This window comes from Novosphingobium capsulatum NBRC 12533 (assembly GCF_001598375.1).
Taxonomy (GTDB): Bacteria; Pseudomonadota; Alphaproteobacteria; order Sphingomonadales; family Sphingomonadaceae; genus Novosphingobium; species Novosphingobium capsulatum.
In genome coordinates, this window is sequence record NZ_BCYV01000008.1 from 57,672 (window position 1) to 114,513 (window position 56,842).

General features: G+C 65.8%; 50 protein-coding genes and 1 pseudogene (1 of these 51 running past the window's edge). 32 read left to right on the top strand and 19 right to left on the bottom strand.

The genetic code is table 11. The features are described 5' to 3' along the window. The first annotated feature begins 15 nt into the window (after positions 1-15). The gene (locus SCA01S_RS07250) at positions 16-543 is read left to right on the top strand and encodes a CinA family protein (protein ID WP_022678480.1); all 528 of its coding nucleotides are present in this window, start codon (positions 16-18) and stop codon (positions 541-543) included. Positions 544-588: 45 nt separating this feature from the next. Here SCA01S_RS07250 and SCA01S_RS07255 read toward each other — a convergent pair whose 3' ends face one another. Then, a complete protein-coding gene (locus SCA01S_RS07255) occupies positions 589-1,035 on the bottom strand; it encodes a type II toxin-antitoxin system RatA family toxin (RefSeq protein ID WP_062784405.1) in 447 nt (148 codons plus the stop codon). A gap of 1 nt (position 1,036) precedes the next feature. Continuing rightward, on the bottom strand, positions 1,037-1,984 hold the full coding sequence (gene lipA / locus SCA01S_RS07260) for a lipoyl synthase (RefSeq protein ID WP_022678482.1): 948 nt from the start codon (positions 1,982-1,984) through the stop codon (positions 1,037-1,039). Positions 1,985-2,051: 67 nt separating this feature from the next. Between lipA and SCA01S_RS07265 the strand changes: the two genes are divergently transcribed. Further along, positions 2,052-2,705, top strand: a complete 654-nt coding sequence (locus tag SCA01S_RS07265) for a carbonic anhydrase (RefSeq protein WP_022678483.1) — start codon at positions 2,052-2,054, stop codon at positions 2,703-2,705. Between the two features lie 83 nt (positions 2,706-2,788). On the opposite strand, the gene SCA01S_RS07270 is transcribed toward SCA01S_RS07265, so the two are convergent. After that, positions 2,789-4,135: a hypothetical protein gene (locus SCA01S_RS07270; protein ID WP_062784407.1), complete on the bottom strand. Its 1,347-nt coding sequence runs from the start codon at positions 4,133-4,135 to the stop codon at positions 2,789-2,791. A gap of 307 nt (positions 4,136-4,442) precedes the next feature. On the opposite strand from SCA01S_RS07270, the gene gyrA reads away from it, so the two are divergent. Genes gyrA through trmFO form a run of 3 tightly spaced genes read left to right on the top strand, consistent with a single transcriptional unit; the run spans position 4,443 to position 8,908 of the window. After that, positions 4,443-7,220, top strand: coding sequence for a DNA gyrase subunit A (gyrA, locus tag SCA01S_RS07275; RefSeq protein WP_062784408.1), 2,778 nt, complete (start codon positions 4,443-4,445; stop codon positions 7,218-7,220). Beyond that, entirely contained in the window at positions 7,217-7,567 is a 351-nt protein-coding gene (locus tag SCA01S_RS07280) for a DUF952 domain-containing protein (RefSeq protein WP_022678486.1), read from the top strand. The genes gyrA and SCA01S_RS07280 overlap by 4 nt, the downstream gene beginning before the upstream one ends. Positions 7,568-7,570: 3 nt before the next feature. After that, positions 7,571-8,908 carry a methylenetetrahydrofolate--tRNA-(uracil(54)-C(5))-methyltransferase (FADH(2)-oxidizing) TrmFO gene (gene trmFO, locus SCA01S_RS07285; RefSeq protein WP_062784410.1) on the top strand — a complete coding sequence of 446 codons (1,338 nt, stop codon included), beginning with the start codon at positions 7,571-7,573 and terminating at the stop codon, positions 8,906-8,908. Positions 8,909-9,027: 119 nt separating this feature from the next. On the opposite strand, the gene SCA01S_RS07290 is transcribed toward trmFO, so the two are convergent. The 3 genes from SCA01S_RS07290 to SCA01S_RS07300 are packed head-to-tail and all read right to left on the bottom strand — an operon-like array spanning position 9,028 to position 14,300. Further along, positions 9,028-10,818 carry an acyl-CoA dehydrogenase C-terminal domain-containing protein gene (locus SCA01S_RS07290; protein ID WP_062784412.1) on the bottom strand — a complete coding sequence of 597 codons (1,791 nt, stop codon included), beginning with the start codon at positions 10,816-10,818 and terminating at the stop codon, positions 9,028-9,030. Between the two features lie 15 nt (positions 10,819-10,833). Then, positions 10,834-13,167: a 3-hydroxyacyl-CoA dehydrogenase/enoyl-CoA hydratase family protein gene (locus SCA01S_RS07295; protein ID WP_062784414.1), complete on the bottom strand. Its 2,334-nt coding sequence runs from the start codon at positions 13,165-13,167 to the stop codon at positions 10,834-10,836. Then, entirely contained in the window at positions 13,167-14,300 is a 1,134-nt protein-coding gene (locus tag SCA01S_RS07300) for a thiolase family protein (RefSeq protein ID WP_062784758.1), read from the bottom strand. Before SCA01S_RS07300 ends, SCA01S_RS07295 begins: the two co-directional genes overlap by 1 nt. A gap of 265 nt (positions 14,301-14,565) precedes the next feature. Between SCA01S_RS07300 and SCA01S_RS07305 the strand changes: the two genes are divergently transcribed. The 4 genes from SCA01S_RS07305 (at position 14,566) to SCA01S_RS07320 (ending at position 18,702) form a co-directional block, all read left to right on the top strand. Beyond that, positions 14,566-14,991, top strand: coding sequence for a DUF2147 domain-containing protein (locus SCA01S_RS07305; protein ID WP_062784416.1), 426 nt, complete (start codon positions 14,566-14,568; stop codon positions 14,989-14,991). A gap of 85 nt (positions 14,992-15,076) precedes the next feature. Next, positions 15,077-16,378, top strand: a complete 1,302-nt coding sequence (locus SCA01S_RS07310; RefSeq protein ID WP_022678492.1) for an OmpP1/FadL family transporter — start codon at positions 15,077-15,079, stop codon at positions 16,376-16,378. Positions 16,379-16,531: 153 nt separating this feature from the next. Beyond that, positions 16,532-18,154 carry a long-chain-fatty-acid--CoA ligase gene (locus SCA01S_RS07315; protein ID WP_062784760.1) on the top strand — a complete coding sequence of 541 codons (1,623 nt, stop codon included), beginning with the start codon at positions 16,532-16,534 and terminating at the stop codon, positions 18,152-18,154. A gap of 83 nt (positions 18,155-18,237) precedes the next feature. Further along, positions 18,238-18,702, top strand: coding sequence for a MerR family transcriptional regulator (locus SCA01S_RS07320; RefSeq protein ID WP_022678494.1), 465 nt, complete (start codon positions 18,238-18,240; stop codon positions 18,700-18,702). Here the strand turns inward: SCA01S_RS07320 and SCA01S_RS07325 are convergent. After that, positions 18,668-19,606: a DMT family transporter gene (locus SCA01S_RS07325; RefSeq protein ID WP_028658446.1), complete on the bottom strand. Its 939-nt coding sequence runs from the start codon at positions 19,604-19,606 to the stop codon at positions 18,668-18,670. The genes SCA01S_RS07320 and SCA01S_RS07325 overlap by 35 nt on opposite strands. Positions 19,607-19,806: 200 nt before the next feature. Between SCA01S_RS07325 and SCA01S_RS07330 the strand changes: the two genes are divergently transcribed. From SCA01S_RS07330 to SCA01S_RS07400, 15 genes are all read left to right on the top strand, one after another. Continuing rightward, positions 19,807-20,118 (top strand): STAS domain-containing protein, encoded by a 312-nt coding sequence (locus SCA01S_RS07330; protein WP_022678496.1) that lies wholly within the window; start codon positions 19,807-19,809, stop codon positions 20,116-20,118. Continuing rightward, positions 20,115-20,483, top strand: a complete 369-nt coding sequence (locus tag SCA01S_RS07335; RefSeq protein WP_022678497.1) for a response regulator — start codon at positions 20,115-20,117, stop codon at positions 20,481-20,483. The genes SCA01S_RS07330 and SCA01S_RS07335 overlap by 4 nt, the downstream gene beginning before the upstream one ends. Next, a complete protein-coding gene (locus tag SCA01S_RS07340) occupies positions 20,480-22,519 on the top strand; it encodes a chemotaxis protein CheA (RefSeq protein WP_062784418.1) in 2,040 nt (679 codons plus the stop codon). The genes SCA01S_RS07335 and SCA01S_RS07340 overlap by 4 nt, the downstream gene beginning before the upstream one ends. A gap of 4 nt (positions 22,520-22,523) precedes the next feature. Next, positions 22,524-23,027 carry a chemotaxis protein CheW gene (locus SCA01S_RS07345; protein WP_062784420.1) on the top strand — a complete coding sequence of 168 codons (504 nt, stop codon included), beginning with the start codon at positions 22,524-22,526 and terminating at the stop codon, positions 23,025-23,027. Between the two features lie 107 nt (positions 23,028-23,134). Then, positions 23,135-25,072 carry a methyl-accepting chemotaxis protein gene (locus SCA01S_RS07350; protein ID WP_062784762.1) on the top strand — a complete coding sequence of 646 codons (1,938 nt, stop codon included), beginning with the start codon at positions 23,135-23,137 and terminating at the stop codon, positions 25,070-25,072. Further along, positions 25,069-25,617: a chemotaxis protein CheW gene (locus SCA01S_RS07355; protein ID WP_062784422.1), complete on the top strand. Its 549-nt coding sequence runs from the start codon at positions 25,069-25,071 to the stop codon at positions 25,615-25,617. The genes SCA01S_RS07350 and SCA01S_RS07355 overlap by 4 nt, the downstream gene beginning before the upstream one ends. Before the next feature lie 51 nt (positions 25,618-25,668). Beyond that, complete coding sequence (locus SCA01S_RS07360; protein WP_062784424.1) at positions 25,669-27,507, top strand: methyl-accepting chemotaxis protein; 1,839 nt, start codon at positions 25,669-25,671, stop codon at positions 27,505-27,507. Further along, positions 27,504-28,004: a chemotaxis protein CheW gene (locus SCA01S_RS07365; protein ID WP_062784426.1), complete on the top strand. Its 501-nt coding sequence runs from the start codon at positions 27,504-27,506 to the stop codon at positions 28,002-28,004. The genes SCA01S_RS07360 and SCA01S_RS07365 overlap by 4 nt, the downstream gene beginning before the upstream one ends. 4 nt (positions 28,005-28,008) lie before the next feature. Then, complete coding sequence (locus SCA01S_RS07370; protein WP_245652484.1) at positions 28,009-28,878, top strand: CheR family methyltransferase; 870 nt, start codon at positions 28,009-28,011, stop codon at positions 28,876-28,878. A gap of 4 nt (positions 28,879-28,882) precedes the next feature. Beyond that, complete coding sequence (locus SCA01S_RS07375) at positions 28,883-29,992, top strand: protein-glutamate methylesterase/protein-glutamine glutaminase (protein WP_054131145.1); 1,110 nt, start codon at positions 28,883-28,885, stop codon at positions 29,990-29,992. Between the two features lie 11 nt (positions 29,993-30,003). Further along, entirely contained in the window at positions 30,004-31,797 is a 1,794-nt protein-coding gene (locus tag SCA01S_RS07380) for a hypothetical protein (RefSeq protein ID WP_062784428.1), read from the top strand. A gap of 74 nt (positions 31,798-31,871) precedes the next feature. Then, positions 31,872-32,504 carry a TetR/AcrR family transcriptional regulator gene (locus SCA01S_RS07385; protein WP_022678505.1) on the top strand — a complete coding sequence of 211 codons (633 nt, stop codon included), beginning with the start codon at positions 31,872-31,874 and terminating at the stop codon, positions 32,502-32,504. 478 nt (positions 32,505-32,982) lie between these two features. After that, entirely contained in the window at positions 32,983-33,663 is a 681-nt protein-coding gene (locus SCA01S_RS07390) for a response regulator transcription factor (protein ID WP_062784430.1), read from the top strand. After that, positions 33,653-34,102 carry a BLUF domain-containing protein gene (locus SCA01S_RS07395; RefSeq protein WP_062784432.1) on the top strand — a complete coding sequence of 150 codons (450 nt, stop codon included), beginning with the start codon at positions 33,653-33,655 and terminating at the stop codon, positions 34,100-34,102. The genes SCA01S_RS07390 and SCA01S_RS07395 overlap by 11 nt, the downstream gene beginning before the upstream one ends. 88 nt (positions 34,103-34,190) lie before the next feature. Continuing rightward, positions 34,191-35,333, top strand: coding sequence for a GGDEF domain-containing protein (locus SCA01S_RS07400; protein ID WP_233250954.1), 1,143 nt, complete (start codon positions 34,191-34,193; stop codon positions 35,331-35,333). Between the two features lie 7 nt (positions 35,334-35,340). On the opposite strand, the gene SCA01S_RS07405 is transcribed toward SCA01S_RS07400, so the two are convergent. After that, entirely contained in the window at positions 35,341-36,102 is a 762-nt protein-coding gene (locus SCA01S_RS07405; protein WP_022678509.1) for a GntR family transcriptional regulator, read from the bottom strand. Between the two features lie 171 nt (positions 36,103-36,273). Here SCA01S_RS07405 and SCA01S_RS22125 point away from each other — a divergent pair, with 171 nt between their 5' ends. The 3 genes and pseudogenes from SCA01S_RS22125 to SCA01S_RS07415 all read left to right on the top strand — a co-directional run bounded on the left by SCA01S_RS22125 (position 36,274) and on the right by SCA01S_RS07415 (position 37,423). Further along, a complete protein-coding gene (locus SCA01S_RS22125; protein ID WP_157088886.1) occupies positions 36,274-36,444 on the top strand; it encodes a hypothetical protein in 171 nt (56 codons plus the stop codon). A 368-nt stretch (positions 36,445-36,812) separates the two neighbouring features. Then, a pseudogene (locus SCA01S_RS07410) lies at positions 36,813-37,106 on the top strand (HU family DNA-binding protein); the annotation flags it as partial. Between the two features lie 38 nt (positions 37,107-37,144). After that, positions 37,145-37,423 carry a hypothetical protein gene (locus SCA01S_RS07415; RefSeq protein WP_062784434.1) on the top strand — a complete coding sequence of 93 codons (279 nt, stop codon included), beginning with the start codon at positions 37,145-37,147 and terminating at the stop codon, positions 37,421-37,423. Positions 37,424-37,468: 45 nt separating this feature from the next. Here SCA01S_RS07415 and SCA01S_RS07420 read toward each other — a convergent pair whose 3' ends face one another. Then, the gene (locus SCA01S_RS07420; RefSeq protein ID WP_062784436.1) at positions 37,469-37,924 is read right to left on the bottom strand and encodes a GreA/GreB family elongation factor; all 456 of its coding nucleotides are present in this window, start codon (positions 37,922-37,924) and stop codon (positions 37,469-37,471) included. 265 nt (positions 37,925-38,189) lie between these two features. On the opposite strand from SCA01S_RS07420, the gene SCA01S_RS07425 reads away from it, so the two are divergent. From SCA01S_RS07425 to SCA01S_RS07440, 4 genes are all read left to right on the top strand, one after another. Beyond that, positions 38,190-38,747: an SOS response-associated peptidase family protein gene (locus SCA01S_RS07425; protein ID WP_022678514.1), complete on the top strand. Its 558-nt coding sequence runs from the start codon at positions 38,190-38,192 to the stop codon at positions 38,745-38,747. 185 nt (positions 38,748-38,932) lie between these two features. Continuing rightward, positions 38,933-39,934 carry a diacylglycerol/lipid kinase family protein gene (locus tag SCA01S_RS07430; protein WP_062784438.1) on the top strand — a complete coding sequence of 334 codons (1,002 nt, stop codon included), beginning with the start codon at positions 38,933-38,935 and terminating at the stop codon, positions 39,932-39,934. After that, on the top strand, positions 39,931-40,824 hold the full coding sequence (locus SCA01S_RS07435) for a hypothetical protein (protein ID WP_062784440.1): 894 nt from the start codon (positions 39,931-39,933) through the stop codon (positions 40,822-40,824). The genes SCA01S_RS07430 and SCA01S_RS07435 overlap by 4 nt, the downstream gene beginning before the upstream one ends. Further along, the gene (locus SCA01S_RS07440; protein WP_062784768.1) at positions 40,821-41,582 is read left to right on the top strand and encodes an NTP transferase domain-containing protein; all 762 of its coding nucleotides are present in this window, start codon (positions 40,821-40,823) and stop codon (positions 41,580-41,582) included. The genes SCA01S_RS07435 and SCA01S_RS07440 overlap by 4 nt, the downstream gene beginning before the upstream one ends. Here the strand turns inward: SCA01S_RS07440 and SCA01S_RS07445 are convergent. Next, the gene (locus SCA01S_RS07445; protein ID WP_062784442.1) at positions 41,579-42,892 is read right to left on the bottom strand and encodes a lipopolysaccharide biosynthesis protein; all 1,314 of its coding nucleotides are present in this window, start codon (positions 42,890-42,892) and stop codon (positions 41,579-41,581) included. The genes SCA01S_RS07440 and SCA01S_RS07445 overlap by 4 nt on opposite strands. Continuing rightward, positions 42,889-44,076, bottom strand: coding sequence for a CDP-glycerol glycerophosphotransferase family protein (locus SCA01S_RS07450; protein WP_062784444.1), 1,188 nt, complete (start codon positions 44,074-44,076; stop codon positions 42,889-42,891). The genes SCA01S_RS07445 and SCA01S_RS07450 overlap by 4 nt, the downstream gene beginning before the upstream one ends. Before the next feature lie 188 nt (positions 44,077-44,264). Here SCA01S_RS07450 and SCA01S_RS07455 point away from each other — a divergent pair, with 188 nt between their 5' ends. Continuing rightward, a complete protein-coding gene (locus SCA01S_RS07455) occupies positions 44,265-44,705 on the top strand; it encodes a DUF2141 domain-containing protein (protein WP_062784446.1) in 441 nt (146 codons plus the stop codon). Here SCA01S_RS07455 and SCA01S_RS07460 read toward each other — a convergent pair. From SCA01S_RS07460 to SCA01S_RS07495, 8 genes are all read right to left on the bottom strand, one after another. Continuing rightward, complete coding sequence (locus SCA01S_RS07460; protein ID WP_216647672.1) at positions 44,694-45,266, bottom strand: TetR/AcrR family transcriptional regulator; 573 nt, start codon at positions 45,264-45,266, stop codon at positions 44,694-44,696. The two genes, SCA01S_RS07455 and SCA01S_RS07460, sit on opposite strands and share 12 nt — an antisense overlap. Positions 45,267-45,381: 115 nt before the next feature. Then, positions 45,382-47,190, bottom strand: coding sequence for a GGDEF domain-containing protein (locus SCA01S_RS07465; RefSeq protein ID WP_245652485.1), 1,809 nt, complete (start codon positions 47,188-47,190; stop codon positions 45,382-45,384). Between the two features lie 138 nt (positions 47,191-47,328). Beyond that, complete coding sequence (locus tag SCA01S_RS07470; RefSeq protein WP_062784452.1) at positions 47,329-49,785, bottom strand: TonB-dependent receptor; 2,457 nt, start codon at positions 49,783-49,785, stop codon at positions 47,329-47,331. A gap of 102 nt (positions 49,786-49,887) precedes the next feature. Then, positions 49,888-50,559 (bottom strand): response regulator transcription factor, encoded by a 672-nt coding sequence (locus SCA01S_RS07475; RefSeq protein WP_062784454.1) that lies wholly within the window; start codon positions 50,557-50,559, stop codon positions 49,888-49,890. Beyond that, positions 50,556-51,848, bottom strand: coding sequence for a sensor histidine kinase (locus tag SCA01S_RS07480; RefSeq protein ID WP_062784456.1), 1,293 nt, complete (start codon positions 51,846-51,848; stop codon positions 50,556-50,558). The genes SCA01S_RS07475 and SCA01S_RS07480 overlap by 4 nt, the downstream gene beginning before the upstream one ends. Positions 51,849-51,917: 69 nt before the next feature. After that, the gene (locus tag SCA01S_RS07485; RefSeq protein WP_062784770.1) at positions 51,918-53,378 is read right to left on the bottom strand and encodes an efflux transporter outer membrane subunit; all 1,461 of its coding nucleotides are present in this window, start codon (positions 53,376-53,378) and stop codon (positions 51,918-51,920) included. Beyond that, positions 53,371-54,573 (bottom strand): efflux RND transporter periplasmic adaptor subunit, encoded by a 1,203-nt coding sequence (locus tag SCA01S_RS07490; protein ID WP_022677974.1) that lies wholly within the window; start codon positions 54,571-54,573, stop codon positions 53,371-53,373. Before SCA01S_RS07490 ends, SCA01S_RS07485 begins: the two co-directional genes overlap by 8 nt. Beyond that, positions 54,563-56,842: the 3' portion of an efflux RND transporter permease subunit gene (locus SCA01S_RS07495; protein WP_062784458.1), read on the bottom strand. It continues 975 nt past the right edge of the window; 2,280 of the gene's 3,255 nt are visible here — the last part of the coding sequence; its start codon lies off the right edge, out of view — the gene reads right to left on this strand; the stop codon is at positions 54,563-54,565. The genes SCA01S_RS07490 and SCA01S_RS07495 overlap by 11 nt, the downstream gene beginning before the upstream one ends.

Here is a 56,842-nt window from a genome sequence, read left to right on the forward strand (position 1 = left end):
GAACACCCCCCAATCATGCCCCCCGAAACCGACTCCCTTCTTCCGCACGACATCGTCGCGCTGGCCCAGCGCGTGATCGAGGCCAATCGCAGCATCGGCCGCACGGTCGCTTTGGCCGAAAGCTGCACCGGCGGTCTGGTGGCAGCGGCGCTGACCGAAATCGCCGGCAGTTCGAGCGTGCTCGATCGCGGCTTCGTGACCTATTCGAACGAGGCCAAGCACGAGTTGCTGGGTGTATCGCTCGATGTGATCGATGCGGTTGGCGCGGTATCGGTGGCCACTGCCTGGTCGATGGCGCAGGGCGCCCTTGCCCATTCGCAGGCCGATGTTGCGGTGGCGATCACCGGCATTGCCGGCCCCGATGGTGGTTCGGAACAGAAGCCGGTCGGCACCGTGGTGTTTGCCCGTGCGCACCGCGGCCAGAACCCGGAAGACATCATGGCCGAAACCCGGCTGTTCGATGATTGCCAGACCCGCAGCGCCGTGCGCCACCAGGCCACGCTTTGCGCCCTCGAACTGCTGATGCCGCCCGAAGCGGACTGAGGCCACGCGGCCCCGTGCGAAAGCGGGGCCGAAGCTCAGCCGTGATCAGGCCTCGACCGGGCCATAGAGCTTGGCCGCGCGGGTTTCGAAGGCGGCGACCATCTTGCGGAACGCGCGATCGAGGTATTGGCCCGCCAGCTTTTCGAACAAGGCGTTGCGAAAGCTGAAATCGACGCAGAAGTCGATCACGCAGCCCGTGCCGTCGTCACCCGGGCGGAATGCCCAAGTGTTGGACAGGCTTTTCATCGGCCCATCGAGATATTCCACCTCGATCCGGTCAGGCTTGGCCTTGCGCACCCGCGAGGTGAACTTTTCGCGCAGCGCGTTGAAGCCGACGAGCATGTCGGCGACCATCTCGGTTTCACTGTCCGCCTTGATCCGCGTGGCCACGACCCAGGGCAGAAACTCTGGATAGCGGCGCACGTCGGCGACGAGGTCGAACATCTGTTCCGGCGACCATTGCAGCCGCCGCTGTTCGGCGATGCGCGGCATCTTATGCCCCGGCGCGCGCCGCTGCCTTGGCCAGCTGCGCCTCACGCGTGGCGCGCATCTGGGCAAAGTCTTCGCCGGCGTGATAGCTCGAGCGCGTCAGCGGGCTCGACGCCACCTGGAGGAAGCCCTTGGCGCGGGCAATCGCGCCATAGGCATCGAACGCCTTGGGCGTGACGAATTCCATCACCTTGGTGTGCTTGGGCGTGGGCTGGAGATACTGGCCCATGGTGAGGAAATCGATCTGCGCCGAGCGCATGTCGTCCATCACCTGGTGCACTTCCAGGCGCTCTTCACCCAGGCCCAGCATGATGCCCGACTTGGTGAAGATCATCGGGTTGAGCCGCTTGACCTGTTCGAGCAGGCGCAGCGACGCGTAATAGCGCGCACCGGGCCGGATCGTGGGATAGAGCCGGGGCACGGTTTCCAGGTTGTGGTTGTACACGTCCGGTCCCGCCTCGACGATGGCGGCAACCGCGCCTTCCATCTTATTGCGGAAATCGGGCGTGAGGATTTCGATCGTGGTCTGCGGCGTCTGTTCGCGCAGGGCCTTGATCACCTTGACGAACTGCGAGGCACCACCATCGGGCAGATCGTCGCGATCGACCGAGGTGATCACGATGTGTTCCAGCCCCATGCGGGCCGCCGCCTCGGCCACGTGGCCCGGCTCGGAAATGTCGACCTTGCGCGGCATGCCGGTCTTGACGTTGCAGAACGCGCAGGCGCGGGTGCACACGTCACCCAGGATCATCACCGTGGCGTGCTTCTTGGTCCAGCATTCGCCGATGTTGGGGCAGGCTGCCTCTTCGCACACGGTATTCAGCTTCAAGTCGCGCATCAATTGGCGCGTCTCGCCATAGCCCTTGCTGGTGGGCGCCTTTACACGAATCCAGTCAGGCTTGCGCATGCGCTGTGGCTGGGCGGGCTCAAGGTTCGAGGCAGTGTCGGTCATGCCTGCGCAGATAGGCGTAACTTGGGGCACTTGAAAGTGCCAATCGAACACGGCATGGCGTTTGCTCATGGCAAACGCGACATCCCCCGAGCTGGATCAGCTCCTCGCCGGCTACCGCCGCTTCCGTGACCATGGTTGGACCCCGCATCGTGAGCGCTGGGAGCGCTTGCGCGAAGGGCAGGAACCCAAGGTGATGATCATCGCCTGTTCCGACAGCCGCGTCGACCCGGCCCAGGTGTTCGACACCGATCCGGGCGAAATGTTCGTGGTGCGCAATGTGGCAGCCATGGTGCCGCCGTTCGAAACCTCGCCCGGTCATCACGGTGTTTCGGCCGCGCTGGAATTCGCCGTGCAGGTGCTCAAGGTCAAGGAAGTCGTGGTGATGGGCCACGGCATGTGCGGCGGCTGCCGCGCCGCGCTGACCCAGGAAATGGCCGGGGCCGCACGCGGCGCCGGTGGCTTTGTGGCCGACTGGATTTCGCTGCTCGACGAGGCACGCAAGCCGGTGGTCGAAGAGCACGGCACCAGCGGCCGCACGGCCGAGCGCGCGATGGAACTGGCCGGCGTGAAGGCCAGCCTTGCCAACCTGCGCACCTTCCCGTGGGTGAAGGAAAAGGAAGACGCCGGCGATCTTACCTTGCGCGGTGCATTCTTTGCCATTTCCGATGGCATCCTGCACCTGCTGGACGAGGAAACGGGCACGTTCGCCCCGGCAGCCTGATTTCAGTTAGCAAAAAGATCCCAGAAAGGAAAAGGGCGGCCCCGCAAGGAGCCGCCCTTCAACCTTTGTGGCGTTAAAGGCGCTTACTTGGCGCCCTTGGTCACCACATACTGGATCCACAGCTGCGCCAGAGGCAGGCGCACGCCGCTGGTGATCGTGGAAAACGCTGCCTTGGCTTCATCGTACTTGCCCTGATCGGCCAGCGCGATGCCCAGGCGGGTTTCGATGCGGTCCTTGTCGGCTTGGGCTGCGATGCCCTTGCTCAGCGCCGCCTTGTAGAGCGTTTCGGCCTTCGCCGCATCGCCATACGAGAGATAGGCGTCGGCGGTGATCGCCGAGAGCTTGCCATCGGCGGTCTTGGCCGCATCGCGTTCCATGGCCGGGAGCGAGGCCTTGTCGCCAGCGGCGATACGGGCCTTGGCCTGGGCCAGTGCATCAGACACGAACGGGTCGGATGCCTTGAGCGCACCAGAAGCAATGCCCTGTTCGGCCAGCTTCTGCACTTCACCGGGCAGACGACGCGGGTCGGCCGCCTGGATGTATTCCACGAATTCGCGGCCGGTGTACTGCTTGTCGACGCCCAGCGCGCCGGTGCGTTCGAACAGGCGGCCCAGATCGACCGACTCTTCCTTGCCGAACTGGCTGAATTCGCGGGTCAGCTGGCCAGCGCCGAGCCAGTTGATCGGGGTGGGATCAGCCGCAACCGACAGCAGGCCCCATTCGATCGCCTGCGGGCCCAGCTTGGCGTTGTAGGCAATGACCTGGCCACGCTTGTACCAGCTCACCGGCACGGTGCCGTTTGCGGCCTTGCGTGCGGCGATGGCAGCCTTGAGCGCGTCGAGCGCCTGGGTCGGCTGGTTCTGCTGGACATAGGAATCGGCCAGCAGTTCGGCGGCGTTGTCTTCGCTGTAGTTGGCGTCGACGGCAGCGCGCAGCGCCTTGGTGGCGGTGGCATAGTCCTTGTTCTGATAGGCAGTGGCGCCCAGGAAGTACTGCACCATCGGCACCTTGTCGGCGCTGAGCTGGCCGCTGTCGGCCATGTTCTGCAGGCCCTTCTGCTGCAGCGCGCCGTCACCCATCGCGCCGCCCAGGATCTGCTGCCACTGGCCCAGGATCAGGCGATCGAGGGGAGTCTTGGCGCCGGCTTCCACCGGGCCGATTTCACCGGCCAGCTTCTGCGCGCCTGCCTTGAATTCAGCCTCGGGGGCCTTGCCCTTGGTGGCCTGCCAATCGTTGAACGACTTCTGGAACGGCGCGGCCGCTGCCGCAAATTCCTTGGAGTTGCCGCCAGCGGCAGGCTGCTCCTTCTTGGCTTCCTTGGCGATCGCAGGAGCGATCATGCCGCCAAGACCAAGCCCCGATGCCAGCGCAACGGCCATCGCCGTGCGCGCAACCGTGCCCTTACCCGAATTCCACAAAGAACCGCGCATCTCTTATCTCCTGTTCGACCCCGACGGTGCCCGTGTCGCATGTTTCGGATTCACGTGGCCCCGCCGTTTACCCTGGTCGGCCCTGCGCTAGTGGCGCGGAATGGCTCCCTTGGCAACTCTGCGCTTGCTAGGTGGCATGGGGTGAACGCGGATTGAATGGCATTTCGTCCTGCTGTTCAGGCAGCTTGTCGCATGTGTGGAAAAGTGATGGTTAGTTGGGTCGGAAACGGCATGGTTTGCTGGCCTTTTGCGCGCAAGGCGCCTAGGGCGGTTACTTTCCAGACAACGAAATGACAAAGCCACCATCGTGAGCGACGACACCCCGAACCTCGATCCCACCCCCGGCACGCCGGACCACGAATTCCAGCGGATCGACATCGTCGACGAAATGAAGACCAGCTACCTCGATTACGCGATGAGCGTGATCGTGGCGCGTGCGCTTCCCGATGTGCGCGACGGGTTGAAGCCGGTGCATCGCCGCATCTTGTGGACCAGCCACGAGAACGGCTTCACCTCGACCAAGCCCTATCGCAAGTCTGCGCGTATCGTCGGCGATACCATGGGTAAGTATCACCCCCATGGCGACGCGGCGATTTACGACGCGCTGGCGCGCATGACCCAGGACTGGTCGATGCGCCTGCCGCTGATCGACGGCCAGGGCAACTTCGGCTCGATGGACCCCGATCCGCCAGCCTCGATGCGCTATACCGAAGCGCGCCTGGCCAAGGTGTCGGACTCGCTGCTGGCCGATATCGACAAGGACACGGTCGACTTCCAGCCCAACTATGACGGGGCGGAGCACGAGCCGCAGGTTCTGCCGGCGCGCTTCCCCAATCTGCTGGTCAATGGCGCCGGCGGCATCGCGGTAGGCATGGCCACCAACATTCCGCCGCACAATCTGGGCGAAGTGATCGACGGCTGCCTGGCCTATATGGACAACCCGTTGATCACGATCGACGAGCTGATCCAGATCATTCCCGGCCCCGATTTCCCCACCGCCCCGTTGATCCTGGGCGCCGCCGGTGCGCGCAAGGCCTATACCGAAGGCCGTGGATCGATCGTGATGCGCTGCCAGCACGAGGTGGAGGAAGGCCGCGGTCGCGACGCCAACCGGCGCTCCATCGTGCTCACCTCGATCCCCTATCAGGTCGGCAAGTCCAACCTGGTCGAAAAGATTGCCGAGGCCGCCAAGGACAAGCGGATCGAGGGCATTTCCGACATTCGCGATGAATCCAACCGCGAAGGCGTTCGCGTCGTGGTGGACTTGAAGCGCGATGCCTCGCCCGAGGTCGTGCTCAACCAGCTGTGGCGCAATACCCCGGCCCAATCCAACTTCCCGGCCAACATGCTCGCCATCCGTGGCGGGCGTCCGGAAATCCTGACCCTCAAGGATATCATCGAAAGCTTCGTGCGCTTCCGCGAGGAAGTGATCACGCGGCGCACCAAGTTCGAGCTGAACAAGGCGCGCGACCGCGCCCACGTGTTGCTTGGCCTGGTGGTGGCGGTCACCAACCTCGATGAAGTGGTCAAGATCATCCGCGGCTCGGCCAATCCGGCGCTTGCCCGCGAGGCGCTGCTGGCCCGCGAATGGCCGATGGGCGAAATCGCGCCCTATATCCGCCTGGTCGAGGCGATCGAGGACGACGCGGTTGCCGGCGAAGGCACCTATCGCCTCTCGGAAATCCAGGTCCGCGCGATCCTTGACCTGCGCCTGCACCGCCTGACGGCGCTGGGCCGCGACGAAATCGGCGAGGAACTGGAAAAGCTGGCCGCCGCGATCGCCGAATACCTGGCGATCCTGGCCGATCGCCAGAAGCTTTACGCCGTGATGCGCCAGGAACTGGTGGAAGTGCGCGCGGCCTATGCCACGCCGCGCCTGTCCCAGATCATGCCGGCCGCCGATGGCATCGACGATGAAGACCTGATCGAGCGTGAAGACATGGTCGTGACCGTCACGCTCGATGGCTATATCAAGCGCACGCCCCTTTCCACGTTCCGCGCCCAGGCGCGCGGCGGCAAGGGCCGCTCGGGCATGGCGACCAAGGAAGAGGATGCCGTCGCGACGATGTTCGTGGCCAGCACCCACACCCCGGTGCTGTTCTTCTCCACCGCCGGCAAGGTCTATCGCCTCAAGGTGTGGCGCCTGCCCGAAGGCGGCGCGGCCACCCGGGGCCGCCCGGTCGTCAATCTGCTGCCCGCGCTTGACCAGGGCGAAACGATCGCCGCCGTGCTGCCCTTGCCCGAAGACGAGGCCGAATGGGGCACGCTCAACGTCATGTTCGCCACGGCCAAGGGCAACGTACGCCGCAACGCGATGGATTCGTTCGCCAATATCCCGTCGAACGGCAAGTATGCCATGAAGTTCGAGGAAGATGCCGACGATCGCCTGATCGGTGTCGCGCTGCTGTCCGAAGGGGACGATGTGCTGCTGGCCAGTCGCGCCGGCAAGGCCATCCGTTTCCCGGCCGACGACGTGCGCGAGTTCCAGAGCCGCACGTCCACCGGGGTGCGCGGCATGGCGCTCAAGGACGGGGACGAGGTCATCTCGCTGTCGATCCTGCATCGCGCCGGCGTCAAGGACCAGGACGAGCGCGAGGATTACCTGCGCTTTGCCCCGTGGAAGGCCGAGAAGGAAGGCGAGCCACAGATGAGCGCCGAACGCTACCAGGAACTGGTGGCCAAGGAGCAGTTCATCCTCACGGTCTGCGCCAACGGCTATGGCAAGCTGTCTTCGGCCTATGAATATCGCCGTACCGGCCGCGGTGGCCAGGGCATTACCAACATTGACAACATCGGCCGCAATGGCCCGGTCGTCGCCAGCTTCCCCGCCTCGCAGGCCGACCAGCTGATGCTGGTGACCGACCAGGCCAAGCTGATCCGCCTGCCGCTTTCGTCGCTTCGCGTGATCGGGCGCGGATCGGCCGGCGTGCGCCTGTTCAACGTTTCGGGTGACGAGCACGTGGTGGGCGCGGTGCGCCTGGCCGAGCAGGACGCCGAAGACGGTGAAGGTGAAGCGATCGCGGACGAAGCAACCGGCGGCGACGCTGCCGAAAGCGATGGCGCAGAAGGCGGCGCTGACGAATGAGCGGGCATCCCGTGATCGCCTACAAGGTGCTGACCGCGCCGCAGCGCGCCGAACTGGAACAGGGTTCGTTCGGCGGCGCGCCGGTCGATCTGGCCGATGGCTATATCCACATGTCCACGGACGATCAGCTGACCGTTACCGTGGACAAGCACTTTGCCGGGCAGGATGACCTGCATGTGGCCGCCATCGACCTGTCGGGCTTTGGCGAAACCCTGAAATGGGAAGTGTCACGCGGCGGGGCGCTGTTTCCCCATCTCTATGCCCCGTTGCCGCTGGCCGCGGTGGTGGCGATGGAGCCGCTTTCGCGGCAAAGCGATGGCAGTGTGGCGCTGCCGCGGGCGCGCTGAACGATGACGCACCAGATTCACATCATCGGCGGCGGCATGGCCGGCAGCGAGGCTGCCTGGCAACTCGCCCGGCGTGGCTTTCGCGTGCGGCTTTCGGAAATGCGCGGCAGCGGCGAAACCACCGCCGCGCATCAGGGCGATGGGCTGGCCGAACTGGTCTGCTCCAACTCGTTCCGCTCGGACGATGACGAAAAGAACGCAGTAGGCCTGCTGCATCACGAGATGCGCCGCTGCGACAGCCTGATCATGGCCGCCGCCGACAAGGCGCGCGTGCCCGCCGGCTCTGCCCTGGCGGTGGACCGCGACGTATTCTCGGCCGCCGTCGAAGCGGCGCTGCGCGAACTGCCCAACCTGGAAGTGGTGCGCGAACGCGTCGATGCCCTGCCTGCCGAGGGCATGACCATCGTGGCCACCGGGCCGCTGACCGCTGCGTCGCTCGCCAGCAGCATCGGCACCGCCACGGGCGCGGAAAGCCTGGCGTTCTTCGATGCCATTGCCCCCATCGTCTATCATGATTCGATCGACATGGACGTGTGCTGGATGGCGAGCCGCTGGGACAAGGCCGCCGGCCCGGAAAGCACCGGCAAGGACTATATCAACTGCCCGATGAACAAGGAGCAGTACCAGGCATTTCGCCAGGGCCTGCTCGATGGTGACAAGACCGTGTTCAAGGAATGGGAGGCCAACACCCCCTATTTCGACGGCTGCATGCCGATCGAGGTGATGGCCGAACGCGGCGAGGACACGCTCCGCTTTGGCCCGATGAAGCCGGTTGGCCTGGACGATCCGCGCACCGGCCGCTGGCCCTATGCCGTGGTGCAGCTGCGCCAGGACAACAAGCTGGGCACGCTGTGGAACATGGTGGGCTTCCAGACCAAGCTCAAGCATGCCGAACAGGTGCGCCTGTTCCGCACCATTCCCGGCTTGGAAAACGCCGAATTTGCGCGCCTGGGCGGCTTGCACCGCAATACGTTCATCCACTCGCCCACGCTGCTCGACCGGCAGCTGCGCCTGAAATCAGCGCCGCGCATCCGCTTTGCCGGGCAGATCACCGGCTGCGAGGGCTATGTCGAAAGCGCGTCGGTGGGGATGCTGGCGGGCCTGATGGCAGCGGCAGAACTGGCCGGCCGGCCGTGGACGCCGCCGCCGGTAACCACGGCGCTGGGCGCCCTGCTCGGCCACATCACCGGGGACGCTGAAGCCGACACCTATCAGCCGATGAACGTGAACTTCGGGCTGTTTCCGCCGGTCGATCCATCGGTGAAGAAAAAAGTGCGCAAGGAAGCCTATACCACGCGCGCCAAGGCCGATTTTGGGCCTTGGCTTGAGACGTTGGCGTAAGGCTTCCACCACCCCCACCCCCTCCTCTAAAGAGGATGGGGCTTTCAGATCAATGCCTTACCTCCCCCTCCTCTTCAGAGGAGGGGGTCGGGGGGGTGGTGCGAAGCCTTACCCAAGCCTCAGAAAGCTTCCTCGGCAAAGTCCATGACCGAGCCCTTGCCGGCCTTGATCGCCAGGTACAGCGAGGCCGACTGCGGCAGCAGCTTTTCATAGAAGAAGCGCGCGGTGTCGATCTTGGCCTTGTAGAACGCCGCTTCGCCAGTGCCCGACATCAGCTCGCGCGAGGCAAGCTTGGTGGCCTTGGCAAAGCAATAGGCCATGGCGACCAGGCCCATCAGGCGCAGATAGTCGGTTGCCGCCGCGCCGCCTTCCTCAGGGTCTTTCATGCCACGTTCGGCGATGATTGCGGTTGCACCCTGCAGCGCTTCGAAGGCGCGCTTGAGGCCGGCAACCATCTTGCCGATCGCCGGATCTTCCAGGTTGGCGTCGATGAAATCGCTGACCGGATGGAAGAAGCTGCGCAGATAGCGGCCCATTTCGGCGGGCAGCTTGCGGCCCACCAGGTCAAGCGCCTGGATGCCGTTGGTGCCTTCATAGAGCATGGCGATGCGCGCATCGCGCATATACTGCTCCACCCCGCTTTCGCGAATGAAGCCATGACCGCCATAACACTGCACGGCAAGGCTCGCGCTTTCGAGGCCCAGGTCGGTGAACATCGCCTTGACCACCGGGGTCATCAGCGCAACGAAGTCCGACGCGCGCTGGCGCTGTTCCGGCTCTGCCCCATGCTTTTCGGCATCGAGCGCGCGGGCGACCCACGCGGAAACGCCACGGCAGCCTTCGTTCCACGCGCGCATGGTCAGCAGCATGCGCCGCACATCGGGATGCACGATGATCGGATCGGCCGGCTTGTCGGGATGCTTGGTGCCCGACAGCGAGCGGCCCTGGAGGCGATCCTTGGTGTACCACACGGCCGACTGATAGGCAGCCTCGCCAATGCCCAGGCCCTGGATGCCCACGCCCACGCGCTCGGCATTCATCATCGTGAACATGGCTTCGAGGCCGCGATGCGGTTCGCCCACCAGCCAACCCTTGGCATCTTCGAACAGCATCTGGCACGTGGCCGACGCCTTGAGGCCCATCTTGTGCTCGATCGCGGTGCAGCGCGCACCGTTGCGCACCGACGGGTTGCCATCGGCATCGGGCAGGTACTTGGGCACCAGGAACAGGCTGATGCCCTTCACGCCCTTGGGCGCATCGGGCAGGCGCGCCAGCACGAGGTGGACGATGTTGGTCGTCAGGTCATGCTCGCCAGCCGAGATGAAGATCTTGGCGCCAGACAGCTTGTAGCTGCCATCCTCGCCCGGTTCAGCGCGGGTGCGCAGCAGGCCAAGGTCGGTGCCACAGTGCGGCTCGGTCAGGCACATGGTGCCCGACCATTCGCCGCTGACCATCTTGGGCAGGTATTCCTGCTTGAGCGTGTCGTTGGCATAGACGGTGAGCGCGGCGATGGCGCCGTTGGTGAGGCCGGGATAGAGGCTGAACGACACGTTGGTGGCGCAGATCATCTCTTCCACCAGCTTGCCCACGGCCTCGGGCGCGCCCTGCCCGCCCCATTCCGGCGGCAGGACAAGAGCGTTCCAACCGCCCTCGGTAAAGGCCTTGTAGGCCTCGATAAAGCCCTTGGGCGTGCGGACCACGCCGTTTTCCAGGGTGCAGCCTTCCTCATCGCCGCTGCGGTTCAAAGGCAGCAGCACGTCCTGGCACAGCTTGGCGGCTTCAGACAGCACGGCCTCAGTCAGGTCAGGCGTGAAATCAGCAAGCGCGGGAATGTCACCAAAGCCGTCGTCGGTGTGCAATTCGTTGAGCACGAAGCGCATGTCGCGCAGGGGAGCGGTATAGATCTGCATGGCAAATCTCCTCAATCAGTTGCGAAGCGGCTTGCCGGTCTTGAGCATATGCTCAATCCGGGCCTGTGTCGCGGGGTTACGGACGAGGCTGGTGAATTCCCGGCGTTCGGCAGCCAGCAGTTCATCCTCGGTCACGGTATCGATCAGGTCAGCATCGCCGCCGGTCAAGATGCGCGCAAGGGCACCCGATACCACCTCGTCATGCGAGGTGGCCATGCCGCGGGCGCGGAAGCCCTGCACCGCCATGTCGAGCGCGGCCTTGCCACCGGCACCCGGCAGGCGGAACACCGGCGGTTCGGGCGGCTGATAGCCTTCAGCCAGGGCCAGAACGCGGGCCTTGGCATCGGCCAGAAGACGATCACGGTTCATCGTCACCTGGTCGGTCGGGCGCAGGAAGCCGAGTTCGATCGCCTGGGCGGCCGACTTGGACACCGTGGCGGTCGACACCGTTTCGAACACCTTGGCCACGGCCGGCATCGGCCCCTTGGGCAGCGCCGGATTGTGCCGCCAGCGATCGAGCAGTTCGCCATTGCCGCCCCAGCCCGGCACGAGGCCGACACCGCATTCGACCAAGCCGATATAGCTTTCGGCGTGCGCCTGGATGGCGTCGCAATGCAGCAGGACTTCGCAGCCGCCGCCCAGCGCCATCCCCGATGGCGCGCCGACCACCGGGAACGGCGCATACTTGAGCGCCTTCATCGCCTGCTGGCCACCGGCAACGAGCTTTTCGATCTCGCCCCAAGCGGCGATGTTCATGGCGAACAGCGCCAGGCCCAGGTTGGCACCCGCCGAGAAGTGGCTGCCTTCGTTGTAGATCACCAGGCCCTTGAACTTTTCCGCCACCAACGGAATGGCCTGGCCGATCAGCTTCATCACCTCGGCATCGAGCGCGTTCATCTTGCCGGTGAATTCCAGCGCGGCAACGCCATCGCCAACGTCCCAGAGCGCGGCAGAGGCGGTCTTGAGCAGGGGCTTGGCGGCCAGCTTGATGTCTTCGAGCAGCACCACACCCGCGGCATGCGCCACATCGTGGTATTCCCCATCAAGGCCCAGCGCCTGGCGCTTGCCCGCTTCGACCCTATAGAACGGGCGACCAGCAGCGAGTTCGACGATGGCCGGAACCGGCTTGCCTTCGGCCTTGAGGCGTTCGGCAAAGGCGGCCGTGCCGAGCTTGTCGATCAGTTCGAACGGGCCTGACTTCCAGTTGTAGCCCAGCTTCATCGCCACATCGATGGCAACGATATCGTCAGACGCGCTGGGGACGAGCGACGCGGCATAGGACAGCGTCGGCGCCAGCACGGCCCAGGCATAGGCACCCAGCTTGCCGGGCAGGCCAACCAGCGCCTTGAGATCCTTGAACACGGCGCCGGGCAGCGATGGCGGCTTGGCGGCAGCGCGGTATTCGCCGGTGGCCAGATCGATCGCTTCCTTGCGCTTGCCCGCCTCGCGGTTGAGGCGATAGAAACCGCCCTTGCCCTTGCGCCCGGTATAGCCATCGGCGATCATCTTCATGATCAGCGGATGATCGATCGCGATGGCGCGATAGGCATCATCTTCCGGCAGCGTGGCGGTAAGGCTCGCCTTCAAGTGCGGCATCAGATCGATGCCGACCAGGTCAACCAGGCCGAACACGCCGGTCTTGGGCACGCCCATCGGCTTGCCCACCACGGCATCGGCTTCTTCCACGCTCAGCCCCAGATCGATCGCGGCGTTGATCGCCTGCTGGATCCAGAACGTGCCGACACGGTTGGCCAGAAAGCCTGGCGTATCCTTGGCGCGCACCACGGTCTTGCCCAGCGCGCGATCGGCAAAATCGCTGACCCGCGCCACCAGAGCAGCATCGCTGGCTGGCCCCGCCACCACTTCAAGCAGGCGCATGTAGCGCGGCGGGTTGAAGAAGTGCGTGATCAGGAAATCACGGGCAAAGCCTTCGCCGCGCCCGGCGATCAGCTGTTCGAGCGGGATCGTCGACGTGTTGGACGAAACCGCCGTGCCGGGGCGGCGCACGCCTTCGAGCTTTTCATAGAGCGCGTGCTTGAGATCGAGCCGTTCGACAATCGCTTCGATCACCCAGTCGCACTCGGCAACGCGGGGCAGATCGTCTTCGATATTGCCAACCTCGACCAGCTTGGCGGCGCGCTTGCTCATGAACGCCGCCGGCTCGGCCTTGGCCAGGCGATCGAGCGCGCCCTGGGCCACCGCATTGCGGTCGGCCGGATCGCGCACGATGTCGAGCAGCAGCACCGGCACGCCGGCGTTGGCCACCTGGGCGGCGATGCCGGCGCCCATGGTGCCCGCGCCGATGACGCAGACCTTCCTGATGGACTCGCTGTGGGTTGCCTCTGGCATCAGATCGCCTCCAGAACCGTGGCGATGCCCTGGCCGCCGCCGATGCACTGCGTGGCGAGCGCATACTTGCCGCCCGTGCGCTGCAACAGGCTGGCCGCCTTGCCGACGATGCGCGCGCCAGTGGCGCCCAGCGGGTGGCCCAGCGCGATCGCGCCGCCATCCAGGTTGATCTTCGCCTGATCGAGGCCAAGATCGGCAATGCAGGCCAGCGCCTGGCTGGCAAAGGCTTCGTTCAGCTCGATCACATCGAGATCGGACACGGAAATGCCGGCACGCTCCAGCGCCTTGCGGCTGGATTCGACCGGGCCGATGCCCATGATTTCCGGCGCGCAGCCGGAAATGGCCATGGCCTTGATCCGCGCCAGAATGGGCAGGCCATGGGCGCGGGCATAGTCTTCGCTCGCCACGATCACCGCGCTCGCGCCATCGGTCAGCGGCGAGGACGTGCCGGCCGTGACCGTACCGGTGGCGCTGAACGCGGGCTTGAGCCCAGCGAGGGTTTCGGCGGTGGTGCCGGGGCGCGGGCAGCCATCGGTATCGACGAGGCCAGCCTTGGTTTCGATGCCGACGATCTCGTCCTTGAGCTTGCCAGCGGCGATGGCAGCAGCAGCCTTGTCCTGGCTGGCGACGGCGAAGGCTTCCTGTGCCTGGCGCGACAGGCCATACTGGCTGGCGAGGTTTTCGGCGGTGTCGCCCATGCCGATATAGGCCTGGCTGGCCTTGGCCAGGGCCGGATTGGGCAGCGGGTTGAAGCCCATCATCGGCACCCGGCTCATCGATTCGACCCCGGCGGCGATGAACAGCTCACCCGCGCCGGCTGCGATCTGGCCCACGGCATAGTGGATCGCGCTCATCGACGAACCGCAGAAGCGGTTGACCGTCATGCCGCCGACCGAACGCGGCAGGCCGGCAATCATGCCGATCAGGCGCGCGACGTTAAAGCCCTGTTCGCCTTCGGGAAAAGCGCAGCCGACGATCAGATCCTCGATCGCGGCGGCGTCAATGCCGGTGCGCTGGACCAGCGCCTTGACCACAGCCGCGGCAAGATCGTCGGGCCGGGTACGGGCAAGCGCGCCCTTGCCGGCAAGGTGGAACGGTGACCGGGCATATCCGGCAATGACCGCATTCGGCATGATTTCTGGCATCCTCGTCAGGTGGGGCAGCTGCCGCCTGTGCCTCCGATACCACGGAATCACCCTTGGCGCTGCTTTCGTCCGTAATGGTGCTCAACTTTCCCTATACGTCAACCAAAATTTGGGGCATAGAGTGAGTCGCACACCGGCAAAGGCAAGAAAGGCCGGGTGATAACCGGATACCGAAACGCACGAGGCGCGCTTTGGGTTCTTGGGTCGAGGATGAAGAACGATGAGAGGTAAGCCGTTATTGGCCATCACCGTAATGTCCCTGATGGGGGCAGCGGCGGCCACCTATGCTCCGGCCTCCTACGCTGCCGGACAATCCGCATCCGAACAGGCCATCGGCCGCTGGGCCACGCCCACCAAGCACGGCATCGTTGAAATTGCCCCGTGCGGCGCGTCGATCTGCGGGCGCCTGGTCGAATCCGACAGCATCCGCGCCAATCCGGCCTTTGCCGACGGTAAAAACAAGAATCCGGCCCTGCGCAGTCGTCCGCTCAAGGGGCTGACCATTCTGCAAGGTTTTGCGCGCAGCACCGACGGTTGGGAGGGTGGCTCGATCTACAATCCCGAAGACGGCGGCACCTACAAGGCGACGATCACGATCGCCGATGCTGACACGCTCAAGCTCAAGGGCTGCATCGTGTGGCCCTTGTGCAAGACCCAAACGTGGAAGCGCCTGCGCTGATGCAGCCGGAGCCGGCCAGACCAAACACCACCGGCACCGTTGAAACCACAGACACCACAAAAATTCGCATGGGAGTGAGAGAGAGATGAACCTGAACCACCGCCGCACGCTGGCCTGCGCCGTGCTTCTGGCCGGCACCGCCGGACTTGCCAGCCCTGCCCTGGCAGGCGGCTTTTATCTTCAGGACCAGTCCGCCAAGGCCACCGGCCGCGCCTATTCGGGCGAAGTGGCCGACACGGGCGCGGAAAGCCTGTGGTGGAACCCCGCCAGCATCGGCGGCATGACCGGCGGCGAAGCCATGCTGAGCGCCACCGGCATCCTGCCCTCTGGCGACGTGGTCAACAACGGCACCCTGATCAAGCGCCCTGGCCAGCCTGCCACGGCGGTGGGCGGCGACAGTGTGGCCCACAACCCGATCCACAAGGGCGTCGTGCCCTCGGGCGCGATCGCGCATTCGCTGGGCAACCGCGTGGCCGTGGGCCTGGCGGTGACTGCGCCGTACAACTTCACCACCGAATATTCGAACAGCAGCTGGGCACGCTATACCGCGCTGACCACGCGCCTGCGCACGGTCGACATCCAGCCCTCGCTGGCCGTGCAGCTGACCCCGGTGATTTCCATCGGCGGCGCGGTGAACGTCGAACATGCCGATGCCACGCTGGGCAATGCCCTGCCCAACCTGCTGGCCGTGCTGCCCGATGGCAGCCAGACGCTTAGCGGCAAGGGCTGGGATGTGGGCTGGTCGGCCGGTACGCAGTTCCGCGGCAAGACCGTGACCGTGGGCCTGAGCTACAAGTCGGCCATCAAGCACAAGCTCAAGGGTGACGTGACGATTGCCGGCCTGCTCGGCCCGCTGGCGGCGAACAACGCCAACATCTCTACCGAGGCAGACTTTACCACGCCCTGGCAGCTGACGTTCGGTGGCCGCTGGACGGTAACGCCGGGCTTTACGCTCAACGCCCAGGCAACCCGCTTTGGCTGGTCCAAGTTCAACGCGATCCAGCTGGGCAGCCCGCTCAACACCGCGATCCCCGAAGACTATCGCAACACCTGGGCGGTTGCCGTCGGCTTTGACGCTGACCTCAGCCCCAAGTGGACCGTTCGCGGCGGCGTGCAGCGTGACGTTTCGCCCGTTCGCCCGAACGAACGCGATGCCCGCGTGCCCGATAGCAACCGCTGGAACTTTGCCTTGGGCGCCACCCATGCGTTCAGCCGCGCGTTCAAGATCGACGTTGCCGCCAACTACCTCACCCTCGCCGATGCGCCGGTCAACCGCTTGACCGCCGCCTATGCCGGCACGCCGGCGCAGACCCCGATCCTGGTCAACGGCATGCTGCAAAAGGCCCATGTCGTGGTGCTGTCGCTGGGCGGACGGGTCGCTTTCTGATCGCCCGAAGGCGCCGGGGCCCTCTTGGCCTCGGCGCCATTTCCCTCCCTCTTGCCGGAACCTGACATGGTCGCTGCCCCCCCGATCGAGGCCACCCCCATCGCCCCTTCACGCGCACCCGACAGCCTGCCGCCAGACTGGTCACCGCCGGCCATGCTGCTGGGTGACTTCATGGACAACGCCGTGCGCGATCATGGCGACCGCCCCGCGGTGGACTTCATGGGCCGCACCTGGACCTATCGGGCGCTGGGGCGGATGGTCGAACGGGCCGCGCGCGGCTTTCAGGACCTTGGCCTGGGCAAGGGCGATCGGGTGGCACTGTGCCTGCCCAACACGCCCTATTACATCGTGCTCTACTTTGCCGCGCTCAAGATCGGCGCGGTGGTGGTCAATCTCAACCCGCTCTACACCCAAAGCGAGATGCGCCATCTGTTGACCGACAGCGGCGCCCGCGTTGTTGCCGTGCCAGACCTGCGCGAAATCCACGGCAAGGTGCGCGCCATTGCCGACGAATGTCAGTTGGCCACCATTCTGGTCTGCCCGATGGCCGGCATCCTGCCCCGGGTAAAGGCGTGGGGATGGCGCCTGTTCAAGCGGCGCGACCATGCCCGCTATGCCCATGATGCGCTGCACATGCGCTTTTGCGACCTGATCGCTCGCGGCGATCCGCCCCGGCCGGTGGCACTGGTGCCCGATGACCTGGCCGTGCTGCAATACACCGGCGGCACCACCGGCACGCCCAAGGGCGCGATGCTGACCCATCGCAATCTCACGGCCAATGCCCTGCAGCAACAGGCGCATATCCATGGCGATCTGCCTGCCCCGCAGCGCACGCTGGCCGTGCTGCCGTTCTTCCACGTCTTTGCGCTGACCGCCGTGCTCGATTTCTCGATCCTGGTGGGGTCGGAACTGGTGCTGATGCCGCGCTTCGAAATGGACGCGATGCTGGCCACCATCAAGCGCAAGCCGCCCACGCTGTTTTTCGGCGTGCCGACGCTGTTCATCGCGATGAACGCGCTCGACGATTCCAAGATTCCCAACCTGTCGGCGCTGCGCGCCTGCATTTCCGGCGGTGCGCCGCTGCCGCTGGAAGTGCGCCAGACGTTCGAACAGCGCACCGGCGGACGCATCTGCGAAGGCTATGGCCTGACCGAAGCCTCGCCCATCGTGACATGCAACCCGGTTGATGGCGATATCCGCGCCAACAGCTGCGGCCAGGCCTTCCCGGGCACGCAAATCGAAATCCGCGATCCTGAAAACCCCGAGACGGTCCTGCCGCTGGGCGCCAATGGCGAGGTCTGCGTGCGCGGGCCGCAGGTGATGGCCGGCTACTGGCAGCGCCCAGACGACACCGCCAAGGTCTTTGTCGATGGCGCGCTGCGCACGGGCGACGTGGGCCACCTCGACGAAGATGGCTATCTCTACCTGGTGGACCGCCTCAAGGACGTGATCCTGAGCGGCGGATACAATGTCTATCCGCGCGTCATCGAGGAAGCGGCCTATCTCCATCCGGCAATCGAGGAAGCCATCGCGATCGGCATTCCCGATCGCTATCGCGGGCAAAGCGCCAAGCTGTTCGTCAAGCTGCACGACGGCCAGGACGTCTCGCCGCAGGAGATTCTCGATTTCCTGACCGAGCACCTCAACAAGATCGAGGTGCCGCGCGCTGTCGAAATTCGCCAAAGCCTGCCCAAGACCATGGTGGGCAAGCTTTCGAAAAAGGAACTGGTCGCCGAAGAGCGTGCCAAGGCCGAGGCCGCCACGCCCGCGGTTTAAGTGCAAGGTGCGATTGGGGGCAGTTGCAATCCACATTTTGCGGCGCAATAGGTAGCGCCATTCTGGGGGGAAAATTGGCCACCATGATCGATACTTTGCCCGATCCGCCCGAACCCACGGCGGAACCAGCGCCCGCCGCGCCCGAGGATGGCCTGCAAGGCATCCAGGATGTGGCGCGCCGCTTGGGCGTGACGCACCGCACCCTGCGCTTTTACGAGGACAAGGGCCTGATCGAGCCAGCGCGGGTGGGCAACACGCGCATCTATTCGCACCGCGAAGTGGCACGCATGCAGTTGATCCTGCGCGGCAAGCGGCTGGGTTTCAGCATCCGCGAGATCAAGGAATTCCTCGATCTCTACGATGTCGATCCCACCCGGCTGGAGCAATTGCAGCATCTGGTGGCGCACATCCGCAGCCGGCTGCGCAAGCTGGAAAGCCAGCACAGCGCCTTGCTCAAGACCATGACCGAGCTTCAGGCCATGGAGGCCGAGGCGATCGACAAGATCGGCGAGCTTACGAGTTCACCGCGGGACGAAAACGCCGCTTGAACAGGCGCGCGGGCAGCGCATCGGCCGTGCTGACGATGATGATGCCCGCCAGGATCATCAAGGCGCCGCCGATGAACGCGGCGTCCAGCTTGTCACCCAGCACGATCACGCCGGCGGCCACACCAAACATCGGCGTCATGAAGCTCAACACCCCCAACCGCGCCGCGCTGTAGCGCCGCAGCAGGGCATACCAGGTGAGATAGCTGAGGAACGCCACGACCACGACCTGGAACGCCATGCTGGCCAGGAGCGGGGCGGTCAGGCTCACGGCCGTTTCACCCAGCACCGGCGCGGCCAACGTGCACAGCACGAAAGCGCCCATCAACTGATAGAACAGCGTGACCGAGGCCGGCGCATTGGCCAGCGACGAATTGCGCAGCACCAGCGTGGTGCAGGCCCAACCGCAGGCGCCGCCCAGCGCCAGGGCATCGCCCAGCCGACCGTCGGGATAGCCCGCCCCTTCCTTGCCGCCGCTGAACGCCAGCACCACGCCAGCAAACGACAGCGCGATGCCCACCCACTGGCCAGCGCGCAGGCGCTCGTCAGGGCGCAGCAGACCCAGCGCCAGGGCAGCGCCAATTGGCGCAGTATAGAGATAGATGGTGACGTGGGAGGCGCTGGTGAAGCGCAGCGCTTCGCCCGCAAGCAGGAATTCGGTGCCAAACAGCAGCCCGATGGCCAGGCCCGGTGCCAGGGTCTGGCGGTTGATCACCCGCCCTTCCCCACGCCACAGCACAATGGCCAGCGTGGCGAGGCCAGCCAGACCCGAACGCAGGCCCATCTGCAACAACGGGCTCATCGCGCCCGCCACCAGCTTGATGGCAACCTGCTGCGAACCCCAGATCGCGCAGAGCACGATCATGATGGCAACGGCAGCGGCATCGACAGGCTTGCGATCGTTCACAAACAAAAGGTCCGGGCTGAAATGGTGCGGGGAGAAATTCCCGCGCGCCTTAGTCGATAATCGTGCCGGGAGCCAGCCATTGGAACCCAGCCATTAGAACGTTGCGCGTTTCGCCCGCTCTAGGGGAAATGCCGCAGGGGCGCCTTACGCCGATTTCAGCGACCACCCCGTAATCCATGGTGCGTTCTGCGGAGTGTGCCATGAGTTTTACCCTCAGCCTTGGCCCGGTGGCCAACATGCAAACCATCACCACGGCCTGGTCGAACATGACCGAGTCCCTGGAAGCGCATGCCGCGATGGTGCTCGATCTGTCGGATCTGGTCGATGTCGATCTTTCGCTGGTGCAGCTGGTGGAAACGGCGCGCCAGCATGCCCTGCGGGACAGCCGCGCGCTGCGTCTGTCGGCGCCGGCCAATCCGGCCGTGACGGCACTGCTGCGCCGCGCCGGGTTCCTGACCGATCCCAGCACCGAAACCCTCGATTTCTGGTTTCACGGAGAACTCCCGCAATGACGGCCTCGATCCTCACCGTAGACGATTCCAGCAGTCTGCGCCTTGCCACGCGGATCGCGCTGACTGGCGCAGGCTATAGCGTGACCGAGGCCTGCGACGGGCTGGAAGGCCTGGGCAAGGCGCAGGGTCAGAAGTTCGACATGATCATCACCGATCTCAACATGCCCAACATGGATGGGCTGAGCATGATCCGCGAAATCCGCAAGCTGCCCGTGCAGATGGGCACCCCGATCATCTTCCTCACCACCGAGTCAGATGATGCCATCAAGCAGGAAGCCCGCGCCGCCGGCGCCACGGGCTGGCTGGTCAAGCCGTTCCAGCCCGATCAGCTGCTGCGCATTACCAAGAAGGTGCTGGGCCGGTGAGCGAAACAGATCCCATTGCCGCGTTCCGCGTGGAAGCCGGTGACCTGCTCGACCAGATCGAACAGGCACTGCTCGACCTGTCGAACCAGTTGGACGATCGCGGGCTGATCGATGCGGTGTTCCGCGGGCTGCACACGCTCAAAGGGTCGGGCGCGATGTTCGGCTTTGATGCGCTGGCCACGTTCACCCACCATTGCGAAACCGCATTCGATCGGGTGCGCAAGGGCTTGTTTCCCGCCACGGCCGAACTTGTCCACGTGATCCTGTCGGCCATGGACCACATGCGCGCGCTGGTCGATGGCGATGGCGCGGGGCTCGAGGCGACAGGCGATGCGATCCTGGCGCGGCTGCATGCCGCCCTGCCCGAAAGCGGCGCAATGCCTGCCACGGCAGCGGGCGAAACAGCCCCGCCAACACCAGCGGCAGCCACATCGACGACTGGTGGATGGCATCTGCGTTTTCGCCTGCCCGCCTCGGCCATGGCCAACGGCACCAATCCGCTGAGCCTGCTCGACGAACTGCGAGCATTGGGCGAATGCCGGGTGGTGGCGCTGTGCGATGCCTTGCCCGCCCTGCCCGATCTGGTGCCAACCGAATGCCTGATCGGCTGGGACGTGACGCTGCTGGGCGAGATCAGCCGCGACGCGATCGAGGACGTGTTCATCTTCGTGATGGACGACATGGACATGGAGCTGACGCCGCTGGCAACAACGCCGGCGGAGACGGACGTGGCCACGAACGCAGCCGCGCCGGGCGCCGTTGCTGCCGCTGCCACGGGAACGCCGGCCAGCGTCGCTGTCCAGGTGCCGGCCCAGGCCGATGCCGCCGCCCGCCAGGCGCCGCGCGCCGGGGAAAGCGTGCGCGTTCCGGCCGAACGGCTCGACGTGCTGATGGACCGCGTGGGCGAACTGGTGATCGTGCAAAGCCGCCTGTCGCAATTGGCCAACAGCGGGCTGATCGGTGCGTCGGGCGAAGTGGCGCTGCGCTCCATCTCGGAAGAGATCGAGCGCCTGGTCAGCGAAATGCGCGACACCATGATGGTCTTGCGCATGGTGCCAGTGGCCAACCTATTCGGCCGCTTCCGCCGCCTGATCCACGATCTGGCGCGCGACACCGGCAAGGCGATCGAACTGCTGACCGACGGCGAATCCACCGAGGTGGACAAGACCGTGACCGAGCAATTGGCCGATCCGATCGTCCACCTCATCCGCAATGCCTGCGATCATGGCCTGGAAACGCCCGAAGAGCGCCTGGCCGCCGGAAAGCCGGGGACCGGCCGCGTCATGCTGACCGCCGCCCATGCCGGCGGTGAGGTGCTGATCACCATCACCGACGATGGCCGGGGCATCAACCGCGAGCGGGTGCGCGCCAAGGCGGAGGCCAACGGCCTGATTCAGCCGGGCCAGAGCGTGACCGATCACGAATTGTTGCAGATGATCTTCCACCCCGGCTTTTCCACGGCCGCCCAGGTCACCAACCTGTCTGGGCGCGGTGTGGGGATGGACGTGGTCAAGCGGACGATCGAGGGGCTGCGCGGCACGATCGATATCGCCAGCCAGGAAGGCCAGGGCTCCACCTTTACCCTGCGCATCCCGCTGACGCTGGCGATCATCGAGGGGCTGCTCGTGCGCGTGGCCAGTGGCTGCTATGTCATTCCATTGGCGGCGGTCGAGGAATGTATCGAGCTGTCTGCCGAGGAAGACCTGCGCACGCGCGGCCGCAGCATGATCCGCCTGCGTGATGCACTGGTGCCGTTCCTGCGCCTGCACGATCTGTTCGAAACCGGCGCCCAGCCCGATCAGCACCAGAAGATCGTGGTCATTTCCGCCGCGGGGGAACGTGTGGGCCTGGTGGTCGACCAGATCATCGGCAGCCATCAGACGGTGATCAAATCGATGTCGGGCGTGCACCGCGCGGTCAACAGCTTTTCCGGCGCCACGATCCTGGGAGACGGCAGCGTCGCTCTCATTCTCGACATCATGCAACTCGTGGCCACCGGCCAGCAACGGGAGGCACGGCTGCGCGCCGTGGGCTGACACCATGACCGACCCCCAAAAGACCCGCTGGGACGAACACGGCAACCTGGAAGTGCTGACGTTCGACGTTGGCAGCGAATGCCTGGCGATCGAGGCCACCGACATTCGCGAGATCGTTGACTTGCTGCCCGAAACGCGCGTGCCCGGCGCCGCGCCGCTGGTCGCCAGCATCGTCAACTATCGCGGCAAGATCATTCCGATTGCCGATCTGCGCGTGGCTTTCGGCATGGCGATCACCCCGCCAACGCCCGACAGCCGCATCGTGGTGATCGAAACCCAGATCGATGGCGAGATGACGCACATCGGCCTGCGCACCGACAAAGTTCATGAGGTGGCGATGCTGTCGCGCAGCGACAGTTCCGATCCGCCGCAAGTTGGCCTGCGCTGGCGCCGCGAATTCGTGCGCGAGTTCGTGCGTCAGGCCGACGGGGTGATCGTGCTGCCGGCCCTTTCGGCCATTTTCGAAGCGGCACCACGCCAGCTCGGCGGGGGTAGCCTGGCGGCTTGATGGCCCCTGGCGATGTCTTTGCCAACGATCGCAACCCGATGACCAAGCCTGATGCGGCCCCCCTTTCTGGCCGCCAGCGACGCGCCAGAAACAAGGATTTTCCCACCATGCGTGCCACGATCAAGTTGAAACTGGGAGCTACCTTCGTCGCCCTCATCATCCTGATGATGGCCATCGCCGGCCTGTCCATCAATGCGCTGGGTTCGCTCAACACCAGCATCGCCGACCTCATTTCCGGCCCGGCAGCCCGCCTGTCACTGGCCCAGCAAACCGCCATGACGATGAGCCAGCTGGTCCGTTTCGAAAAGAACATGGCGTTGACCAGCGACATGGATCTGACGCGCGAGTGGAACACGCAGTCGGACAACACGGTGCGCAAGGTCAGCGAAATGCTCGATCAGGGCCGCCAAACCGCCACCGACCAAACGCGGCCGATGTGGAACCGCGCCGATGAACAATGGGCTACGCTAAAGGACGCGAATGCCCGCATGCGTGCGCTGGCCATGCGCAACCAGAACGATGCCGCCGGTCAGATCTCGATCACCGATGGCCGCCGTGCGGCAGTGGAGCTGGAAAAGACGCTCAACCAGATCGTCGATGACCAGGGCAAGGAGATGAAGGCCGCCGGCACGGAAACCGCCAATCTCTACGGTTCGGTGCGCAGCACGCTGATCGTCACCACGCTGCTCGCACTGATCGTGGCGGTGGCCGGTGCCGTGTGGATCGGCCGGATGGTGGCGCGCGGCCTGCGCCAGATCAACACCGCAGTGGGCACCGTAGCCGAGGGCGATCTCGACAACATGATCGACATGAAGGGCGATGACGAGATCGCCGATGTCGTCCGCTCGCTCAACACCATGATCGGCAATCTGCGCAAGACCGCCCTGTTTGCCGACAATATCGCCCTGGGCGACCTTTCCAACGACGTGGAACTGCTTTCTGACCGCGATCGGCTGGGCAAGGCATTGATGGCGATGATTGCCAACATGCGGGCGGCCGCCACAGTGGCCAACAGCCTGGCCGATGGTGATCTGACGGTAAACCACGCTGCCCTATCCGACCGCGACCAGTTGGGCCTGGCCCTGGTGGCAATGATTGACCGCCTGCGCAACGTGGTCAGCGAAGCGACCGGTGCATCGGAAAACGTCTCGTCCGGCAGCCAGGAACTCGCCGCCAGTTCGGAACAGCTCTCGCAGGGCGCGACCGAACAGGCTGCGGCGGCGGAACAGGCTTCGGCTTCGATGGAGCAGATGGCCGCCAACATCAAGCAGAACGCCGACAACGCGGCCCAGACCGAAAAGATCGCGCGTCAATCCGCCAAGGATGCCGAGCAATCAGGCGTGGTGGTCAACCGCGCGGTGGATGCGATGCGCACGATCGCCGAAAAGATCGGCATCGTTCAGGAAATCGCCCGGCAGACCGATCTGCTCGCACTCAATGCCGCCGTCGAAGCGGCCCGCGCCGGCGAGCATGGCAAGGGCTTTGCCGTGGTAGCGAGCGAAGTGCGCAAGCTGGCCGAACGCAGCCAGAGCGCGGCCTCGGAAATCGTCGCCGTATCGTCCGACACGGTAAAGGCTGCGGCCGAGGCCGGCGACATGCTGAGCAAGCTGGTGCCCGACATCCGCCGCACGGCCGAACTGATCAGCGAGATCAGCGCAGCCTGCCGCGAACAGGATATCGGCGCCACCCAGATCAACGAAGCAATCCAGCAGCTTGACCAGGTGACTCAGCAGAACGCCGGTGCCTCGGAAGAAATTTCGGCCACGTCGGAAGAACTCGCCGCCCAGGCCGAAGAGCTGCAGGCCAGCATCTCGTACTTCCGCGTCGATCCCAACGCACGCACCGCATCGCGCAGCGCCGCGCCCGCAGGCCGGGCCAAGGCGGTCGCCACAAAACCTGGCAAGACTGCCGCCAAGCCTGCCCGCAAGGCGGCGCGCCCCGGCTCGATCGGCGATCAGCAGGCGCGGCTCAAGGGCTTTGCCATCGATCTCTCGGCTGGAACGGCCGATGCCGACGATGCCGATTTCGGCCAGGCCGCCGCATGACCGCCCCCCGTTCCTTGGCCGAAGCGCCCGCCCGCGATGATCTTCAGGTCGTGACGTTCGGCCTGGGGCGGGAAGTCTTCGCCGTGCCGGTGGTGCTGGTACGCGAAATCTTGGATTATCAGGTGCCCAGCCATGTGCCGGGCGGACCGGTGCATTTCCTGGGTCTTACCGACGTGCGCGGCCAGGGCGTGCCCACACTAGACTTTCGCCGCCGCCTGGGGCTGCCATCAGTAGAACCTACGCTGGCCACGCGCATCATCATTCTGGATGTGCCGCTGCCCGATCGCACCCTGGCGCTGGGCGTGGTGATCGATCGTGTGCTGGCAGTGGTGACGGTGCCGGTCGATCGTATCGAAGCGGCGCCCGACATTGGCACCGCGTGGAACGCGGGCTTCGTCCAGGGCGTGGTGCGCGAGGCGGATGGGTTCATCGTGATCCTTGACCTGCCGCGCATCTTTGCTGGCGACGATGCCGTGCACGCCGCAGGCACCGCTACCGTTGAAAACGCTGCAGGCGGGAGGTTGGCCATGTCCACCGCTGCCTGATCCGCCCCACTCGCCCATCAATTCTGCCCCACCGCACGAAGGGGAATCCCCATGCGTCCCACCATCAAATTGAAGCTGGCGGCCACGTTTGCCGTCCTCATCATCGTCATGGCCGGCGTGATCGGGCTTTCGATCAGCCGCCTCAGCACCCTCAATTCCGCTATTTCCGATGTGATCGCCGGCCCGGTCGTGCGCCTCAACACCGCGCAGGAACTGGTGATCGAGGTCAACCGCCTCTTGCGCCGTGAAAAGAACATGGCGCTGACCAGCGATCTTGATCTGACCGCCAAGTTCAACACCGAATCCGATGCCAACGTGACCAAGATCGAGGACATCCTCGTCAGGGGCAGCCAGCAGGCAAGCGAAGAAGGCAAGCCCTATTGGGCCAAGCTCACGCAGCAGTGGCAAGTGCTCAAGGAAGCCAACCGCCGCATGCGCGCCGCCGCGATGGAAAACCGCAACGAAGAGGCTGGCCGGATCTCGATCACGGATTCCCGTTCGGCCGCGACCACCATGGAAGGCACGCTGGAACAGCTGGTGGAAATCCAGCAAACGCAGATGAAAAAGGCCGATAACGATACTAACGAGCTTTACGCAACAGCGCGCTCCCTACTGCTGGTTTCTGGCGCTGTAGCATTGATCATCGCCTTGCTGGGCGCCTATTGGATCGGGCGCGTGGTGTCGCGCGGGCTGGCCAAGATCACCGGCGTGGTCGATGCCGTGGCAGTGGGCGATCTTGACGTCAGCATCACGGCCGACAGCGACGACGAGATTGCCGACCTGATCGCGCTGGTCAACCAGATGACCGCCAATCTGCGCAAGACCGCTGACCTTGCCGACACGATCGCCAATGGCGATCTGACGGTGAACCATGTCGCGCTGTCGGAGCGCGACAAGCTGGGCCTGGCACTGATCGCCATGGTCGACCGCCTGCGCGATGTGGTGTCCGATGCCAGCGCCGCGTCGGAAAACGTCTCTGCCGGCAGCCAGCAACTTGCCGCCAGCTCGGAGCAGGTCTCGCAAGGAGCGACCGAACAGGCCGCCGCCGCCGAACAGGCCTCTGCCTCGATGGAGGAGATGGCTGCCAACATCAAGCAGAACGCCGACAACGCCGCCCAGACCGAGAAGATCGCGCGCCAATCATCCAAGGACGCCGAACAATCGGGTGTGGTCGTCAACCGCGCGGTCGATGCCATGCGCACGATCGCGGAAAAGATCGGCATCGTCCAGGAAATCGCCCGGCAGACCGATCTGCTCGCACTGAATGCAGCGGTCGAGGCGGCGCGTGCCGGCGAGCATGGCAAGGGCTTTGCCGTGGTGGCCAGCGAAGTGCGCAAGCTGGCTGAACGCAGCCAGACGGCGGCTTCGGAAATCGGCGCGGTGTCGTCCGATACGGTCAAGGCCGCGACGGAGGCGGGTGAAATGCTCACGCGCCTGGTGCCTGATATCCGCCGCACCGCCGAGCTGATCAGTGAGATCAGCGCCGCCTGCCGCGAACAGGATATCGGCGCCGCCCAGATCAACGAGGCGATCCAGCAGCTTGACCAGGTGACCCAGCAGAACGCCGGAGCCTCGGAAGAGATTTCCGCTACCTCGGAAGAGCTCGCCGCCCAGGCCGAAGAGCTGCAAGCCAGCATCTCGTACTTCCGCGTCGATGCCCATGCCCGCGCCGGGGGCCAGGGTACTGCCCCTGCCGCCCGGCCCAAGGCGGTCGCGGCCAAGCCGGCCAAGGCTGCCAAATCGGCGACAAAGCCGGGCAAGCCCGCCCGCAAGGCGGCGCGCCCTGGCTCGATCGGCGATCAGCAGGCTCGTCTCAAGGGCTTTGCCATCGACATGTCAGCCGGCGCAGCAGACGACGATGACGCCGATTTCGGTCAGGCCGCCGCATGACCGCCCCCCGCCCCTTGGCCGATGCGCCCACCCGCGATGATCTTCAGGTCGTAACGTTCGGCCTGGGGCGGGAAGTGTTCGCCGTGCCGGTGGTGCTCGTGCGCGAAATCCTGGACTACCAGGTGCCCAGCCACGTGCCCGGCGGGCCGGCGCATTTCCTGGGCCTGACCGACGTGCGCGGCCAGGGCGTGCCGACGGTAGACTTTCGCCGCCGCCTTGGCCTGCCGGCAGTCGAGCCGACACTGGCCACGCGGATCATCATCCTGGACGTGCCGCTGCCAGATCGCATCCTGGCGCTGGGCGTGGTGATCGACCGTGTCCTGGCGGTGAGCACCCTGTCTGGCGCGCGTATCGAGCCTGCGCCCGATATCGGAACGGCCTGGCGCGGTGAATTTGTCGATGGCGTGGTGCGCGAGGCCGAAGGGTTCGTGGTGATCCTGGATGTAGCGCGCATCTTTGGCAGCGAAGACACCGCGCTGCTGCCGGCGGAGGTTTGAACCTGTGGCCACACCTGCCCCTGCCCAAATCCAGCAGAACGCCGCGATCGTGGGCGACGGAATCACGCCGCGCACGTTCAAGCATTTGTCCGTCTTCATCTATGATCAGTGCGGCATCCGCATGCCGGCCGCCAAGCAGACCATGGTGGAAGGCCGGCTACGCCGCCGCGCCCGTGCGCTCCACTTTGAAAAACTGGAAGAATATTGCCGCTTCGTCTTGGGTGAAGGCACCGGCAGCGACGAGGTGGTGCATCTGATCAATGCCGTCACCACCAACAAGACCGATTTCTTTCGCGAACCGCGCCATTTCGAACGCCTGGCGCAGAACATCCTGCCCGGTTTTGCGGCCAAGCGCCGGCAACTGGTGCGCGCCTGGAGCGCGGCTTGCTCCACCGGGGCCGAGCCCTATACCCTGGCCATGGTCATGGACGATTTTGCGCAAGCCAACGGCGGGCCCGATTACGCGATCCTCGCCACTGATCTTGATACCAACGTGCTCGCCACCGCCCAGAAGGGCATCTATCCGCGCGAGATGATGGAGCCGGTGCCGGCCCTGCTGCGCCAACGCTATGTCGGGATGGGCCAGGGCGCCCGGGCGAACGAGGCACGCATCCACCCTGGGCTGCGCGCCAAGGTCGGCTTTGCCCAGCTCAACCTGATGGAGCCGGCCTATGCCATCGGCCATCAGGTTGACCTGATCTTTTGCCGCAACGTGCTGATCTATTTCGACAAGCCGACCCAGAAAAAGGTGGTGTCGCGCCTCGTCGAATGCCTGGCGCCGGGCGGATACCTGTTCGTGGGCCATTCGGAATCGATCGCCGGCTTCGATCTGCCGCTCGATTCTGTCGGCAACACCATATTCCAGAGGAGATAGACCGATGCCGGCCCCCAAGATCCGCGTCCTGGTCATCGACGACAGCGCCAGCGTGCGCCAGACCATGAAAGCCATCCTGGAAGAAGATCCCGAACTGGAAGTGGTGGCGACGGCAGCCGATCCCTTTGCCGCCGCCCGCCACATCCAGGAACAGGTGCCCGACGTGATCACGCTCGACGTGGAAATGCCGCGCATGGATGGCATCACCTTCCTGCGCAAGCTGATGCAGCAATGCCCCGTGCCCGTGGTGATGTGCTCGTCGCTGACCGAGGAAGGCTCGGATACGCTGCTCGAAGCCATGCATGCGGGCGCAGTCGACGTGATCCTGAAACCGCGCGTGGGCGTGGCCGATCACCTTTCCGAAAGCCGGCTGATGATCCGCGACACGGTCAAGGCAGCCGCGCGGGCCAAGGTGCGTGGCGGCCGCCGCTCTGCCGCAGCCAGCGCGCCGCCCTCGCTCCATCCCCAGCCCAAGCTGACCGCCGATGCCGTGTTGCCGCCTCCCCCGGCACGCGCCGCGGGCAGCAAGGCGATGAGCCGCACCACCGAAATGGTGGTGTGCATAGGCGCTTCCACCGGCGGCACCGAAGCCTTGCGCGAAGTGCTGGAAGCGCTGCCCGCCAATTCGCCGGGCATCGTCATCGTCCAGCACATGCCCGAACATTTCACCCGCGCCTTTGCCCGCCGGCTCGATGGCCTGTGCGAGGTATCGGTGAAGGAGGCCGAAGACGGCGACACCGTGATGCGTGGCCACGTGCTGATCGCGCCGGGCGGCAAGCATACGCTGCTCGAACGCCAGGGCGCGCGCTACCTTGTCTCGGTGCGCGACGGGCCACTGGTCAGCCGGCATCGTCCTTCGGTCGATGTGCTGTTCCGCTCCGCCGCGCGCTGCGCCGGATCGAACGCAGTGGGGATCATCATGACCGGCATGGGTGACGATGGCGCGCGGGGGCTGCTGGAAATGAAGGAGGCCGGCGCGCGCACTGTCGCCCAGGACGAAGCCACCTCCATCGTGTTCGGCATGCCCAAGGAAGCGATCGCGCGCGGCGCCGCCGATCGCATCGTGCCGCTTGGCGCGATCGCCCAGGAACTGTTGCAGGCTACGGCGCGATAAGGAGAGCCGCGATGCAACCCGAACCGCTGATGCCGCCCATGGCAGATACCCCGCCGCCGCCGGCCGATGCCGCGCTCACCGCGCCATTGCGCCTGCGCCTCGCGGATATCCTGCATGGTCTCGACGATCATTTCACCCGCATCGGCACCACGCTGGAGCGGACGGTAGAGGCTATTTCGGCCGTGGTCGGCACCCTCGGCCAGATCAGCGCTGCCCTGGGCGATGGCGATGGTTCGGGCGCGGTGGGAAACCTCACCCGCGCGGCCAAGCGGCTTTACAGCGTGGCCGATCAGGCCGCCCGTCGGGCCGACCAGGTGGGCCACATCCGCGCCGTATCGGCCCGCCTCACCGCGCAGATCCATGATCTGCAACGCACGCTCGATGCGCTCAAGATCTATGGCATGAACGTCAAGATTGCCGCGGGTGGCGCGCGCGACTTTGTCGATTTCGCCGATCTCATGGCGCAGAAACTGGACATGGGCAAAGCTGACGCTGCCGGCTTCGACGGGCGCCTGGCCGAACTGGAAGCAGGCCTTGCCAGCATGCTGCGATCGGATTCGCGGCTGGTCAACGAATGCGCGCGCGTGGTGCCACAGGTGCCAGACCGCCTGATCCGCGATGCCGGCGCGCTGGCCAGTCACCAGGATGGCCTGGCCGCGATGGCGCGCACAACCGGAGAGATCGCCGCGACGATCCAGGCGAAGGTCGCGACCGTGCTGGGCGCCATCCAGATCGGCGATATTGCCCGCCAGCGGCTGGAACATGTGCTGGCCGGATGCGAGATGCTCGACGCGCACCTGGGCGGCCGCCCGCCCGGCTCCCCCGCCGAAGAGGCGGCCTGCCACCATGTGCTGGCCCTGCTGCACGCCCAGCTTGAAGAAACCGCCATCGATTTCCGCCGCGAGACGCTGGTGCTTGTGGGATCGCTGCACGATCTCGAGCCTGAGGCCAACCGCCTGCTGGCGTTGCAGGCCCCCGCCGCGCCGGCCGATCACGATCCCGCGCAGCAGCATGCCGGCGAAGCGGCGTTCCTGCGCGAGCTGGAGAGCGGAATTGCCGAAGCCACCGCCATGATCGCGCAACTGCAAGAGGCAGATGCCCAGGCCGAACAGACGCTGGGCCTGATCATCGCCACCGTGGCTGACCTCATAGCCCGTGCCGCCGCAATCCGTCACTTGCGCGTCGACGTGCAACTGATGGCGATCAATATCGGCCTGTCCTGCCGGCGGGTTGAAGCGATCGGCCGGCCCATGACCGTCATCGCCAACGAAATCCGCAGCCACGCCGAAACGCTGGACGGTGCGGTCACGCATATCAACGCTGCCGCCAGCGATCTCGACGGATGCTCGGCCGCGATGCGCGGCACAGACCGTTCCGGCGAGGTCGGCACCGGCGACGAACTCGCGCTCTCGCTGGCAATGATCCGCCAAGGCGCGCAGCGCACGGAACAGGCCATCGCCGTGGCCAGCCAGCAGAGCGACACCATCGCCACCATGCTGCGCAAGACGCGGGACGAATTGGAAGTGAGCCTCGACCTGGCCAAGACAATCGAGGCGATTGCGGTGCGCACCGCCGACCTTGCCGGCAGTGGCAACAGCTATGATCCCGCCGCCCATGCTGCGATCGCCGCGCTGATGAACGCGCTGGGGCAGATCTATACCATGGCGAGCGAACGCGTGGTGCACGATCGCTTTCTCCTGCACGGGATGGTGCCGCTCGCCAACAGCCAGCCCACGTCCGGCTTTGGCCCCGGTGACGCCCAAGACGACGACGACGACGCCTTGTTCGACGACGCGCTGTTCTGATCTGCTGCGGCGAAAGCGACGCGGGCAGCACCCGTGCTGGACCTGCGCGCCTGCCTGCCTATAGTCTGCGGCATATGAACCAAGTCGCGATCCCGCCAATGCTTGCCACACCCGGTGGTCCGTCCCGTGGCAGACCGCGTCAGTTCGATCCCGATGCAGCCTTGCTCGCCGCTCTGCACGTGTTCTGGACACGCGGCTATGATGGCGCTTCGTTGTCTGACCTGACGGAGGCGATGGGGATTACCCGGCCCAGCCTCTATGCCTGTTTTGGCAACAAGGAATCCTTGTTTCGTAAGGCTTTGGACCTTTACGAGCGGGACAAGCTGGCGTTCATGACCCAAGCGCTTTTGGCGCCGACCGCGCGCGGCGTGGCGGCGGCCATGCTACGCGATGCCCTGGCAATGTTGACCACCAGCGAGGGCGGACGGGCGTGCTTTGGCGTGATGCACGCAGTCGCTTCCTCCACCTATGACGAATCGATGCGCCAAGAAGTGATTACCCGCCGCGCTGCCTATGAGCAGGCGCTGCTTGCACGGTTCGAGCGGGCCGAGGCGGAGGGCGATTTTCCCGGATACACCGCGCAGGCGCTATGCGCCTATTGCCTGTGCCTGTTGAGCGGAATGAGCGTCCAAGCCGGTTCAGGTGCTGATTTTGCGCGCCTTCATACGATCGTCGAAACCGCCTTGGCACTCTGGCCGGGGCGTTGAGCAACGCCCGGCGTTTGCGATACCGAGCGGTATATAAACTTGTTGACGCGGCATCTGCGGGTTTCTATACCAATTGGTATTGAAAGTCGCGGGGCCAGCCGGCTTCTCCCCCCATTGGCCGGCATCCCCCCATCCCCATGGTCCCTCGCGGGCTTTCATTATTCGACGCGTCCCCCGCGCGTCGGCAAAGGGCGGCCGGGCAACAGGCTTTTTCGTAAAGCAGCCCGGCCGGGCCTGGCCCCGGTTTCGTCGATGCGCGTGCGTGCCCGCTATTGCGCGTTGACGAAACCGGTTCCCTGCGAGTTAATTTGTACAGCAATACCGATTGCAGCTGTCGTTTTCCCCTAACTCATGTCAGTTTGTTGCAATTACTCGGCGTAGATCACCGTACCCCGTATCGCTACGGTATTGGTTGCCGAGCCTGCAATCTAAGGCTGATTTCGGTTATAACTGAACAGGTTCGGTATGCCGAACCGGGATGGGCGAGATCAACGTGGCGCAACGCACCGTTCACATCGTGGATAGCGATGCCCTGCATCGTCGGGATCTGGCACAATTGATACGTCAGCAAGGGCTGGACTGTCATCCTTTTGCCGCGTCTGCAGATCTGGCAGACGCGCTGGGCTATCTTCCCGCCGGCTGCGTCTTGCTGGCCTGGCGCACGCCTCAGCCCCCTGCCCAAGCCACGCCCATCGCCGGCGAAGAGGAAGGCCCCGGCCCGATGGTGCGCGCGGTCCTTTCGCAACGGCCAGAGATGGCAGTGATCGTCATGGCCGTTTCCCCCACGATCCCGCAGGTGGTCCAGGCCCTGCGCGCAGGCGCGGTCGATTTCCTGGAAATGCCGGTTCAGGCCGATGCCTTGCGCCCGGTTCTCGAACACGGCTTTTCGATCCTGCCCGCCCGCGTCGCCCAGCAGCAGCGCGTGGGCCAGGCGACGGCCCTGACCACGCAACTGACCCCGCGCGAGCAGGAAGTGCTGCGCGGCGTGGTTGCCGGGCTGACCAACCGCGCCATTGCCGAACGGCTGCGGATCGGGGTACGCACCGTGGAAATGCATCGGGGCAACATCATGCAAAAGCTGCAAATGGACAATCTGGCGGCCTTGATCCGTTTCGCCGTGTTCACCGGCGTTCTGGATCAAGGGCTTGATGCGGCCTAAGGGTGGGGCCACCGTGCAGCATTGGCTCTATGCCAGCAACTGCGCCGTTGCGCCCGCCTGGGCCGGTCCTACCGTAGAGGCGCTGGTTGCCCACGCGGCGCTGCGCAATGCCGAATGCGGCCTCAGCGGCGCCCTGCTGTTTACCGGGCAGCATTTCATCCAGGCACTGGAAGGCCCCGCCACCGCACTGGCGCAGATGCGAAGCACGATCTGTGACGATGTGCGTCACACCCACATCATGACGCTGGCCGAAGGTACGCTGCCCCACCGCCGCTTCGATGGCTGGGCACTCGCCTATGCCGGGGCGTCGGTCTATCTGGCCGATCAGGTTCGCACGGCCATGGCCGATGGTGCACCCGCGCTGCTTAGCCTGTTGCAGGCGTTTGCCAGGCCCCTGCCCGGCGCGAACCCCGGCTGCGGCCAGCATCGTGCGACGTGATCAACATTTGTTAACCCCGCAATCGCAATCTGCACGTAATCATTGAGCCCGCCTGCGCCGCAGGCGGTGCCATGTGGAGAGAGCGCCGGTGCCCCGAACGACGTTTCCGGCCGGTGCCGGCGCGGATGCCGCTGCCGGCGGGCCAGCACTGGCCGACCGCATCTATGCCGAACTCGTGCGCGGGCTCTATGCCACGCCATTGCAAGCGATCTACATGGCGGTGATCTTTGCCGCCTATCTCGCCCTGATGATCCACGACACCGGGGATCGCGTGATCATGGTGCTGGGTGGCCTGGCGGCTTGTGCCTGGACCACGCGGATCATCCTGGCGGTGCGCTTGCGTCACCGCGCCCTGACCGCCCTGCTCGACCGGCCCGCCGCGCGCCGGCTGGAACTGCTGTTCGCCGTCCCCTATGGCAGCTTTGCCGGGTTGCTCGGCCTTATCGGGGCGCGGGTGATCCACCTGGATCGTGGCGATGCGCGGGCCCTGACGATCTGCGTGCTTGTCGGGTTTTGTGCAGGCGTGGCGACCGGCGTTGGCGCCCGGCCGCGTCTTGCCTCGCTGTTCATGGCCCTGGCGATGACACCAACCCTGCTGCTCGCGCTGGCCGAGGCCCGCCCTTTGACGATCGGGCTGGCGTTTATCGCCACGGCTTTCGTGATCGGCGGCCGACAGTCGCTGCGCATGCGCCATGACATGGTCAAGGCTGAGATCGGCCATCGGCTGGTCTCGCTCTCGCTGGCCCGGCGCGACAACCTGACCGCCCTGCCCAATCGCCTCGCCCTGCGCGAGCATTTCGAGGCCAATGCTGCCGTCATGTCTCCCCACGGCCTCGTCGCCGTACATTATCTCGATCTCGATGGCTTCAAGCCAGTCAACGATGCCTATGGCCACGGCACTGGCGATCGCCTGCTGGAACAAGTGGCCAATCGCCTGCGCGGCGCGATCCGCAATGGCGATATCGTTGCGCGCCTGGGCGGCGATGAATTTGCCGTCGTGCAATTTGGCCTGTCACGCAGCGAAGAGGCCGGTCTTCTCGCGCAGCGCCTGCGCACCACGATCGCCGAGCCGTTCGAGGTGGATGACCATGTCATCCTGATCTCCACCTGTGTGGGCAGCGTGGTGAGCGACAATCGCGCCGATCAGCTCGATGCGCTGCTGCAGGAGGCGGACGCGCGCCTGTACCAGGCCAAGCGCGAGCGCGGCGCCAATCGCCGCCGCGTCGCCTGAGGCTGCGTCAGATCTCGCTCAATTCGGCGACCAGGTCATAGGCATCGCCACGATAATAGCTGTGGGTGATTTCGATCACCCGGCCATCGGGCAGAAACGCCCGGCGTTCGATGAACAGGCACGGATCGCCGGCAGCGATGCCCAGTAGATCGGCCATCTCCGCCGGAAAGCCGATCGCGCGCACGCGCTGCAGCGCCCGCACCGGCCTGTGCCCAGCCTGTTGCAAGGCCGTGTAGAGCGAGTTCTCGACCGTCGCGACCGAAGGCAGGCCCCAACCCGGCACGGTGGCGCCTTCAAGCGCCATGGTCACGCCATCGGCGTAACGGATGCGCTGGAAGCGATAGACTTTCGAGCCCGGCGACAGGCCCAGCGATAGCGATTCCTCGGGCGTAACGAGGCCTTCGGAACGATCGATCCACTTGTTGCCGGGCTTGCGCCCGCGCGCCATCATGTCTTCCGAAAACGATGACAGCGCCGAAAAGCTCTTTTCCACGCGGCCGCTGCTGGCTTTCTGAAGGTTTTCCGAGACAAAGGTGCCCGCGCCCTGGCGCCTTTCCAGCAAGCCTTCTTCCACCAGGCCATCGATCGCCTTGCGGATCGTGACGCGCGACAGCCCGTATTCCTCGCAAAGGTCGCGCTCGCTGGGCAGAGCGGCGCCGGCGGCAAGGCGACGGCTGTCTACCGCGTGACGAATAAGCTTTTGCAGCCGCATGTAGCGTGGGCCGGCTTCGTTTTCCCGAAGCGCACCAATCTGATCAACGAAGGCCATGGCTCTCCTTTACGCCCAAGCACTACGCCGCCCGGGAACCGAGAACAACAGGGATTTTATCTGTATGGCAATGGTTATGGATTGAACTCACACCCAATCAAGGCGCTGGGCAAGAATCGGGACGTTGTTCGAATGCATGCCGGGGCGCGACTCTGCCGTTGGACCAGCGTGATGGCCGCATTTTTCGGTCCGATATGGAAAATTCATGTGTTTGCGTGGCTGACCCCGGATGTGTCGCTGAGCCTGCGCTTGCCTCATATCGCATATGCGCAATCGCGCCGTCATGAAGGCGATACGCAGAACCGTTACAGTTGTTATCGCGTGCCCCAATCCGCTGATTGAGCGGAGCCTGACGATCGGGCCTGCAGCGCAACCTACACATGCGCCAGCCAACCCTGTTTGCGGCAATTTCCGTTGTCGCGTCGGGATATTCGGCAATATCGCTGGCTATCGCCAGGCCTGTGCAGCCTTATGCAAGCGCGCGGACATGCAGGCGCCGAAAGATCGTTAATGTCAGCGCAGGGATTGCTGCCGGAAAACCGGCCTCCTGCGTGCTGCAACGCGTCATGATCTGGCTATGGCCCCAGACAATGACGGTGCCAACGTGCCGTAGCGGTGGAAAACGCGCCGGCGAATGAACGCAAACCCATGGTTCTTCGTCTCTCCGCCGATTTACAGCGCGCAAATCAGGCGTTAGGCCCCACGCAGCATTTTGGAGAAACGCTACCATGAACACTACTGAACTTGTCGATGCCGTTGCCGCCAGCCAGGGCATTGCCAAGGCCGAGGTCCGCAAGACGGTCGACGCCGTTTTCGCCGCCATCGCCGAAGCCGCTGCCAAGGGTGAGGAAATCTCGCTGAACGCGTTCGGCAAGTTCAAGGTCAAGGACGTGCCGGCCCGCGAAGGCCGCAATCCCTCGACCGGCGAACCGATCCAGATCGCGGCTTCGCGCAAGCTCAGCTTCGCGCCGGCCAAGGCTCTCAAGGACAAGCTGAACGGCTAATCGCCGCTGCTGGCTTTTTCCCCTCGGAAAGGCGTTTCGTGGATTTCGATGACCAGATGCGCCGCTACTTCGGCGCTGCCGATTCTGCATCGGTAGCGCCAGCGGCACTGGCCGCGGGCATGGAACGCCTTTCCGTGGATTTTGGCTTGGAGCGTGATCCCGGCCGGCGCTTTGCGATGTGGGCGTTGATGCACATCCTGGGCAATGCGCCCGATCTCGACGTGGCCTTTCCCGATCCTGCCGAGCGGGACGCTGCGCGCAACTTCATGGACATGCTGGACCAGCTCCAGGCGCAGGCCCCCGCCGCCCCCGGCTGAGGACCGATCGCGCCGCGCAGGCTATTCCAGCTACGCCGATCAGCTTCACGTGATCGTGACGATCTCCACGGCTTCGGCCTTGCCACCAAAATCCACATATTCGCCCGCTTCGGCGCCCATGATCGCGCGCGCCAGCGGCGCGGAAAAGGCCAGCAGGCCTGCCGCTGGGTCGGCCTCGTCGTCGCCGACGAGCGTGACCGTCCGCTCTCGGCCGTTATGCACCAGCGTGACCGTGGAACCGAACTCCACCACGTCACCGGACGGCGCAGGCATTACCTGGGCGGTGGCCAGGCGCGTACTCCAATAGCGCAGATCGCGGCGCGCGGCCTTGAGCGCCTCTTCGTCCTGCAGCGTGGCGATCAATGCCTCCACTTCTGCCACTCTGGCGCTCAATTGCGCCAGGCCACGCGCCGTTACCAGATTGGGCCCAGCCGGAATCGGCCGCTCGAACTTGGGTTCGAGATGCTCGTCATCACTTTCGCGGCGGAACGCAACGCTCATGCCTGGTCCTTGGTCAGCAGGGGTGGGTCTCCCCTCTTGCCCGCTTTGCGCGACAGAGCAAGAGCAGCCACCACCCCACGAGCGCAGACCAGAAAAAGCCGGCGGGCAAAAGCAGCAAGCCTTGCCCGCCGGCAGCAGGGTGAAATAGAGTTGCGAGCGTCACAATGCCCTGCGCGCACCGAAAAGGCCAGAGGGGCCAGCAAGCCATTTCTCTGCGTGAAATGCTTGGCGGCATGGCCATGCTGTTTCACAAGGATTGCCAGCCATGTCACTCGCCTATGTTCTCGATGCCCCGGCCCATGCCATTGCCCAGGCGCTGGCGGCCGATGCCAACGGCGATGTCTGGACCGGTGGAGCGGTAAACCCGGGCGGCTATGCTCCGGTGGTGGTGCGTGGCCGCGATGGCCGGCGGCGCCTGGTGCCGCGCCAATGGGGCGTGCCACCACCGCCCCGCGGGCAGCACGTGGTGACGACGGTGCGCAATGTGGAAAGCCCGTTCTGGATCGGCACTTTGCGCCATCCCGAGATGCGCTGCCTGGTGCCGGCCACGCATTTTCGCGCAGGCGGCGCACGGCGGTGGTGGCGATCGCCCGATGCGCCGATCATGGCCTTTGCCGGCATCTGGCGCGATTCCGAAGTGCCCAGCTTTGCCATCCTGACCGTTGGTGTCGACGCGCTATCGGGCCCAGCTAATCCCCCCGCCTCCGTCCCCCTGCTGCTAACGGCGCCGCAACAGGCGCGCTGGCTGGCGCAAGGCTGGAAGGAGGTGGACACGCTGGTCCAGGCGCTTCACCCCGATCGGATCATGCCACTGGGCGATTGAGCGGCGGCTGCTTTTCACGAACCGTACCCAAGCCTGTCTTACGCCCCCGCCTATTTTGCACCGAATAACAGTTTTTTTTGGAAACTGATCTTGGCTTTGCGCGTTGGCGACACCATTGGAGTTTTTACGGACCGTCATGTCAAAGCGCTGCGCCACTCGCGCGGTGCGCATTTTATCGAGCGGAAATGAGACAGGAATTCAATCAACACGGCGGGGTGGCGATCATCCGCGCCAAGGATTTTGCCCCCACCGAAGTCAGCCGCCCGGTGCCCCGCGTAGGCGTGGTGAGCAATCCGCGCAGCCACCGCAACAACGGCGGCTCACGCCCGACCGAACTGCCAGAGGCCGTCGTGTTCAAGCGCGAACCCTCATCGCGCAACGAACTGGTCAGCATCATCACCCAGTTTGCCAACGAAGGCGTCGAACTCATTGTAATCGATGGCGGCGACGGCACCGTACGTGATGTCTTGAGCGTGGCGCACATGGTGTATCGCGGAGCATTGCCGCGCGTGGCGGTGATCCCCTCGGGCAAGACCAACGCGCTGGCGTTCGATCTGGCCTTGCCCGCGCACTGGAGCCTGGGCGACGCGATCCGGGCGCACATGGAAAACCGCGTCGCCGACCGCGCGCCGGTGCATATTCACTGGAACAACAATGCCCTGCCCGACCAGCTGGGCTTTATCTTTGGCCTGGGCGTGTTCAGCCGCGCAACGTTGCTGGCGCAGCGCGTGCACCGCAAGGGCATGTTCAACGCCATCGCGGTGGCACTGACCGTGCTGATGGCCTTGCTGAAGAGCCTGTTCGGCGGGCCGCGCAACAGCTGGCGCCGTGGCGACATGGCGCGGGTGTCGCGCGATGGCGTGGAGATCTTTGCCGAACGCGTCTATCTCATGCTGGCCTCGACCTTGCGGCAGATGCCGGTGGGCCTGCGCCCGTTCGGTCGCATCCGCGACGGGCTCAAGTTCCTTACCGTCAAGGCCCCGCCCCGTGCCCTGCACCGCAATTTCCTGGCGGTGATCAAGGGGCGGGAATCGCCGGCATTGGAAGCAGATGGCTATATCCGCCGCGATGCGGACAAGGTCTATCTCTCGCTCGACCGGGGCTTCATCCTTGATGGCGAGCAGTTTCCCGGCGGCAATCTGATCATCAGCCGGGGCCGGCCGATCCAGTTCGTGGTTCCGGCATGAGCCTGAACCAGGCGGTGGCGGCCAGCCTCGCACAACCGGTAAAGCCAGAGATCGTGGCGGCGGCCCGCCAGGTCTGCGCCCGGCTCGATGGCGATGCCGTGCTGTTTTATGGATCTAACCTGCGGCGCAACGATTTGGAGGGGCTGGTTGATTTCTATGTCCTCCACCGCCGCCGGGCGCGCGGCTGGGCGGCGTTGATCTGGCCCGACGTTGGCTATCATGAAATCGGTCTTGGCGCCGTCACCGTGCGGGCCAAGGTCGCGGTCATGTCCCTGGCGCAATTTCGCCGGGCGGCGCGCGGCGAAAGCATCGATACCACGGTATGGGCGCGGTTCTGCCAGCCTGCCCGGCTGCTCGTGGCCAGCGACCGTGCCATGGCTGCTGCGGTCACCCAGGCGGTGGCCGATGCTATTGCCACGGCCGCTCGCTTTGCCCTGGCGCTTGGCCCAGGCCAAGGCCCGGCGCAAGCCTGGTGGCGGGCGCTGTTCAGCCAGACCTATCGCGCCGAACTGCGGGTGGAACCGCCCGCCCGCAGCGACGCCATCCTCTCGGCCGATCCAGCCCACTTTGTCACGATGCTGCCGCTTGCCTGGGCCAGCCAGGGCATCCTGCTGTCTGGCAGCGATGCGGCCTGGCAACCGGAAGTACCGCAAGGACAGCGCCGCCGCTGGCAGCGCGCCTGGCGGTTGCGCCGCGCGCTGGGCAAGCCGCTCAACGCCCTGCGCCTGGTCAAGGCTGCCTTCACGTTCGAAGGTGCCGCCCGCTATGCCTTGTGGAAGATCGAACGGCATTCCGGCCTGCGTTTGGCGCTGACGCCATGGCGCGAACGCCACCCGATTCTGGCCGCACCGGGCGTGCTGTTGCGGCTATGGCAGGCGCGGCGCGCATGACGGCATTTTCCGCCCTGATCCTTGCCGGCGCGCGCGGGCCGGATGATCCTGTTGCCACCAGCGAGGGTCTCCCGGCCAAAGCGCTGGTTCCGGTGGCCGGTGCTCCAATGCTCGCGCGCGTGATCGCGGCGGTGCGCGCCGCCGGAGCCGGGCGCGTTGCGGTTGCTGCGTCTGATCCGGCCGTCGCGGCCCTGGCGCAGGAACTGGGCTGCGAACTGGTGCCGGCAGCCCAGGGCCCCAGTGAAAGCGCCGCGCGCGGCTTTGCCTTGCTGGGTGCGCCGATGCTGTTGACCACGGCCGATCACGCGCTGTTGCAACCAGCGTGGGTTACCGATTTTCGCGCGGCGGTATCGCGCGATGCCGATGTCTCGGTGCTTTTGGCGCGGCGCGACGTCGTGGAGGCGGCCGTCCCCGAAACCCAGCGCACCTGGCTTCGCTTTGCCGACGGGCAATGGTCGGGCTGCAATCTGTTTCACTTTGCCACGCCCCGCGCCGCGGCCGCGTTTGCGCTATGGCAGGCGGTGGAGCGCAACCGCAAGCGGCCGTGGCGGATCGTCTGGCGCCTCGGCCCCCGGCTTCTGCTGCGCTATGCGCTGGGGCAGCTGTCGCTCACCGAGGCGATGGCCACTTTGGGCGAGCGGGCTGGACTGAGGGTGGAAGCGGTCGCCAGTCCCCACGGGCTGGCGGCTGTCGATGTCGACAAGCCGGCCGATCTGGTGCTGGCACGGCGGATCGCCGGCCGACTTGGCTCAGCCTAGGCCGCTGCTTCGTCCAACCCGTGATGCATGGCATAATGCCACAAGACCGCGCCCAACAACACGCTTGCCGCCACCGATCCGGCGAACACGCTGATACTGGCGCCCAGGGCTCCGATCTGGGGCAGCAGCACCAGCATCAGGCCAAGTTGCAGCGCCACGGCCGCAGCCCGCGCCACAGTGGCCGACAGCGCGCGATGCACCGAGAGCAGGATCGGCTCGAACGCGGCGGCGGCCAGCTCGATCGCGCCGGCCCCGGCCAGCCACAAAAGATAGACATATCCTGCACCGAACGCGTGCCCGCCCACGGCCATCAGCAGATTGCGGCCCGCCAGCGCCACCAGCGCCATCACGGCGCCGGCCGCCAGCAAGCCAGCCAGGCCGACGCGCAGCACCCCGGCGCGAAAGTGCGCGCGCGACGCGGTACGGATCGACCGGACGATTTCGGGAAAGGCGGCCCGCGTGAGCAGGATGGAAATCTTGGACAGGGCATTGGCCAGTTGCGCCGCAAGGCGAAAGGCCCCCGCCGCCTCGGCTCCGACAAAGCCGCCGACCAACAGCAGCGGCGCCTGCCGGGCGGCAAGGCCCAGAGTCGATTGTCCGTTGGTGCTGATCAGCACGCGACCGATCCCCGGATTTTCCGCGCGCGCCTGGCGCCAGCCATGGCGCACCCGCAGCAATCCGCGCACGTCACCGGTTTGCGCCGCCAAGGCCCAGGTTGCGGCCAAGGTCAACAGTTCGGCGATGGCCCAGGCCAGCAGGAAGCCGGCCAATTCCGGCCAAAGCCATTGTGCCAGCGTCGCCCCGACCAGGCGGCCGATTGGTTGCACGCTATCGGCAAGGGCCGCCAGGCGGAACCGATCACGCATGCGCAGAATGCCCGTGGGGGTGGAGCGCAAGGTGATCAGCTGCACCACAGCATAACCGATGGCATAGGGCACCACAGCGGCATCCATGCCGAACGGCGCCGGCCAGAGGGAAAACAGTGCAATCACCAGGGCAATGCCCAGGCCGGCGCTGCAGACTTCGATCAGCGCGGCGGCCTGTTCCAGGCGCCAGGTGGCTGCGTTGTCGCCGGCCGCCTCGTGATCGAGGCCATACTGCACGACCACTTTCCACGTTTCGAAGCTGACCAGCATGGCCAGCGTCTGGGCGGTGCCCGTGATCAGGGCAAAGCGGCCGAAATCAGCCAGCCCCAGCGTGCGCGTCGCCACGCCTATATAGACGAGCGAGAGCACGGCCATCAGCGCGTTGCTGGCCAGGAGCCAGCCCAGATTGGCCAGCACCGCGCGCAGCCGCGATCGCGCCGTCACGCCTGGGGTCCGATCGCGCCGCGCCCGGCGGCCAGGTCGCGCAAGGCCTGCGCCGCGCGTTGCACGGCCGGATGGCCTGCCTGATGCGAGACCGTGTCGGCAAAGATCGCCTCTTGCGTGGCGCGAAAGGCATCATGGCGCTGCCATGCGCCAGGGATCAGAGCTGCCAGCCCGGCCGCATCGCGTGCCACGTCGCCAGCCTGCCAGGCGGGATAGGCCCCCTCGCGCGATCGTGGATCGTGCGAGAACGCATCGAGGAACAGCAGCGGCCGGGGTCGGACCAGGAATTCATAAACCTGGCTCGATACGTCGCCGATGTAGGCATGCGCGGCCAACGTATAGGTCATGTCGACCAGCGCGGCGCTGCCGGTATCGATCAGGATATTGGCTGCGCTCTGCCAATGCGGGGCGATATCCGGGCGCAGGCGCGCGGTGCGGTATTCCAGCGATACATGAAGTTTCTTGGCAAACAGCATGATATGCGGGGCAAAAATCAGATTGTACGCCTGCCCCGCCGGGCTGGCGAACCAGTCCAGCAGCGCCGGGCCATGATCATACCAGCTCGACAGCAGCGGATCGAAGTGCGGGTTATAGACCAGCACGGGATTGCCGTTGGGGAACAGGTGTTTGGACTGGGCAAGATCGATCGTGTCGAACTTGGGGTAGCCAATCACGCGCAGTCGCTCGGCCGGGGCGACGCCGCGCGCCACCATCTCGCGCGCGGTCTTGTGACCACTCACCAGGATCAGGTCGAACCCGCCCTTTTCCGGATGATAGGACACCATGCGATCGCCCGCCCCGTGGGGCACATAGGCAAACAGCGCCTTGCCCCGCCCTTCGCGGATGGAGAGACACGTGCGTTCTGCACTGACCACCACACGCGCCGCGTTGATCCGCCCGGCATGATGGCGCAGCCGCATCAGCCGCCGTACCGGCGCCACCTTGTTGGGCAGTGCCAGCGCGGCTTCCAGCCACCCCGGCAACGCCATGTCATACCACGCCACCTGCCCCGCTGCCGAGCCGAGGATGCTTTCCACGCGCGCGCGGATGGCCGGCGTGGCTACCGCGCAGGTGACCGTGCGGCCATCGGCACCCGTCTTCACCATCGCGCGCGCGATGCCGGCAATATGCGCCACCTGGTGCGGGGCATCGTGGTTGAACAGAAACAGAATGTCGTCCGCCATGGGCTGGCGGTCACCCAATTCCGGGCGAATTGCAACTCTTTCCCGCCGGGCAAGAGCATGCCCACCGCCCCCATCAGACAGGAGAAGCGAACGTGCCAACAACGCCATGGGTATGGGCGGGCGCCACAGTGTTCCTCGCGTTTTTGCCGCTGAGCGCACTTGCGCAGACACCCGCCACGCCACCGGCAATGCCAGCAGCGCAAAGCCGCACACCCGACCGGGAATGCCTTCCGGGACAACCCTCACTCACCGTAGAGGTCAGCGGCTTTATCAACGACAAGGGGACGGTGCGCGCCCAGCTTTACGGGCCGGGTGGCGCGCGCTTTCTCGACAAGGGGCAATGGGCGATGCGGATCGAGCAGCGTCGCCATGGTGGTGGTCCGATCCGCTTTTGCTTTCCGATCAGCCAACCGGGCGACTATGCCGTGGCGGTGCGCCACGATGCCAACGCCAACGGCAAATCCGATTGGAACGATGGTGGCGGTTTTACCCGTAATCCGCATCTCTCGGTGTTCAAGTTGAAGCCCGCGTTTGCCGCCACGGCCGTGGCCATCACCAACCGGCCGATCAGCGTGCCGGTCATCATGCAGTATCGCAAAGGGCTGATGATTGGGCCATCAGGCCGGTGACGGCGCCAATTGTGCGGGCAAGACTAGGCGCACCAGGTCGGCTGCATCGGGGCTGGCCAGAAACGTGAGTGCCGGGGCATAGGCGATCTCGAACAAGAGCGCGCCGAGGGTTTCCGGCTGCGCCGGACCACCGGGGAAGCGTTGCCGCAGATAGCCGCCAAGTTCGCGCCAGCCCCGTCGCACGATTTCCTCAAGCCGCTCAAGGCAGGGCGATCCGGGCGGCGAGGTGCGCGCCAGTTCCAGCACCGACAGGGACCATCCGCCATGGCGCGAACGCTCCTGCGCCCAGGCGGCTACCACGTCCACCACCCCGGCGGCATCGGTGGCGCCGTCAAGGTCGGCCAGCAAATCGCCAAGGCTGCGAAGCGCTTCGGCGCTCAACACTTCGAGATAGATCGCTTCCTTGCTGTCGAAATTGGAATAGACCGCGCCCTTGGTGAAGCCGGCCGCATCGGCAATGCGTTCGAGCGAGGTGATCGCATAGCCATCGCGCCGAAACAGATCGGTTGCCGCCTGCAGCAGCCGTTCGCGCGTACGCGCCTGGCTTTCGCTGCGCTTCAATCGGGCCAAACTCGTTATCCCCTCTTGGTCCACGTCTGGCGCGGTTCACGTCGCCAGGAACCGAGGATTAAGCGGAGCCAAGCCGGCTAGGCAAGGCCCTCGCCCAAAAACAGCGTCAGTCGCTGATGCCGATGCGGATCGGCATCGCGGCGTCATCGCCTTCGGGATAGATCACGTCGGGCGCGATCACCACGCGGTTGCGGCCCTGGTGCTTGGCCGCATAGAGCGCGGCATCGGCGGTGCGATAGAGCGCGGCGAAATCGTCTCCAGGCCGTGCCATGGCCACGCCCACGCTCACCGTTACCTGCCCACGCCCGAAAAACGGGGAATGGTCGCAATCACCCAGCCCCGTGCGTACGCTTTCGGCGAGTTGCAGGGCGGCAAAGCGGCCCATGCCGGTGGCGAGCAAGGCAAACTCCTCTCCGCCCAGGCGCGCTGTCACACACATTGCCCCATCCCAACGCGCGAGCCGCCGCGCCAGCGTTACCAGCACGACATCGCCGGCGTCGTGGCCATGGGCGTCGTTGATCGCCTTGAAGCGGTCGACATCGAGCAGCAGGAGCGCCACACCCTGGCTATCGTCCAACACCGCGTCTGGCGCCTGGGTTACACGGTCGAGCAGCGGGGTGATCGCGTCGGTGAAACCACGCCGATTGCGCAACCCGGTCAGCGGATCGCGCCGGGCCTGCTCCTGCGCTGCTGCTTCAGCAACGAGGGCGCGGTCACGCTCGATCCGCATGCCCATGAAGCGCCGGGTGGCCGCAACCGACAGCCACACCGTCTGCCAGGCCGATGCGGCCAGGACCAGCATCTGCGACCCCCCGCCCCATACGGCGTGGCTGAAATCCACGACCGACGACAGGCCGAGCGCCAGCATCGGCACAGCCCATGCGCCCACAAACGCACGCGCGGCGCTGCTGCCCCGCCGCCATGCGGTAATCAGGCACGATCCGGCCAGAACCAGCAGCAGCAAGACCAGGAAGCCCAATGCATTGGCCCAGAACTCCAGCGGCCCGCTGCGCATCAGGCTGAGCGGCACGCCAAGCAGTGCCGTGGCGAGCGCGACCACACGGGTGGTGCGGCCCAGCCAGCGCGGCACGTGCCCAGGATCGATCGCGGTAAGCAGGCTGTAGGTGGCCAAGAGGGTAGCCAGGCACGACAGCGCCGTGCAGATCTGCGCCGAAACGACCCCGGCCAGCCCCGGAAAGAAGAACAGGTGAAATTGCGACCACATCGCCCCCCAGGCGACCATGCAGGTGGCCCAGGCGCCCTGCCAGGCCGGGAATTGCCGTCGCACCGCGAAGGCGAGCCCGAAATTGTAGACCGCTCCCAACGCCAGCAGCATCAGCATCGCGCCGATCATGCTGGCCATGGCCGTGGCCTGGATCTGCGCCTGGCCGCCATCGATCAGGCGCATGCGCAGCATCGGTGCCGATGCCACCCGGTCGAATCGCAAGACCACGCCAACCAGCGCGGCATCGCGCTGCGGCGGAACGAACGCGATCTGGCCACCCAGGCGCCAGTTCGCGCCATAGGCACCGCGCGCCACCTCCTGCCAATCGGCGGTACCATCGCGATAGAAAAAGCCCACGTGCAGCGCATCGAACCGCGAGGAATGGACCATCAGCACCGGCGTTGGCCCCGCCTGCGCCAGAGTTTGCGCGTTAACCTTGAGCCAGAGGCTGGCGCGTTGGTAATCGCGCAGCTCGCCATGGCAGGAAAAGCGCGTGGGCAGCGTGGCATCGTGGCCCGGTGCTGGCGTGGCGCCCGTGGCATGGCAGGCATTTTCCAAGGTAATCCATTGGTCAGGCGCGCCAGCCAGGGCCGGCTGTGCCACCGCCAGGGCCAGGCAAGACAAGATCAGCCGCACCGCACGCCCCAGCATGCGCCGCCCCCCATCCATCGCTGCGTCCAAACCACTCATGCAGCGGCATTTACCACAAATACCTATGTAAATGATTACCGGATTGAAAACCGGCCCGACGCGGGGGGCGCGCCGGGCCGGCGGGGTGGGAACCGGCCCGGTTTGGGGGGTGGCCGGTTGCCGGGGGGCCGGGAAAGCCTAGAAATGCAGGCGGGCACCCACCTGGAGAGAGCGGGGCGCGCCAGGCGCGAAGAACGTCGATTGCAGCAAAGGCCGTTCGCCATCGATCACTGGGCCGGCAAAGGGCCGTGACACCACCCTGCCCTGCGCATCGAAGGCGGTGGCGCCGAGTTGTGCGGCGCTGGCATAATCCTTGTCGAACAGGTTGCGGACCATGGCAAAGATCGTCAGCCCGGCGCGGGGACGAACTTCTCCCCCAAGATTGAACAGCGCATACGGGGCCGTTCCTCCGGGGCCGAGATAATAGGTGCCGTCTGCCTGGTGAGCATTGTTTTCATTGCCGCGAGCAAAGGCACTGGAAACGGCCACCATGTCGAGATTGAGCGAGAGCCACGGCGTGGCCTCCCATCCCACCGCCGCTTTCACCGTGTGGCGCGGCAACAGGGGAATGCGGTCGCCGGGCTGGATCGCGATCGTGCCGTCAAAGCCGGGGCCACTGCCATCGTTGCTGCTGTTGCCCGAACCGTTGACCACCTCGCTCGACCGATAGGTGGCGTCGAGCAGCGTATAGCTTGCCGAAAAGGTGAAGGCGCGCAGCCGGGCATCTGCCGACAGTTCCAGGCCCTGCCGCCGCGTCTTGCCGAAATTGCGGAAGTAGCCATAGCCCGAGGCATCGTTGGCCACGAACAGGATATCGTCGCTGCTGTCGGTTCGAAACAGCGCGGCGTGGACATGGCCCCAGCCATTGCCGCGATCGAGGCGGATTTCCATCGTGCGGGCAATCACCTGGCGCAGCGGAGGATCGCCGGCAAGAGCGTTGGGCAGTCGGCATGGGCTGGCCGGGTCGGAACAGCCCAGTTCGATGGCCGAAGGGGCACGGCTGGCCTGGCTCCACGATAGCGCCAGCGTCGTGCCGTCAGCCGCCTTGCCGGTGAGCGTAATCGCCGGGTTGAGGCGATGATAGACCGGGCTGCTGTCGAGCGAGCCGGTGCCGCCGCCCGGAGTGATTGCGTCGCGGTTGCGCACCGCCACCCGGTCATAGCGTGCTGCCAGGTCGAGGGTAAGCCGCTGGCCAAGCCCGACACGGTCAAGTGCATAGGCCGACAGCGCGGTGGTGCGGCTGCGCAGATCGACCCTGGCATCAAAGGCGTTTTCGGAATCCTGCGTGCCATCGGCAAAGGCGCCCGGCCCAGACACCGGCATGACCGTGCGATCGGGCAGGATATAGCCGAACTGGCTGCTTTGCGTGAAATGCGCGGTACTGCCGATATAGGATGCGCCCAGCGTCAGGTCGTGGGCAAACGGCCCCGTGGTGAAGCGGCCCGATGCCTCCAGCGTTGCGCCCCATTCGCTTTGCCGGGTTTGCGAGCGGTTTATCAGGCCATCGCATTTCTCGTTCGGCTCGGTGTTGAGCAGCACGTTGGCAATGCAGCGCCATTGGGGAAACGGCGTATTGGCCTGGGTTTCGCCGGCAACGGGAAAGCCGGTATAGCCGGCGCTGGTGAGGGCCGCCTGTTCAGCCGCATTGGGCTGATAGAGGTTTTCGCCCAAGGCATCATCATTGACGTCGCCATTGTACGTCTGCGTGCGCAGATGGCGCCAGAAAGCGTTGCCGCGCAGATGCAGCCCGCTGTCCAGGCGGGTTTCGCCATTGAGCACGACCATGCCCATGCGATTGCGGGTATTGTCGGGCGCGGTGTAGACGCTGCGCCGATCCGCAGCGAGCAGGCGCATTTCCTGAAGGCCATTGCCGTTGAGGTTGGTATCGGCAAAGTGGCCCGCCAGCGACACGGACGATGCCCCATCGCTCCACCCCAATTTGGCCAGCGCCCGGCTGGCGCGCGAGCGCGAGAGATCGCGCCAGCCGTCCTCGCGGAAATGGTCGGCCGCGACGTACCAGTCCAGCCCACCGGGCAGAACGCCGCCTGCCTGGGCGCTGCCGGTCACGCGACCGAATGCACCGCCGCTGGCCTCCAGCGTGACGCCGGGATCGCTCTTGCCGCTCTTGGTGCGCAGGACCAGCGCGCCGCCCAGGGCATTGCGGCCGAATTGCGGAGCAGCGCCCGATACCAGGTCGATATCGGCCACCGCCACGGTGGGAATCAGATCCCAGCTAACCACGTCACCGAACGGCTGGTTGACGCGCACCCCATCGAGATAGACCGAAAGCCCCTGCGCCGTGCCGAGCAGCGGCGAGGCGGTGAGGCCGCGATAGTTCACATCGGGCTGCAGCGGATTGCCCTGCACGTCGTTGATCGTGACGCCGGGTGCCGTGCGGGCCAGATGCTCGGCGACGCTTACCGCCTGGGTAGCCTGTAGTGCCCTGGCATTGCCCACTTCCGGCGCTTCACCCGCCAACGGCGTGGCGCGCACGATAATGTCAGGCCCCGTCGCGGTCGTATCCTGCGCTTGTGCCGGCATCGCCAGGCACAGGCACGATGCACCCGCGCAGAACCAGCCCCTCATGTCCCGCATCACGCTCTCCCTGTTTTTCAACATAAAGGCCGTAACAGGATGAAACGCCAATAACCTGAGCGAACGCTCAGACTGACCCAAGGTATGAGACGGTGCTGGCGCCTATTCCGGCAAAGTCAGGCGAAAACCCCGGCCGCGAACGGCGGCAATGCCCAAGCCGCAGGGGCCAAGCCGCTTGCGCAGCGCACTGACCGCCACATCGACGGCGTTGTCGGTGATCACCGCGTCGGCGCCCCACACCCGATCGATCAGCGCGGTCCGCTCCACCACCTCACCCCGTGCCAGCGCCAGTTCGGCCAGCAGCGCCAGGCTGCGCGGCTCCAGCGCCAGCGGGGTGCCGTGCCATGCGGCTGTGCCGGCGGCGCGATCGATGGAAAGGCCCTGCCAGGTGATCGGCGGCGGCAGCAATTGCCCGGCGCGGCGCACCAGCACGCCCACCCGGGCGGCCAGTTCGGCAAAGGCAAAGGGCTTGGCCAGGTAATCATCGGCGCCTGCATCAAAGCCTTCCAGCCGATCATCAAGCGCCGTGCGCGCCGTGAGCATCAGGATCGGCATGGCATGCCCGGCGTCGCGAATCTGGCGGCACAGCACCATGCCATCGGCATCGGGCAGGCCGATATCGAGAATGACCGTGGCCATCTGCTCGCGCACCAGGGCGTCGAGCACGTCCGCCCCCTGGCGCAGCCACCGCACGCCAAGACCGCGGCCGCCCAGGCCCTGGACGATCGCCCGGCCAATGCCGGCATCGTCTTCCACCAGCAGGACCAAGCTCATGCCGCGCCATCCTGCAAGGGCAGGCGAAAACGGATCGCGCAGCCGCCATCGGGCTGGTTTGCTGCCTGCACGCTGCCACCATGACGCTCTGCCACCCAGCGGGCCAGGGCCAGGCCCAGCCCGCTGCCACCGCGCTGCCGGCCTTCGTGGGTCTGGTAATAGGCATCGAAAATGCGTGGCAGTTCGGCCTCCATCACCCCCGGCCCGCGATCGTGGATCACCACCTCAGCCACGCCATCAGCGGGCATCAGCGTGACGCAAAGAGCCGAATCCATTGGCGAAAACTTGATACCGTTTTCGATCACCGCCATCAGCGCCTGGCGCAGCCAGCGGGCATCGCCCATCATCGGCAGGGGGCAGGCCGGGGCGGCAAGCGCCATTGCCACATCGACGCTTGCCGCATAGGGCCGCGCCGCCGCCACGGCCTCGGCCACCACCTTCCCAAGATCGAACGGCGCGCTCGCCAGGGCCAAGCGCCCATCGTCTGCGGCAGCAAGGCCAAGCAGTTCGTCGATGCGGTGGGTAAGGAAACCGGCCTGCGCCACGATGTGCCCCAGCGTTTCGCGCAAGAGGTGTGGATCGGCATCGGGCTGGTCCAGCGCCACTTCGGCGGCGCTGCGCACTGCGGCCACCGGGGTGCGCAATTCGTGGCTGACCTTGGCAAAGAACAGGCGGCGCGAGGCATCGACGGCGGCGATGCGGGCGGTGCGAGCCTTGACCATGGCCGCCAGCGCGCGGTTGCTGCGCCACAGCAGCCAAGCCCCGCAGGCCGCGCAGGCCAGGGCGACGGCGGCGAGCAAGCCGGCCAGGACCATACTGCGCTGCCCGGCGCGGGCCAGCGCCCTGCGCCCGGCCTGAAGCTCGCCATTTTCCTGGCCATCGATCGTGCGGGCCAGCGCTTCCAACCGCATCTGCGCGCCGGGCGTGCGGGCAAGCTGCACCAAGGCATCGGCACGGATCTGCTCTCGCGTTAGCGTCGGGCCGCGCGCCAGACCTACTTCTTCGGCTACCAGCGCACGATAATCGGCCAAGGCCCGTTCGAGCGCGGGGCCCTGCCCCGCTGGGGCGAGCGCGACGATCCGCGCGACAACGGCCGCCTGCCGCTCCGACAGGCTGGCCTGCGTGAACTGGCGGTTGGCGCCGCGCGCGCTGATGGCAAAGGCCACGACCAGCCCGGCGAGCGCCGCCACCAGCAGGGCAAACAGCAATGCCGCCACGCGTGCGCGCCAAGCCAGGCGGGTATCGGCCGCGTCATGGCCAGCAGCGGGCGCGGCAACAGAGTGAACCATGCCGCCATCATCGCGGGGGCTGGCGGAAAAGCCAAGCCCCCGCAACGATCGGCACGACGTCGGACCTGATCAGCCAGCCTTTGCCGATGACGGCGCCGCAGCCATGCTGGTATCGCCCTGCCAGCCGCCGCCCACGGCGCGCAACAGGCGCACTGCTGCCTGCAGGCGCTGGGTATCCACCTCGATCGCCTTTTGCCGTGTGCGCAGCGCCGTGGTCTGGGCGGTGACGACGTCGAGATAGCTGACCGCGCCGCGTTCATAGCGGCGGGTGGCCAATGCCTCGACCGTGCCAGCCTGCTCGGCCGCGCGCGCCTCGGCGCTGGCTTCGTCGCCCAGGTGATGCAGCCGGGAGAGGCCGTCTTCCACATCCTGCACCGCGCTCAGCACGTGGCCCCGATAGTCTGCGGTGGCAGCATCCCAATCGGCGCGGGCCTGCATCACGCGGGCGTGGCGACGCCCACCATCGAACAGGGTCATCACCGCCGCCGGGCCAATCGACCAGAACGTGTTGGGCGCGGCGATGATATTGGCCAGCGTGGTATCCTGCAGGCCAACCTGCCCGCCCAGCAACAGCGAGGGGAAGAAGGCCGCGCGGGCAACGCCAATGCGCCGATTGGCGGCATACATCCGCCGTTCGGCGGCAGCGATGTCGGGCCGGCGCTGCAACAGCGTGGAGGGCACGCCCACCGGAACCGCCGGCAGCGCCAGGCTGCGATCGGATGGCGCGATGGCAAAGCCGGTGGCCGGCACGCCCGCCAGCGTCGCCAGCGCATGTTCGGCCAGGGCACGGGCATTGCGGGCATCGGCCAGCGCGGCCTGCGCCTCTGCCAGCTGCGTCGCGGATTGGCCGGTTTCCATGGCATTGGCGATGCCACCGGAAAAGCGCCGCTGCGTCATGTGGTCGGCCCGGGCATAGGCGGCTACGGTATCGTCGAGCAGCGCGATGATGCGATCCTGCCCGCGCAGCACGGCATAGCCTTCAGCCAGTTCCGCCTGAAGTTGCAGGCGGGTGTCGGCCACGTCATCGGCAGCAGCCTCGGCATCGGCCCGCCCAGCGGCGACATTGGCCCGCACACGACCCCACAGATCGGCTTCATAGCTGCCGGTCAGGCCCAGGGTTTGCGCGCCATAATAATCGGGCTGGGTGCTGCCGCGCAGCGGGCGATCAGCCGATTGCCGGTTCTGCGTGACCGTCGCCCCGGCGCCCAGCTGGGGATAGAGATCGGCCCGCGCCTGGCGCAGTAGTGCCGCGGCCTTGTCGTGCCGGGCAACGGCAGCGGCAAGCGAGGGATTGCCGGCGTTGAGCTGATCTTCCAACCCGTTGAGCACGGGATCGCCGAACACGGTCCACCAGGCGGCGGGTGGCGTGGCCGCATCGCCGCTGGCCGGCACCCACGGCCCGGTGCCGGAAAAGGCGGCAGGCAGGCTGACCTGCGGCGGTTTATAGGCCGGGGCGCTGGCGCACCCGGCCAGGGCCATGGCCAGGGCAGCGCCCAACCCCAGCCGCAGCTTGGCAAGACGCTCAGGCATGCTGGCCGCCCCCACCGTTTGCACCGGCATGGGCGACATGCACCGCTTCGCCGTTGGCGATCGAATCCGGCGGGTTGTCGATGATCTTGGTCCCGGCGGACAGGCCACTGACCACTTCCACCGTCTTGCCCAGATCGCGGCCGAGCGTGATCGACAGCAGCCGCACCCGGCCATCGCTGCCCACCGTGGCCACCTGGGTGCCGGCAGAGCGGAACAGCAGCGCGCTAGACGGGATCATGACCGCCCCTGCGCTGCCCGGCACCTTGAACGCCACCTGGGCAAAGCCGCCTGCGCGCAGCGCGTGGGCGGTATTGTCGGCCAGCAACTGCACTTGCAAGGCGCCGTTCTGCGGATTGATCGCATCCGACGTGCCGACAACCTTGGCGGCAAACGTCTGGCCCGGCAGATCGGGCACGGTCAGGGTCGCTTCCACGCCCGGTTTCATCGCGGCGGCATAGGTCTGCGGCACGCCCACGTAGATGCGGATGCGGCTGACGTCGGCCACGGTAAACATCGGCTGCTGGTTGGTGGCACCAGGCCCCACCAGATCGCCGATGTCGGCAGTGCGTTGGGTCACCACGCCGGCAAAGGGCGCGCGCACCGTGGCATAGCCCTTCATCGCCAGAAGCCGGGCAAGATCTGCCTCGGCCCCGCGCACGGTGGCAACCTGAACCGCCAGGTTGCCGTTGCGCTCGTCGGCTTCCTGCTGCGAAACCGAATGGTCGGTCAACAGGTCGTTCCAGCGCGCTGCCGTGCTGCGCGCCAGGCCCGCGCTGGCCTTGGCCTTGGCCAGCGCAGCGCGGGCGGCCGCGATCTGCTGGTCAAGCTCGGGCGTCTCGATCTGCGCCAGGGGGGTGCCCTGGCCCACGGTGGCGCCGATGTCGCGCGTCCAGGCCTGCATGTAGCCAGGCACGCGGGCAAAGATATGCGCGGTGTTCCACGCCGCCATGGTGCCAGGCAGGCTGAGCGCGCCGCTGGCTGCGGCCGGCGTCACGTCCACCAGGTGAACGGTGGGAATGGCCTGCGCCTCGCTCCAGTTGCGGGTGTCTAGTGCCTCGCCATGGCGGCTGTAGATGCCCACGCCCACGATGACGGCGGCCACCACGCCAGCAACGATGCCGGCGGTCTTGAGCCCGCGCGGCGCGCGCGCTGGGGCGTCTTCCTGGCCCACGACCAGGCTGGTTTCATTCTGCATGGACAAGGTCTCCCTTGATGAAAGTGGGATCATCGGACGGCGGCGGGGTGGGCTGCGACGTGGCGCCGCCCCGGCGTTCCTTGCGATGGACGATGGAGAAGACCACGGGCACGAACACCAGCGTGGCAATGGTGGCGCAGATCAGGCCGCCGATCACGGCGCGGCCGAGCGGGGCGTTCTGTTCGCCCCCCTCGCCCAGGCCGAGCGCCATCGGCGCCATGCCGATGATCATGGCCAGCGCCGTCATCAGCACCGGGCGGAAGCGGGTGGAACCGGCTTCGATCGCGGCCAGGGTGGCATTGCCCAGCACGGCCAGGCGTTCGCGGGCAAAGCTGACCACCAGCACCGAGTTGGCCGTGGCCACGCCCATGCACATGATCGCCCCGGTCAAGGCCGGCACCGATAGCGGCGTGTGCGTGGCAAACAGCGTCCAGGCAATCCCGGCAAGCGCAGCCGGCAGGGCCGAAACGATCACCGCCGGATCGATCCAGCTCTGGAAGTTGACCACGATCAGCAGGTAGATCAGCACGATCGCGCCAACCAGACCCAGGACCAGCCCGGTGAAGGCCGCGTTCATGGTTTCCACCTGGCCCCGGATCTTTACGGTCGAACCCTTGGGCAGGCTGGCGGCCGTATCGTTCAGGATCTTCTGCACGTCGCCCGCCACGGCGCCCAGATCGCGCCCTTGGGTGGTGGCATAGACGTCGAACGCCGGCTGCACCGCATAGTGCGAAATCAGCGCCGCCGTTGGCTCCCGCGTCATGGTGCCCAGGGCACCCAGCAGCTGGACCGAACCGGGCCGGGCCGAACTGACCGGGATGTTGTCGAGCGCGCCGATGCTGTCGGTGCGGTATTGCGGGGTCTGCACCACGATCGGATAGGACACGCCGTTTTTGGGATTGAGCCAGAACGTGGGCGCCACCTGCGCACTGCCGGCAAGATTGACCGAAAGGCTCTTGGTCACGTCGTTTTCGGTCACGCCAAGCCGATCGGCTTGGGCACGATCGATGTCAAAGCGCAGTTCCGGGGCATTGGTCGCCTGCTGCATGCGCACATCGGCAATCCCGGCCACACGGTTGATGCGGCCGGCCAGCATCCGCGCGTAATCGGCGTTGGCCTTGGTATCGGGCCCGGTCACCATCACGTCGATCGGGGCGGGCGCGCCGAAGTTGAGGATCTGGCTGATGATGTCGGCCGGCAGGAACGAAAACGTGGTGCCGGGGAACAGATGCGGCAGACGTTCACGCAGGGCGCGGACATAGCCGGCGGTCGGCCGGTGATCTTCGGCCAGGGTCACCAGAATGTCGCCATCCTGCGCACCGATACTGCCGCTGTTGGCATAGGCGGTGTTGATGCCCGAAGACGACATGCCGATGTTGTCGACGATCGACACCAGCTCATCGCGAGGCACGGTGGCGCGGATCTGGTCCTCCACCTTGTCGAACAAGGCAGCGGTTTCTTCCAGGCGCGTGCCGACCGGCGCGCGCACGTGCAGGCTGATCTGGCCGGAATCGACGCTGGGGAAGAAGTTGCGCCCGAGGAACGGCACCAGCACCAACGAGGCCAGCACCACGATCATGAACCCGGGCACGAAACGCCGGCGGCTGTCGAGCGCAGCGCGCAGCACGTCCACATACCAGGCGCGGATCGCCTCGAACCGGGTTTCAAAGCCATGCTGGAACCGGCGCAGCGGGTGCATGCCGGGCTTTTGCCCGGTCATGGCATCATGGCTGACCATGATGTCCACGGCATGCTCCGAACCATGCGCGCGCAACAGGAAGTTGCTCATGGTCGGGACCAGCGTGCGCGACAGCACGAAGCTGGCGATCATCGCAAAGACCACCGACTTGGCCATCGGGGCAAACAGGAAGCCGGCCACGCCGGGCAGGAAGAACATCGGCAGGAACGCGATGCAGATGCACAGCAGCGAGACGAAGGCCGGGCGCACGATCTGCTCGGCCCCGTCCATGATCGCCTCAGCCACGCCCTTGCCCTGTTCGAGGTGCCAGTTGATGTTTTCGATGGTGACGGTGGCGTCGTCCACGAGGATGCCAACGGCAAGCGCCAGGCCACCCAGCGTCATGATGTTGAGCGTTTCGCCGGTCACCGCCAGGCCCGCCACGGCGGCGAGAATCGCCAGCGGGATCGAGGTGGCGATGATCACGGTTGACCGCCACGAGCCCAGGAACAGCAGGATCATCAGGCTGGTCAGGGCCGCCGCCAGCACGCCTTCGCGCACCACGCCCGAAACGGCCGCCTTCACGAACAG

Excerpts from the sequence above, each read along its gene's own strand:
- SCA01S_RS07385 (WP_022678505.1), top strand. The coding sequence starts at position 31,872 with ATGAACCAAGTCGCGATCCCGCCAATGCTTGCCACACCCGGTGGTCCG.
- SCA01S_RS07440 (WP_062784768.1), top strand. The coding sequence starts at position 40,821 with ATGACGGCATTTTCCGCCCTGATCCTTGCCGGCGCGCGCGGGCCGGAT.
- SCA01S_RS07335 (WP_022678497.1), top strand. The coding sequence starts at position 20,115 with ATGACGGCCTCGATCCTCACCGTAGACGATTCCAGCAGTCTGCGCCTT.
- SCA01S_RS07450 (WP_062784444.1), bottom strand. The coding sequence starts at position 44,076 with ATGGCGGACGACATTCTGTTTCTGTTCAACCACGATGCCCCGCACCAG.
- trmFO (WP_062784410.1), top strand. The coding sequence starts at position 7,571 with ATGACGCACCAGATTCACATCATCGGCGGCGGCATGGCCGGCAGCGAG.
- SCA01S_RS07320 (WP_022678494.1), top strand. The coding sequence starts at position 18,238 with ATGATCGATACTTTGCCCGATCCGCCCGAACCCACGGCGGAACCAGCG.
- SCA01S_RS07425 (WP_022678514.1), top strand. The coding sequence starts at position 38,190 with ATGTCACTCGCCTATGTTCTCGATGCCCCGGCCCATGCCATTGCCCAG.
- SCA01S_RS07350 (WP_062784762.1), top strand. The coding sequence starts at position 23,135 with ATGCGTGCCACGATCAAGTTGAAACTGGGAGCTACCTTCGTCGCCCTC.
- SCA01S_RS07250 (WP_022678480.1), top strand. The coding sequence starts at position 16 with ATGCCCCCCGAAACCGACTCCCTTCTTCCGCACGACATCGTCGCGCTG.
- SCA01S_RS07305 (WP_062784416.1), top strand. The coding sequence starts at position 14,566 with ATGTCCCTGATGGGGGCAGCGGCGGCCACCTATGCTCCGGCCTCCTAC.
- SCA01S_RS07380 (WP_062784428.1), top strand. The coding sequence starts at position 30,004 with ATGCAACCCGAACCGCTGATGCCGCCCATGGCAGATACCCCGCCGCCG.
- SCA01S_RS07315 (WP_062784760.1), top strand. The coding sequence starts at position 16,532 with ATGCTGCTGGGTGACTTCATGGACAACGCCGTGCGCGATCATGGCGAC.
- SCA01S_RS22125 (WP_157088886.1), top strand. The coding sequence starts at position 36,274 with ATGGCCGCATTTTTCGGTCCGATATGGAAAATTCATGTGTTTGCGTGG.
- SCA01S_RS07490 (WP_022677974.1), bottom strand. The coding sequence starts at position 54,573 with ATGCAGAATGAAACCAGCCTGGTCGTGGGCCAGGAAGACGCCCCAGCG.
- SCA01S_RS07255 (WP_062784405.1), bottom strand. The coding sequence starts at position 1,035 with ATGCCGCGCATCGCCGAACAGCGGCGGCTGCAATGGTCGCCGGAACAG.
- SCA01S_RS07290 (WP_062784412.1), bottom strand. The coding sequence starts at position 10,818 with ATGCAGATCTATACCGCTCCCCTGCGCGACATGCGCTTCGTGCTCAAC.
- SCA01S_RS07280 (WP_022678486.1), top strand. The coding sequence starts at position 7,217 with ATGAGCGGGCATCCCGTGATCGCCTACAAGGTGCTGACCGCGCCGCAG.
- SCA01S_RS07455 (WP_062784446.1), top strand. The coding sequence starts at position 44,265 with ATGCCAGCAGCGCAAAGCCGCACACCCGACCGGGAATGCCTTCCGGGA.
- SCA01S_RS07390 (WP_062784430.1), top strand. The coding sequence starts at position 32,983 with ATGGGCGAGATCAACGTGGCGCAACGCACCGTTCACATCGTGGATAGC.
- SCA01S_RS07470 (WP_062784452.1), bottom strand. The coding sequence starts at position 49,785 with ATGCGGGACATGAGGGGCTGGTTCTGCGCGGGTGCATCGTGCCTGTGC.
- SCA01S_RS07270 (WP_062784407.1), bottom strand. The coding sequence starts at position 4,135 with ATGCGCGGTTCTTTGTGGAATTCGGGTAAGGGCACGGTTGCGCGCACG.
- SCA01S_RS07365 (WP_062784426.1), top strand. The coding sequence starts at position 27,504 with ATGACCGCCCCCCGCCCCTTGGCCGATGCGCCCACCCGCGATGATCTT.
- SCA01S_RS07475 (WP_062784454.1), bottom strand. The coding sequence starts at position 50,559 with ATGAGCTTGGTCCTGCTGGTGGAAGACGATGCCGGCATTGGCCGGGCG.
- SCA01S_RS07345 (WP_062784420.1), top strand. The coding sequence starts at position 22,524 with ATGACCGACCCCCAAAAGACCCGCTGGGACGAACACGGCAACCTGGAA.
- SCA01S_RS07330 (WP_022678496.1), top strand. The coding sequence starts at position 19,807 with ATGAGTTTTACCCTCAGCCTTGGCCCGGTGGCCAACATGCAAACCATC.
- SCA01S_RS07465 (WP_245652485.1), bottom strand. The coding sequence starts at position 47,190 with ATGAGTGGTTTGGACGCAGCGATGGATGGGGGGCGGCGCATGCTGGGG.
- SCA01S_RS07480 (WP_062784456.1), bottom strand. The coding sequence starts at position 51,848 with ATGGTTCACTCTGTTGCCGCGCCCGCTGCTGGCCATGACGCGGCCGAT.
- SCA01S_RS07420 (WP_062784436.1), bottom strand. The coding sequence starts at position 37,924 with ATGAGCGTTGCGTTCCGCCGCGAAAGTGATGACGAGCATCTCGAACCC.
- SCA01S_RS07430 (WP_062784438.1), top strand. The coding sequence starts at position 38,933 with ATGAGACAGGAATTCAATCAACACGGCGGGGTGGCGATCATCCGCGCC.
- SCA01S_RS07355 (WP_062784422.1), top strand. The coding sequence starts at position 25,069 with ATGACCGCCCCCCGTTCCTTGGCCGAAGCGCCCGCCCGCGATGATCTT.
- SCA01S_RS07310 (WP_022678492.1), top strand. The coding sequence starts at position 15,077 with ATGAACCTGAACCACCGCCGCACGCTGGCCTGCGCCGTGCTTCTGGCC.
- SCA01S_RS07300 (WP_062784758.1), bottom strand. The coding sequence starts at position 14,300 with ATGCCGAATGCGGTCATTGCCGGATATGCCCGGTCACCGTTCCACCTT.
- SCA01S_RS07395 (WP_062784432.1), top strand. The coding sequence starts at position 33,653 with ATGCGGCCTAAGGGTGGGGCCACCGTGCAGCATTGGCTCTATGCCAGC.
- SCA01S_RS07405 (WP_022678509.1), bottom strand. The coding sequence starts at position 36,102 with ATGGCCTTCGTTGATCAGATTGGTGCGCTTCGGGAAAACGAAGCCGGC.
- SCA01S_RS07265 (WP_022678483.1), top strand. The coding sequence starts at position 2,052 with ATGGCAAACGCGACATCCCCCGAGCTGGATCAGCTCCTCGCCGGCTAC.
- SCA01S_RS07485 (WP_062784770.1), bottom strand. The coding sequence starts at position 53,378 with ATGCCTGAGCGTCTTGCCAAGCTGCGGCTGGGGTTGGGCGCTGCCCTG.
- SCA01S_RS07375 (WP_054131145.1), top strand. The coding sequence starts at position 28,883 with ATGCCGGCCCCCAAGATCCGCGTCCTGGTCATCGACGACAGCGCCAGC.
- lipA (WP_022678482.1), bottom strand. The coding sequence starts at position 1,984 with ATGACCGACACTGCCTCGAACCTTGAGCCCGCCCAGCCACAGCGCATG.
- SCA01S_RS07435 (WP_062784440.1), top strand. The coding sequence starts at position 39,931 with ATGAGCCTGAACCAGGCGGTGGCGGCCAGCCTCGCACAACCGGTAAAG.
- SCA01S_RS07295 (WP_062784414.1), bottom strand. The coding sequence starts at position 13,167 with ATGCCAGAGGCAACCCACAGCGAGTCCATCAGGAAGGTCTGCGTCATC.
- SCA01S_RS07360 (WP_062784424.1), top strand. The coding sequence starts at position 25,669 with ATGCGTCCCACCATCAAATTGAAGCTGGCGGCCACGTTTGCCGTCCTC.